The sequence below is a fragment of the Legionella stuttgartensis genome (genome assembly GCF_977063405.2).
In genome coordinates this window covers 1-57,671 of the sequence record NZ_CDRUHA020000044.1, presented here as the reverse complement: position 1 = coordinate 57,671, position 57,671 = coordinate 1, and the positions used below count along the sequence as shown (strand labels likewise).

The window sequence follows — 57,671 nt, the reverse complement described above, 5'->3', positions numbered from 1 at the left end:
AAAGGATCCTTCTTGGCAAAACGGAAGTTATAAAAGTTCTCCTTATGGAATCAAGGCAGTGTGGCCTTTCGTAGCGATGATGGTGGATGGAGTACCACATATGCAACATACCCTGTCTAATGCAAAACAAACGACCAATTACATTCACTCAGCAATGGATGGGAGTACAAAACAAGATGCTAATGACATTATTTACGTTATGGAAGCATCAAGAGACTATAATCCAGAGCCCCACTTATCGACTATACAAACCAAAGTATTTGCACTGGATTTCACGGATGATGCTTTGGATTCACCTGAATTTTATCGAATGCCTCAATTAATTAAAAAAGTAAAACAGGGTCAATGGATTCTGCAAAAAGGAACAGCTGACTCGCATGGCCATTTCACTCTGCTTTACCCGGAATTATGGGTAAATCAAGCAAAGCGTTTTGTGCAATGGATTAATCAGGGTCAAACGCCAAACTCTGTCGAGTAGCCACCCCGCATTGTTATTAGAGGGCTGAATCAAAAGGTTAAACCTCGAATACACCGAACGCCGCTGGGATCACCTTTATTGCCTTGGACTTGTGTGCTGATGTCGCCGGAAGGCTTTGTTGCTTAACGGCAGAAAACTCCAAAAACCTAAAGTGTCATGATTTTATTACTGCACTATAACATCAATATGACTCGATTATCAGTGAGCAGGGTGTAAAACTATCAGGTGGCCAGCAGCAACGTATTGCAATTGCAAGGGCTATTTTAAAAAAAAGCCCCGATTCTATTGTTTGATGAGGCAACTTCCGCATTAGATTCGGCCACAGAACTTGCAATACAGGAGGCATTGAATACTTTGTTGGTTGATAAGACCGCTTTAATGGTTAGATTCCTTTTTAAGAACAAAAAAACTTTATTTTGATTTTCCCAGGATATGGTTTAAATCTAGACTCTCCTCTTCCTGATGAACAAAATACAGTACAAGTTTTTCATGATGCATCACCTAAAGTAGTTGTGTTCACAGATGGGCGACGGCCAATTAATCCTGGTAACTCTGGCGGCCCCTTATTGAACAGTGCTGGGCAGTTAGTTGGCATATACAATGATTTACTCTCCATCGGGTTCATCTGCTGGTATTGGTTTTGCTGTGCCAGCTGATGATATTGAACGTATCGTAACGCAAATTATTAAAAACGGGCGAGTGGTATGTCTGGCATAGGTATTCAAAGTGCTCCATCTACGATTGCACGTCAATTAGGTATAACTAAAGGGATCTTGATTGCAGATGTTTTACCTAATACCCCAGCTGCTGAGGCGCATTTAAGAGCTACTTATCGAGATGATTGGGGACGAATCGTAGTAGGTGATATTATCGTAGCACTTAATGGTCAACCAGTTCGTAACTATGATGCGTTATATAATATGCTTACGGAAATAAAAGTAGGGGATCAAGTCACTGTTTCCATTGTACGTGGTACTAAGCAAATGGATGTACAAATGAATACTATAGATATAGCGGGAGTTTAGGCTGTAAACGTACCCATTTTTTACAGCTTGTACACTATCTCTAAAACCGACGAGAGATCCTCGGTTTCTATGGTTTGCTCCCTAAAGGGCTATAGTCCGATCTAATAAGAACTAAGTTCGAAGTCAAAGCTTAATGTAGAAAACACTTAAAATTCGACCGTTTCTTTTGATTCATCAAATGAATCAAGGAAACCTTAATGTATTACATACTTGTTTTATCATATCAAAGAAAAGCTCCGGCCACTTAAAATTTGATTCATGGTGTATTTAGTTAATATCAATCTACATGGTATATAGGTCTAAAATAGGGTGCACAGGGATAATCGATTTAGGTCTAAATGAAACCATCACGACCCTATTTTTAGATGATCTCAAAACACGAGTCTAGGAGATGCTATGAATACCATACGAGCTGGGTCATATCAATTGTGCGCAATAAAAGGGGCTTGTGATGACGCTCAGTTGTAAATTCGTTATAAATCAATACATTGTGAAGTGTCAAATTCAATAGAACTGCCTAAAACTGCCTATTACAGCCACAGTGGAGACAAGTTTTTGTCACAGTTCAATAACTGTCTTTTTCTCGTCCATAAATGCTGCAGATTACTTTTTATGGATAAAATGGTTTGATATTAAAGGTAAAAATGCATAGGACAATCTGTCTGCTGGGCAAAGCTTTAATATATTAAAAACTAGTATAAATTATCGATGACGTCCGCGTGAGGTGTATTTCTCTTTGGCCATAGTTACTTTTAATGGACGGCCTTCCATCATTTTCCCATTCATATCTAAAGAGGATTGAGCTTCTTGTTGGGAACTAAAGGTTATAAAGCCAAAACCTTTGATGTGGCCAGTAAAGCGATCTTTGATTAAAAGAAGCTCGTCTATCTTTCCATATTTTGAAAATTCTGCTTGTAACGTTTCTTCAGTAACTCCAAAGTGTAAGTTGCCTACATAAACTTTATTTTGCCTCACCGTCGTTTCCTCAAAGTAACCACTACAAACTACAGAGAGATATAGTGGCTAAATAATATTAACTACTTAAATTAAAGAGCTATTATATTTTGTGCTTGAAGGCCTTTTGCTCCTTGTGTCACAATGAATTGTACTCGCTGACCTTCTGTGAGGGTTTTGAAGCCAGAACTTAAAATTTCTTTAAAGTGAGCAAATACATCTGGCCCGGAATCTTGCTCAATAAAACCAAACCCTTTTGATTCGTTAAACCATTTAACGATTCCGTTTACTGTTTTAGACATAAGTAATCCTTATATTTATTATAATGCCTGCATAGGCGAATTTAGCCGGAAACCGGTCAAGAATTAAAAACTACAGAGCGAGGGATTAAATGAATAAAACGACGATTTGGAGAGTATAAAATAGACATTTTCTAGCTGAGACTAGGTTACTACTCTTTAAGGTTAAAAGTCAATCTTATTTATGTTAAAGGAGTGCATAAACATTTTATTTTTATTCTTAATTGTTGTGCGCTTATACACTTTATATCGAGATAAAATGTTTACCTATACCGCAAAAATATATTTTGATGACATCAAAATTAAACGCTCCTGGGAATAATTTAGACCCTCTTTTTATTTGGTGCCAACCCAACACGATGGAGAATTTGGTAATTTCAATGGTCAAATTACTGACAACAAAACACATCTGATTGAAAAAGAATTTCGAACCAGTCCCTATTAGTGTGCTCTTAAATTACCTCAATCTTAAGGATGCTATTCCTCAACATATATAGGAATTTTTTGAGCGTTTTCTTTTACTACTTTTAAAAAAACCTGACGACTTTCTTTATCAGAGAAACTATTAATGCTAATTAATTTTTGAGTACATGATGCACAGAGATGATAGCAAAGGAATTTTCCATTTTTAGCTCGAGATTTACCTCTTAATGAAAAATCATTTTTAATTTCTAAACAATAATGGCACGTTTGGTAGCTCATAGATATCCTATAGAAATAGCTAATTGCTCCTAATGACTATGAGGTAATATAAAGAAATTGCAGGATAAAAATGAATTTCCCTTGATAGGCAATAAGAAGAAAATAGATGGAAAAAAAATATACCAATGAAGATGGTAACATTTTATTGACAAACAATATATATAATGAATATCTATAGGGACTAGGCAGTGCTTTTAGTCACTTCAGATTGGCTGATATAAAGCTCAAGAGCTATGCTTTTCAACTCAATTTTTCTTTATTATTATTTTTCCGAAGCACTGATAACTTAAAAAAATCTATCTCAACATAATTCCAGCTTATTGAGTTAAGATCGTCTAAGTTGTACCAGTCTTCCGCCCGTCCAGGTATTTAATTATACAATGATTAATCTGCATGAGTAGCTCAAAAATTGAATACAGAAAAACTGGTCTATCCTAATCAAAAATCAAATAAGTTTTATATCGACTTTATTGGGGTCAGTCCAAATATCATTTAATCCCCTATAACATTCTTTACTTGGGTGTAGTTGTCCTCGGTTTCTTCCAAAATTCGAAAAAATGTTTTGCTCCACTAATTTCACTCTAGCGTCCTCTTCATTATTAGCCCAAGTATCCTGGCCATTTTCAAGAAGGTTTTCATAACCACCGATATCTTTAATTATTTTTATTGTTTCCTTATCCATTACTCGTAATCTATAATGATTCATTTTTAGCTCCCTAAGGTTAATCTACTTCTCTTGTATTCTTCTATATTAGTTCATTTTTAGATGGGCTAGCACTTGATGAGCAGTTGGATAGATTTAGAAAAATAAAATTAAATGGCGCGCTCGGAGGGACTCGAACCCCCGACACCTTGGTTCGAAGCCTGATACTCAATAATAGAAAACATTATAAATCAACAACTTACGATGCATCAAATCATCGAATTACTGCCTAGAACTGCCACAAATACACTACAAACGGTCACTGTTACGGCACGATTTCGTCACTGTTGTGTCAGGCAGCGCTAGGCAGTCCCAATCAATATTTCCCTGTGCGACATACAGCCACATTAGAGTCCTATTGTTGATTATTAGTATTTTGATTAGACTGACTCTGAATGGTATAATCTCTTATTACCTGAGTTAATAAAAATACAAAACGCGTATTTGAATTTGAGAGTGGTTGCGCTATAATATGATTAACCATGCCCGTCACGCCTCTCAACGATGCGCACCACGACGGGTTATTTTTTTATGGCTGAAAAGAGTTATACGAAACCTGCACTTACTGTTAGTCAACAGCTGGAGTTTTTAATTTCTCAGGGTTTGCAGATTGAGGATCAAAAACTAGCTATTCGTGCATTGGAAACAGTAAGTTATTATCGCTTATCATCCTATCTTTTGCCTTTTAAGCAATCCCACAATGCAAAGAACCCTCGCCAATTTAAAGAAAACGCTACATTTGAACAAGTTTGGCAGCTTTATCAATTTGACAGAGAGCTAAGGTTACTTGTTGCTGATGCAATTGAAAAAATAGAGGTGGCATTTCGAGCGGCATTAACCAATGTGACAAGTATCCGATTTAATCCTTTTTGGTATGTAGAACGAAATTATTTTAAGGCTAAAGCTGGTGCAAATAGAGAAAGAGATTTTTTTGATGATTATCTAAAAACAATTAAAACGATTAGTACCAATAAGCAGGAACTATTTATTCAACATTATCATAAGAATTATGATAAACCATATTTTCCACCAATTTGGATGATGGTTGAGGCACTCTCCTTTGGTGTCTGTTCTAAGATGTTTAATAATATCCAGTCGAAAGATGTGCGTAATGAGATTGCTTCTTTTTTAGGTCAGCATACAACTGTAATTGAATCTTGGATAAAAAGTTTAACCTATACAAGGAACCTCTGTGCTCATCATTCAAGATTATGGAATAGATGGCTTGTTATTCCTCCGCTAATACCTAAGAATGCGCCTATTAAAACCCATATTGATGGTAACTATCGTTTTCAATTAATCGCTTTTATCATAGATCAATTATTAGAAACAATTGCACCTGAATCTAATTGGAAAATAAAGCTCTTTGAGCTATTTGAAAGAAATGAGCAGTTTCCAGGAATTGAAATGGGATTTATAAATAATTGGCGGGATGATCCAATATGGCATTGTTGAATAAATCAAAATTAGGCAACATTTCACCTAACCGGATTGGTTTTACTTCACTTTCACAGAGAATGGCATACCCAGTGAAGTGATTCGGTTTAAAGCACGCGTAGCAATCCCACCTTCTGTTTTTTGCTGAGGTAATTCCCTTGCTTTCATGGCTGTCCCCATGACTTTTTTGTAACGCAAAATAGCCAACTCTATATGGCTGCGCAAACCATAATTGTTTTTCTTTTGCCATACCATACACCCCACGTCCTGCAAAAGGCAAAAATGATCGTCGCGCTGAGTGTTCGCTTTCCAGCTAATCACGGCAACTGATGGAGGAGGAATGACGTTCTTTGCATCGGGCTGTTTCGTCAGTATAGCCTCATTAAAAGCAAAGCTTGTTTCTTTAATTGCTTTTCCAGGAGAATTATGAAATTCAGCATTATCTACAATCAAGCTCTTGTCTGTTCCTTGAAATCGACCCGCTTGAATCCATGCATCTGGAAATATTTTGGCTCTGTCCTTACCAAATAATATTAACCCTGAAACTGTAGGTACTTTTTTGCCTTGATAATCCATTAAGATAACGACCGTTTCTAGATCTTTCTTATTGATCTTCCTAATTTTTTCGAATTGCTCTAAAGCAGCTCTGAAGTCTATCGCTTCGGAGTTCAATGCAGTTAAGGGTTGCTCATCAAAAGTTTGATTGCTGACTATGCGATTTAACTCTTTAATCATTTCTGTGTCAGCTTTTCTATTTGTGGTTCCAGCACGAATATATACTCCTTCTTCTGGTCCTGATTTTTTTATAATAATGATGTCTAGTCTAGCTTGGGAAGACACGAACAATTAAAAGATAAATATCCCGCCATAGAATAGTATCTATTTCGGGAAAAATGTGTGGGGCAATTGATCGCTAATAAGAATGGCAACTTTTTCTCTGATGTTTTTTGTTCTAAAATAAAAACGTAGATACCAAAAAGCTTGTCCATTGAGTCAATTGGTATTTCGAGATCTCTGGATCTTCCAGTTCAACCGCTGTAAATCGACGTTCTATAAAGTCAAGAATAAAAACTTGAGGATTGAATCTTAGGGTGGTTTGTATTTGGGGCAAAATATAATTTGGATTTTCTATTAAGGAGGTGGTTTTTAAGCCACCCCTTAGAATAATTTATGCTGCACTACGTCCTTTATGGGTATCAACGACAGGAAAGTCGATGTCCGTCTTGAATGCTTCGTTGAAGTAGTTAGTGAAAGTGTTCATCGCTACATGCGCTAAAATTTCAACCATTTCTTCATCACTAAATCCAGCTTCACGGACAGTCTTGATGTCGAACTCACTCACCCCACCACGACGTTCAATCAGTTGAGTAGCAAAATTGAGAGCCACTTGTGTTTTCTTATCAGACGATTTTCCTGAGAGGTTTTCTTTAAGTTCATCTTTATTAATCCCTGCTTTTTCTCCAAGATAGGTATGAGCGGATGCGCAGTAGTTACAGCCATTATAACCTGCTGAGACCAATGCGATTTGTTCGCGTAGTTTAGGGTTAAGAGCACCTTTGCTAAGAGAGGTCATAATCCCAATGTAGGCTTCCAGTGCCGCTGGTGAGTTGGCAAATGTGCTGAATAGATTTAATTCAGTGCCCATAGCTTTTTTTGTGCCTTCTAGTAGCTCTTTGGCTTTGCCTTGTGCGTTAGCGATAGAGATTTTTTTAATACGTTGCACGATACTTCTCCTTATTTTTGGATAGATTGGAATACGACAGTATCCTCTTGCCCTTTATATTTGTAGCAGACCATATAACTTACGTCAAGGAAATTGACAGTTGTTCGGAATTCTGTTGTTCGGAATTCTGACTATACTTAAGATTAGAGCATTAATCAGTGAGAAACCACCATGAAGCGTATTATCAAAGGTTTGTTATTTTTTTTCATGAGTGTTGCCTCTTTGACAGCCTATGCAGAACAAGCCTATAAACGACCTTCAGATGCTGTCATCAAACAAAAATTATCAACAATTCAATATAATGTTACTCAACAACAGGGTACAGAATCCCCGTTTAATAATGCTTATTGGAATAATGAAGAGCAGGGTATTTATGTTGATGTTGTTACCGGTGAACCATTATTTATTTCGCTCGATAAATATGACTCTAAGACTGGCTGGCCGAGTTTTACCAAACCGCTAGAACCTGGAAACATAATATATAAAGATGATAGCAGCATGTTTACTAGTCGGACTGAAGTGATTTCCAAACATGGAAAATCACATTTGGGGCATGTTTTTGATGACGGCCCTCCGCCCACCAATAAACGTTTTTGCATGAATTCTGCGGCGCTGGAATTTATTCCAGTCAAGGATCTGCAGAAAAGAGGTTATGGTAAGTATTTGCCACTATTCAAAAATGCAGGAAAATAACGTGAAGTAATATGCCAAGTTTATGGCTCACAACAAGATTTGCCTTTGATAAACAGAGCTTAGGCAGTTGAGTGGTTTTGCCTGGTTTTTGCAATTTATCAATTAATCAGCTACCTTTAAGCTGGATAATATTATCAACAGGGAGCTTAAAATGGACAAGCGAAGTTTAATTATAGCAGCTGCAGCCGCGGCTTTATTTACCTCTGGCGTAAATGCAGCAGCAAGCCAAGAGACTAACTCAGGTAGTAATACTACTATGATGAAGTCAGAAAAAAACAGTTGTAAGGGGCATAATAGCTGTAAAGGCACTAACAAATGTAAAGGGACTAATAATTGTAAGGGTACAAATAAGTGTAAAACTAGCCATAATAGTTGTAAAGGCACTAATAAATGCAAGGGCACTAACAGTTGTAAGGGTACGAACAGCTGCAAAGGTAGTAGCAATTGTAAAAGCAACCACAAATGTAAATCATAATCTGTATTGATATAACTATTGATGTCTTGAATGAGGCATCAATACTCATAGGAACTACCGCCAGGATGGTACAATCGATGGAGAAGAGTCAAGAGGTTCGCATACCCTATCCACCTCTAGGTATGGGGCTTGGTCTTAGAACAGAACATTATCAATATATTTTAGAACATGTACCAACAATCGATTGGTTTGAAATTCTTACGGAAAATTACTTGGTTGATGGAGGAAATCCACTTTATTATTTAGATAAGATTCGCGAACATTATCCTATGGTTATGCATGGGGTTTCTTTATCAATCGGAAGTTCAGATCCACTAAATAGTGACTACTTAAGCAAAGTTAAAAAACTAGCTGACCGAATAGAGCCAAAATGGATTTCCGATCACTTGTGCTGGACTGGTGTACATCAACGAAATATGCATGATCTATTACCCCTTCCTTATACTGAGAAAATGATTAGCCATATTGTTGAACGGGTCAAAAGTGTACAAGATTTCTATCAACGGCAACTAGTATTAGAAAACGTTTCCAGCTATATCACTTATAAACAATCTGAAATGACTGAGTGGGAGTTTTTATCTGAAATAGCCAATCGAGCAGATTGTTTCATTTTATTGGATATTAATAATATCTATGTAAGCGCTTTTAATCATGGTTTTGATTCAGAAACTTATCTAAACCATATTCCAGTAAACCGGGTCCAACAATTTCATTTAGCAGGCCATATGAATTGTGGTGAATATATTATTGATACACACGATCACCCAGTTATCAAAGAAGTCTGGGAGCTATATGCTAAAGCGATTAACCGATTTGGTGATATTTCAACCATGATTGAACGAGATGACCATATTCCAACATTTGAAGAACTATGGCAGGAATTAGACTATGCAAAAAAAATCAAGCAAACAAGCTTGTCCAAAGCAAAAGTGAGCTTAGTGCATGAAACCATCTGATGATCTCTATATATTATTACAAAACTCTATTTTGAGCGATGAACCGCTTATTGAACCCTATTTACAACTGCCACCAAAAGGTTGTATTGCTGACAGAATAGCGATATACACTGATGGATTTTATAGCAGGCTTGAAGAAACACTATTAAGTGATTATCAAACGTTAGCAGTATTAATGGGTCAAGATGAGTTCAGTCAAATGTGTCAAGATTATGTGGGATTATACCCCTCATACAGCTATTCTCTTAATTTTTTTGGTCAACACCTAAGTAAATTTCTGTCTGAAAAACCACCCTATAATAAAAGGCCGCATTTAGGAGAAATTGCATCCTACGAATGGGCTGAAGCGCAGGCGTTTACAGCAGCTGACGCAACGCTACTTACAACAACGGAGTTACATCTTGTGCCTGGAAGCGAATGGCCTGACATGAAATTTTATCTTCATCCATCTTGTCATTTATTATCAATGCATTGGAACAGTTTTGACCTCATTAAAGCATCAAGAAATGGTTACAAGCATCCTCCTCGTCCTAAAAAAATGGCTCATTCACAATCTTTAGTCATTTGGCGCCGCCAACTTCAAATAAGATATTATCTACTGGATAAGTTAGAGCTAAATATGTTAAAGGCAATCCAAAACAAGGCTTCTTTCATAGAAATTTGTGAACAATTAATCTATGAAATGAAGGATGAGAAAGCGGCAAGCTATTTGGTAAAAAAATTGTATGTTTGGCTTGAGGAACAATTGTTTGTCCATCAATTGAATCCTTTTGTCTAAAACACTATTATGCCTCGTTTCTAGTCATTCATTAAAATCATTGGTTTTTTCTATCTGTATTTCTTTTTCTTAATGGAGGTAATAAGTAAATTATTTGCTCTAAAAGTAAAAAAGGACCATACTCAATTGGACAGCACAGAGAATTTATTTCGTGCTCCTACAAGGAAGGATACATGGACAAATCCTCAAAACCATCAGGCAAGCGCTCCATAAAAGCTGAAATGATTTAATTCAACTATTAATGCTTTTCTACTAATGGTCGCCAGGCTGCCTAAATGTGTGTAATTAAAAGTAGCATTGGATGGTTTATTATAAACAAGAGCCGCAATTTTTTTGCAACAAAAGCGCCGCTTTGTTTTGCGGCAGGTGCAAGTCCAGGGAAAGTTTTTCCGTGCCACTTCAATGTAAAAAGATTTAAATATGGTTAACACTTTTATAAGGATAGCAGCGATGAAAAAACTTAACTCATTGTATATAGCGCAATTAATATTTATTTTTATGATGCCAGTTCTTGCCTGGGCTTCAGATATTTCCTACAGTTTGGTGGGTATTCAGGGGTATGATCCTGTGTCTTATTTTCAACAAGGTGGGCCTGTACGTGGTAGCGGAAACTACACGGAATATTATGAAGGTGTGAGTTATATTTTTTCTAATCAAGAGAACAAAAAAACATTTCTTGCAAATCCTGAAAAATATCTTCCCGCTTATGGAGGATATTGCGCGTATGGCGTATCCGTTGGGAGCAAAATAGTGAGTGATCCTTTAGCTTGGAGAATTGTGGATGGAACACTGTATCTAAATTTAAACAGCAAAACACAAGATGTTTGGGCAAAAAATATACCTGGCAACATAAAGAAGGCAAATATTAATTGGCCAAAAATTAAAGGCATCGACCCTAAAGACTTATAATAAGTTGCACTGTTTTAATATAATCCTCCTCCCCACTTAGTTTGCATCCGGATTTGTTTTGCGGTTCGAATTAAGAAGTTTGGAAGGGGAAATGATGTAATGAGTATGTATTCATTAAGTAAAGATTCGGGAAATTGTGGTGATTAATACAGACTCTATAGCCTTTAAACAGACTACCGTCAGCGGTAAGCCAGTAATCGTGGCTGGGAAAGCCTTGACATCTTTTAATATTCACCTAAACTTTTCATTAAAACGTTGAGCTTAATATATCGATAATATCATGTTCATTAGCTGAAGAAGGAATATGAAAGAAAAAAAAAGGAGTAAAACAAGTAAATACCTTAGTAATTTAGTTTTAATTCTTGCTCTCTCCATGATGGTTAGCTCAGCTGTGATTTCATATTTCTTTATCAGACAAAATGAGCTGCTTATATCTTCTTTGAAAATGCAAGCGCAGAACAAACAAATTCTCATTAAAGATGTATGGAACAATATAGTAAAAAAAGAAACCAGAGCTGATATCGCGATACTTCTGTCTGTTTTACCTGTAAAAGATGAGGTCGAAGTTCAGGTCATTAAAAAAGACTATTTGAGAGACTTTTCTGAGTTAACAGGAACATCAAGTACAGCGGATATTGTCAAAGAGGTTAAAAAGGAAATTGAGCGTTATGGTGAATATATTGATAATTTATATCTTGATCAAGTGACTATTCAAAATAAAGCAACTGCAATCGAAGGTAGTAATAAATTGTATTCTGAAATAGCGTTCTTTCTACAAATATTTAGCGTTGTATTGATTATTTTAAGGAAGGATTTTACAGAATAATAATAGTCTCAACGATGGATCTTAATCCCAAGTTACTCCTTAACATGAAAATTTATAAACTTGTTTAACCTTGACAGCGAATTGATCGGTGCTACATTTAAAGGATAACATATCGGATAGTCCTGAAATAATATGATTATTTTCCAATACCATGTTATGTAACTGTTATATTAATAAAGGAGCATTAAAATGATAAAAAGCGGAATTTTTACAGCAGTTGCAGCAGCGATAACTTTAACAACTAGTGTTGCATTTGCTGAAGGTGAAATGGAGAAATGTAGCGTTGTTAAAGATGGCAAGGGATTAATTAAGGAAAACAAAGCAGATTGCAAAGGTTCTTCCCACTCCTGTGCTGGACAAAATAAAGCAGGTGATTCTGAATCGTGGATCTTAGTACCAAAAGGTCAATGTGATAAAATAAATGCGGGTGATTTTAGCGCTGTTGGGCAAGACATTAAAGATAAAATAGAAGTTGCAAATTAATCGATTCGTATATTATGACTTTGAACCCGCTAATAGGTATTGGACTTCGGTACCCTCATTACACACAAGTTCTAGAGGAGCGACCTTCGATTGGCTGGTTTGAAGTTCATAGCGAAAATTTCTTCTCCAACCGCGGAAATGAGATAAAAGCTCTTTTAAATATTTCCGAATATTATCCGATAAGCCTTCATGGTGTTGGGCTATCTTTGGGTTCATCCGATGGTATCTCCAAAGTCCATTTGGATCGTCTATCGAATCTTGTTCATCAGGTGCAGCCTAAATTTGTTTCTGAGCATCTTTCATGGGGACATGTTGGTGGCATACACATGCCTGATTTACTTCCAGTGCCTTATACAGAAGAAAGTTTTAACACCTTTAAGCGTAGTATATCGATAGCACAGGATTTTTTAAAACGAGAAATTCTTATTGAGAACCCATCTTCCTATATAGAATATAAGTCATCCAGGCTCCATGAATCCGATTTTTTGGTGGAGCTTTGCAATCAAACAGGTGCCAAGATTCTGCTCGATGTGAATAACCTATTCATCTCATCCTGGAATCACGGATGGAATACCAAAGAGTACATTGATTCTATTCCATTTAATTTAGTAAAAGAAATTCATATTGCTGGTCATTCCATAAAAGAATTGTCAAACGATAGTACTCTGCGTATAGATACTCACAATAATTATGTGTGTGATGAGGTGTGGGCTCTATACGATTATACTGTTCAAAGATTTGGCCCTATACCAACTTTACTTGAATGGGATGCAGACATCCCTTCTCTCAATATTTTAATTGAGGAAGCTTCAAAATGCGAGTCATACCTCTCGTCTTACAAAGTTAATAGGGGGGTAGCAAATGCATGAATTACTTAAGTTACAACAGTCTTTTTATCGAAATGTCTTTAAAAAAGACGATGATTTAAGTTTTATAAGCTCGGATTTCTCCCAAGAACGGCTAGATGTTTATCGTCAGACTATTTTTGAAAATATGATCAATGCTTTGAGGATTACTTATCCAGGCGTTTGGAAATTAATCGGCAATGAGTGTGCCAATAGTGTTGCCTATACTTATTGCAAAAAGGATAAGTACTTACCAAAGACAGGCTGGCTTGATGATTTTGGTGGAGATTTCCCTGACTTTCTATCCACATTACAGCAACTGTCTGAGTTGCCCTATTTAAGTGATTATGCCCACTATGAATGGCTCAAACATTTGGCGTATGGGGCTGTAGACTCTAAGTCCATTTCTCCTCAAGATTTAATGACCATCCCCGAAGAGGAAATAGATCATATCAAACTGAATTTTTGTCCTTCAGTTTGTATTTTTCAGTCCAAATACCCGTTGTTTGATATTCATGATACCATTGAGAATTGTAGTTCAAAAGCAATTACCCTTAAGACAGAAGCAGCTTATGGTGTTATTGGCTGTAAGGAAAACGAAATACATACCTATTGGATTGCCGAAGATCAGTGGCATTTCATAAAGAAATTATTTGAAGGTGCAAAGCTTTTAGAGAGCGTCCAGTATGCACAAACAATCAATCAAAATTTTGACTTAACTTCAGCAGTTGCTTTTGTGTTACAGGAGCAGCTGGTCGACAATATCATTAAAACCGGAGGCAATAATGCTCAATAATTCGGTAGAGACTTCTATAAATAAGCCGTTCATTTCTAAAATCATTCAGATTTATCTATTAGTTACAAAGGTTTTGGAGAAAATTGCCCTTCCTGTGCTTGTTTTATTCATGCGCTTTTGGATGGCTAAAATCTTCTGGTATTCTGGCATGACTAAAATATCAAACTGGCAGTCGACCGTCTTCTTGTTTAGGGAAGAGTATAAAGTTCCTTTTGTGCCTCCAGAAATTACTGCTTGTCTTGCAACCTCTTTTGAGCTCGCTTGCCCTGTACTTCTTATCTTTGGGTTTGCAACAAGACTTGCAACATTGCCTTTACTGGCTATGACCGCTGTCATTCAGTTTACCTATCTCGATTTAATAGACCATCGTTACTGGGCTATGCTGCTTGCTTTGATTTTATTTTATGGCCCGGGTTCACTATCTCTTGACCACTTAATTTCTAAGAAATTTGGATTATTGGCATCTTCGCGTGGCGATGTTGCCTAAATCAAATTTGGTGTGCATAATGCTTCTGAGTATAATAAGTCCAGCGATCTCAATAATTCTTTTTCTAATAGATTGCCCGCTCAGAAAAAGTAAATACTTTGAACAGATTTATGCAGGGTAAAAAAATAATTGTTTTATCACCCGAGTTTATAAAGTATTAAACTAATGTTTAACACCGCAAGGAAAAAAGTGCAGAAAACGTCAGAACCATTCCCCGCACACGAAATTTGAAATGCTTTTTATTATAAATAAAAGCATAAGCATGAAGAATTCTTCCCAGAATAAAAAATAATGCCAAGATGAATAGAATTACCCAATGGGCTTGATTTGCTTCAGCGCAAAGCATCAATATCAATGCAACCCGTATTTAGGGTATGCGTTCGGGGAAATACGGGTTGAATTATCTGATAAAGCCAAAAGGGTGTTTGCCGAGGAAGCAGAAAATGTGTTTATGACCCATGAGCTTCTTGGTCAAGGTTTAGAAAGCAGGGTAAATTACCCTGAGAATACAATCGGATTAAATTATGGAAGAGATATATAATTCATTTAACTCTAGTGAATTTTATTTTCAACAAGTTAATATGGTGATAAGGGAATCACCTGGTTGTAGGATTATCAAAGTACGAATCAATTTGAAAATCGTTATTGGGAGTTATTGAAAAAAAGTGGCTTAACTGGGGTGTACAAATTTGCTTGATTACATCACTAGGCATTTAACCCCAAAAGGACGCTCACATTGCCTTTCCCTTTTTTCTTAGCCTGATAGAGTGCTAAATCTGCTCTAGCAATTAAATCGTCAATATTCGTATCCTTTTTATCTACTAATGTTGCACCGATGCTTACACTGGTTTTGATGTCTTGATTATTTGATATGGCAGTTATAATTGAATCCGCTTTAATTTTTAATGCATCGCTATCTACTCCATGAACCAGTACTATAAACTCATCTCCACCGAATCGACATAAATAATCTGTCTGTCGAATATTACTGAGACATATAGATGAAATTAACTTTAACTGTTCATCACCCTCTAAATGCCCAAATGTATCATTAATATGTTTAAAGCTATCAACATCAATGACCATAATCGCAAAGTTTAGGTTGCTCCTGAGATGATTAGCAAAAGATACAGCAGCAACATCATAAAAGCGATTTCGATTAATTGCGCCTGTGAGATGATCTTTATTTGCAAGTTCGTATAAGTTATTCTGCGAGATTTTTTGTTGGGTAATATCTCTCTCTATCGCACCAAAATAGGAAACTTCGCCCTTATCATCGAATAGTGGAACTACTGAAAAATCCAACCAATATTCTCGGCCATCTTTAGTATAGTTAAGAAGTTCAACACGAACAGGCTTTTTAAGAACCAGTGATCTTTTTATGCGTCTTAGCGTATTTTTATCAGTATTTGAGCCCTGCAGTATGCGAGGCGTTTGACCAATCGCTTCTTCTTTAGTAAAGCCAGTTAGATTCTCAAAAGCTTTATTTACATACTGAATTATAGGGTTGTCTATATTGTTATCTGTAATTAGAACAACGTCACTTGTTGAGTCTAAAAGTTTTGCTTTATATTGGTTTAGATCGTCCATAGAAATTTGTTGTCCATATGTTTTCACGGCTCTTCCGTATTTTTAATGTAATGTTATTATGCATAGATTTCGAAGCCTTGTGTAATCCTCCCTTATAATTGGACCAGTCAAAATTAAAGTTCTCCGGGTATAATGATGACCCGAGGAGAATTAGATGAAGAAATCGAGATATAACGAAAGCCAGATAATCAGTATTTTGAAAGCGGTAGAGACAGGCAGACTAGTAAAGGATGTTTGCCGGGAATACGGTATTTCCGATGCAACGTATTACAATTGGAAGGCAAAGTACGGTGGAATGGAAGCTTCAGACATCAAACGAATGAAGGATTTGGAAGAAGAAAATCGGCGCCTGAAACAGATGTTTGCCAACCTCAGTTTAGAGCATACGATTCTCAAAGATATTATCGAAAAAAAGCTTTAAAGCCAGCCGAAAAGCGAGAGCTCGTGGATTATGCAATAACATACCATCAGGCAAGTTTACGCACAGCCTGCAATGTAGTTGGTCTTAGCCGAAGTTCTTATAAATATGAGCCTGATCTCACTCGTGATCAGGTTGTCATTGCAGCTCTGCAGCGGTTGGCTGAAGACTATCCTTCCTACGGATTTCAGATGATGTTTGACAAATTAAGGCAGGAAGGTTTGGCCTGGAATCATAAACGCGTTTATCGAATTTACCGGAGCTTAAAACTGAATTTGCGTCGCAAGGGTAAAAAAAGGCTACCGAGCCGCAATCCAGAAAGATTAGCTGTTCCAGATACATTAAACCAGACATGGTCAGCTGATTTCATGTCTGATTCATTGATGACAGGCAGACGCTTTCGAACATTCAACGTTGTTGACGATTTTAATCGGGAATTGCTGGGGATCGCCATCGATTTAAATATCCCATCAAAGCGAGTCATTCGTGAACTGGATCAAATTGCTGGGTTAAGAGGTTACCCCAAGAAATTGCGACTGGATAACGGTCCTGAATTTATTTCAACCGCGATGGCTGAATGGGCGGAGCAACATGGTATCAAACTTGAGTTCATCCAGCCGGGAAAGCCTACGCAAAATTCTTATATAGAACGGTTCAACCGGACTTACCGAACGGAAGTCTTGAATATGTACGCATTCAGAAATTTAACGGAGGTAAAAGAAATCACACAAACATGGATAAAGGAGTACAACGAGGAACGGCCGCATAAGGCTTTAAACAGCATGACGCCTGTTCAATACCGATTAAGCAAACACCCGGAAACCTCTAGTTTAGCTTGGCACTAAAAAGGGTGGGTTTACACTTGCAAATCGAGGAGTAATCCCAAGGACAAAGCGCATGCCTGTCTTTAATTACTAAAAGTACTAAAAAATAAAATATGCTTGGAAGGATCATCAAACTATCGCTTTTCAAGAGAGCAGCACAAGCTCACCAGAATGACTATTTTAAAAATTCATCTAAATATCTAAGTGTCAATAACTCATGTTTAAAATTGGTTATTGAGATGCCTCAATCTTCAAAAAAATTTTAGATAGAACGTAAACGTTCGTGGAAATACGGGTTGCATGGAAAGGAACAATTAGTTTAATCCTGTCAGGTTAAAAGGCAAGAGAGCCTTATAGTCCTCCGCTGTTCTACAAGAGCTGATATTTTCAAAAAGAATTTTCAAGTAATGGAAGGGATTGAGCCCATTAGCTTTACCCGTTGCAATGAGGCTATAGAATAATGCACTGGCATGGGCACCTCTTGGACTACCCGACATCATCCAATTTTTTCTGCCCAAAGCAAAGGGCCTGATGAGGTTTTCTATGAGATTATTATCAATCTCAAGGGAACCATCCAAAAGATAAGCGGTGAGCTCACCCCATCTGCCATACATATAATCGAGAGCTTTGCCCAGTTCCGATTGGGGGGCTGTTGTTTTGATGGTTTTATCCAACCAGCTTTTCAGTTCGTCAAGAATCGGCTTTGCCTGCTGCAAGCGAAGCTCATATCGTTGCTGATGAGAATAGTGATTGTTACGGGCATTCTGCTCAATAAGGTAGAGTTTCTTAATGTAGGCTACAGCCTGATACGACTTCCCCGTGGTTTTAGCCAGTTTTACAAGCTTAGCAAAAGGCCTCCTGGCGTGAGCCAAACACCCCAAATGGATAATATCCGGGTGGTCATCCACCCAATCATAGCCCTTATACCCATCAGTTTGCAGATAGCCCTTAAAATCCTTAAGTATTTGTTTGGGCCACTGCGCTTGCCTTGTTTGCTGGTAATCAAAAAGAACTACTTTTTTATCGGGCCGGTGGTTACGATAGACCCACATATAACTGGTGCTGGTATTCTTTCGATTCGGCTCATCCATGACGTGCATAGTGGTTTCATCTGCTTGTAGATAGTTCGATGTAATAAGTTCCCCATGAAGCGCTTGTCCCATGGGTTCACACACCTCGTATGCCGCCATTATCCAGCCACATACGGTGTTTCTTGGCATCTCAATCCCTAATCGAGCCCATATTTTCTCCTGGCGATACAAAGGTAAATGGTCTTCGTATTTACTAACGATGGCATGAGCTACAAGACTTGGAGTAGCCATGCTTTTAGGAAGGAATAACGAAGGCATAGGGGCAATAGTGACTGCCTCATCACAACGATTGCAGGCATATTTAAGGCGAACATGGGCAATGACAGAAAGACGCGCTGGAACATACTCTAACTGCTCGGTAACTGCTTCCCCAATACGTTGCTTCATACACCCACAGACGCAGAATTTTTCTTCTTCTGTAATATCGTGCTCGATTACTTCACGAGGTAAATGCGCAGGTATTGGGCGTCTGACTGGCTTCTTCCGGGTGTAGGTTACCGTAATGGTATTTTCCTCTTCTGGAAGCTCAGTGCTCTCAACCGAATCCGCTTCATCAAATTGCAATTCGCCTTGCCCTATATGGGCTTCTGATGAGCGACCAAAGGGTTGCTGTTTGGCCAGGCGCAATTGCTCAAGAAGATGATGGTATTTCTCTTTCCATTCCTGGGCTTCTTGCTTTAAGACTTGATTTTCATCTTGAAGTGGGACGAGAATCGCTTGAAATTCTGAAGAAAAAATAGAGTGGTCAGGAGTCATTTTCATGGTGGAATTATACCATATCCACCATGATGTTCTGAGCTTTTTTTAATGAAAATCGCGATAAATTACAGGCTCTTCTCCTTGATGAAACGTGTATTTATTAGAAGCTATCAGCCAATTTAAATGGTCTTTTGTTAACTCAATATGGCTACGAGGGAAAATGAATTGTCCTTTCTCTAGCCTACGGTACCATAAAGTAAAACTACACGCCTCATAGTACAGGGCTTTGAGTTTGGAGCCACAGCGACTACGAAATAAAAATAAATGCCCTGGCTCCAGTTCCATGCCGAATACTTCTTTGACCAAAATCGCCAGCGTATTAATCGACTTCCTCATATCAGTAATGCCGCAATATAAATGAACCTGTACTTCTTCTGGAATCAGCATAGCAACCTCAATTGATTCAGTAAGGAGGAAAAATCTCGGCTCTTGATATCTATTTGTACTTCACAGCAAATCTGATTGGGAAATTGGATAATAATAGATTGGCTCGTTACAGGTTCTGGGGAAACAGACTCATTTTTACTAATAAGTACTGGTTCAAAATCACCGGGTTTCTCAGAACTATTTTGCACTGTAGTTTTATTGCTCCTTGCGCCAAACTTTTTACGCCATTGATACTTGAATTTTGCAATAGGAATGCCTTGTTCGCTGCAGAATTCTTCTTGCGATAACCCACTTCGCTCATATCCTTTAAATAGACGCTCCCAGTATTCTTCTTTTGATTTCATTTCTAGCTCCTCTTTTTGAGAGGCTTAGTTTAGAAAATTTTAAATTCTGCGGTAGGTGTATTTCCTCGAACAGTTACTATTACCTTCGTATGACGATCGATGTGTTTCCCGATATAAAGTTGAAAATGGAGACTAGGTACCCAGGAATAATCCCTGATTTGCAAGGCGATAACGATGAAACCAACTGATTTTGCAGAATATCTTACTGAATTTCTTACTGTTTAATTACCCAAACAAAAAAATGTAAGCAAGAACACCATTTACTCTTACAGAGACACATTGAAAATAGAAAAATATTTTCAGTCCAACAACTACCACTAATTTAAGAGAAAAATGATGACTATGAATAAAGATAATTATAATTGGATTGACTTGAGCCATTTTTATAGGCAAGTTTATAGAAACAATTCACGAGCCTTTTAAACTAATGTCTGAGATCAATTACAGTACAGTACAATATTACTTAGTACTCATTCTTACTCTTATTTATTTGTCATTGTTTGTTTTAGAAAAAAAGTGGCCTTTAAGAAAAGCAACTCGCCCATTATTGCAGCGATTAGCGATTAATTTCACCTTTACCGTCTTGGTTTATGTCATCGCAAGCCTGTTAATTAGCCCCTTAGCAAAAGTCACAGTCCTTTTCACCTTTAGCCATGATTTGGGTCTTCTCTCTATGCTTCCCTTTAATCAATGGGTACTGTTTGTACTTGGGTTTTTGTTAATGGATTTAAGCTTTTACTACTGGCATACTCTAAATCATAAACTTCCGTTATTGTGGCGATTCCATGTCGTGCATCACGCTGATCCTGACTTAGATGTTTCAACCGCTATGCGTTTTCATTGTGTGGAAATTATGTATTCGAGTCTCTTTAGGTTGGTGCAATTAGGGTTGATTGGAGTGAGTCCTTTACTCTTTTTTTGCTATGAATTTTTTTTTCAAGCACATACTTTTTTTCAACACAGCAATATCAAATTGCCTTTTCGCTTTGAACGGCTAATTAATAAAATTATCGTTACTCCAAGAATGCATGGCATTCATCATTCCAATTATCTAGATGAAACCAATAGTAATTATGGGGTTGTATTTTCATTTTGGGATAGGTTGCATCAAACAATCAAATTAGATATTCCCCAACAAGCTATCATAATTGGTGTGCCTGGCTATTCCAAGCCATCAGATAATAGTCTTATACGGTTACTTTTGATGCCAATTAAAGCTCAACGTCACTATTGGCAAATAAAAAAGGATTTTCATTTTAGCCGAAAGTCAAAAACTCCTGATAAGTAAATAGGAGAGTTATGTGAATAATGAAAAGGACATCATCTAATGAAAGTTAGTGCAATAAAATCGTGGCTTCCCCTTTTAATAATAATAGTGTTATTAGGTCTTTTTTTTGGTTTAGGCTTAAATAAATACGTAAGTTTTGCCAATTTACGAGACAATCATGAATGGCTTATAGCCATGACAAAATCACATTTTTATCTAGCCTCTTTAGTTTTTATACTAATTTATACAGTGGCCGTAGCTCTCTCTATTCCAGGTGCTATCTTTTTGACTTTAATAGGCGGCTTCTTATTTGGAATACTTTGGGGAACTTTTTTGGTGGTTCTAAGTGCCACTTTAGGTGCAACGATTCTTTTTTTTGCAGTCCAATCGTCCTTAGGCGAAGTGTTTTCCAAGCGTGCTTCAGGTTGGGTTAAGCGGATGCGTTCTGGGTTTAAAGACAATGCATTTTCTTATTTGCTCACCTTGCGACTTATCCCATTATTTCCTTTCTGGGTGATTAATATCGTTTCTGCCTTACTGGGTGTGAGCGCCTATACTTTTATCATAGCCACTTTTATAGGAATTATTCCTGGCTCTATTGTCTATGTGTCTGTTGGTAATGGATTGGGCGAACTATTTGCAGCAAGCCTTCAGCCTAATCTGGGGATTATTTTTGAACCCAAATTTATTCTACCTTTATTAGGATTAGCCGCTCTTTCTTTGATTCCTGTTTTTTACAAAAAAAAGGGTAAACAGGGTACTGAAAAAATGAAAGATAAAGATTTATTTTGTGATTTGGCCATTATTGGCGGGGGTTCTGCAGGCTTAAGTATCGCTGCAGGTTGCTCTCAATTGGGATTACAAGTGGTATTGGTTGAACCAAACAAAATGGGAGGTGATTGTTTAAATTACGGTTGCGTCCCTTCTAAAACGCTATTGAACACTGCCAAAATCTTTTATCAAACCAAACATTCGACTGTTTTAGGTATTCAGGCAAAATCGGTGAAAATTGATTTTTTGCAAGTGATGCAACAGGTGCAAAATGTGATAGCGTGTATTGCCAAAAATGATTCGGTGGAACGTTTTACCTCTCTAGGTGTTCAGGTTATTCAAGAAGCAGGACGTTTTATAGGGCCTAAACAGTTTAAATTAAAAAGGAAAATTATTCAGGCCAAACATTTTGTGATTGCTACCGGCTCATCTCCGGCCATCCCTCCTATCCAGAACTTAAACAAGGTCTCTTACTTAACTAATGAAACCATCTTTAACCTAAAAGTACAACCTGAGCATTTGATTGTTATCGGCGGAGGTCCTATAGGCTGTGAATTAGCTCAGGCTTTTGCAATGCTTGGGTCTAAAATCACCATTTTAGAAGCCTTTACTATTCTTCCTAAGGATGATGCCGATTGCGTGGCTATTATTCGAAGTCAACTTGAGTCGATGCAGATAGCACTTTATGAACACATTAAAATTGACAAAATAGAAGAGAGTGTTGATAAGACTATTAGTGTTCATTTGGAAAACCAGGACAACCCAATTACCATCACTGGGTCGCATTTGTTGGTATCAACAGGTCGTGTGGCTAATGTGGACGGGCTCGATTTGGAAAAAGCAGGCGTTCAATACACCACCAAAGGGATAAACACGAATGCCAGACTTCAAACCACTAATAAAAAAATATACGCCATAGGCGATGTGACAGGGCCTCATCAATTTACGCACATGGCTAGTTATCAAGCGGGTATTGCATTGAGAAATATTGCTTTTAAATGGCCTGCAAAAATAGATTACAAAGCGGTGCCTTGGGTGACTTATACTGAGCCCGAATTAGCCCATGTGGGCCTATTGGCGAGTGAGGCTTTAAAAGACCCCACTTTAAAAATCACAGAATTTGCCTTCGCCGAGGTGGACAGAGCCCAAGCGGAAAATAAAGTAAATGGCAAAATTAAAATCATAACCGGTAAAAAAGCTAAAATTTTGGGTGTGAGCATAGTGGGCGCTCATGCAGGTGAATTAATTTTACCTTGGGTTATAGCCGTTAAAGAAGGGAAAAATTTGCGAACTTTTACCGATGCGATTGCAGCGTATCCCACTTTTAGTGAAATTAGTAAGCGAGTTGCGGGAGAGTATTATAGGCCGTTTATATTTTCTTCTAAAATTCGAACTTTTGTTCGTTGGCTAAATAAATTAGGATAAATCTATGATAGAACAATACCTTAGGCCATTGTATCAACGCCTTTGTGTCAATCCAATCACTCCTGTGTTGATAGAGCGAGTGACCCCAAATCAAGTCACCTTCTTTTCTGGCGTATTGGGTCTTTTAGTAATACCCGCACTGTGGCTAAACCTACCCTATCTGGCCATTAGTTTACTATTACTGTCTGGATATTGTGATACCCTCGATGGTACTATTGCTCGTCTGACTAACCATTGCTCTGACTGGGGTAGTGTATTGGATATTATGACTGATCGCGTGGTTGAGGTGGGTGTTGTGTTTGCCTTATGGGCTATTAATCCTAATGAGCGAGGTCTTGGGTCTTTGTTAATGATGGCGAGTATACTACTTTGTATCACGAGTTTTCTTGTGGTGGGTATTTTTAAGACTAATGATTCAGAAAAAAGTTTTCATTACAGTCCAGGATTAATAGAAAGAGCTGAAGCCTTTGTTTTTTTTATAGCCATGATGCTTTGGCCAAACCACTTCCTAAGTTTAGCAATGATCTTTTCTTTGTTAGTGATAGGGACAGCGATGCACAGGCTTTATGAGTTTCATAAGCAATCTATTTAAACAGAGTTAAATACTCTTCATAGCCTTCGTTGCTCATTTGATCTTTTGGGATAAATCGCAATGCTGCCGAATTCATGCAATATCGTTCGCCGGTAGGTTTTGGGCCGTCATTAAATACATGCCCTAAATGAGATTGCGCATTTTTAGAAATCACTTCAGTTCGCACAAAAAACAAATAGTGTCTATCAGGTTTTAAAATAACATTTGCCTTATTTATGGGTTTTGTAAAACTAGGCCAACCGGTTCCCGAGTCATATTTATCCAGAGAACTAAACAGAGGTTCTCCTGAAACTATGTCCACATAAATTCCGGCTTGTTCATTATTCCAATAGGGATTATCGAAAGGTTTTTCTGTAGCAGCCTTTTGAGTCACTTGGTATTGCAAAGGCGTAAGCTGTTTTAGTTTTTCGGGTTTGTTAAATTCAGGCGTGTAGGCCATGGCAGTACTTAGCATAAACAAGCTTACAATGAAACTAACGAGACTTTTCATCCCATAACTCCTTGATTCGTGCATCACGACCACAATTGTAACGATAATATTTGTAACGAATTGGATTTTTTTGATAATAATCTTGATGATAGTCTTCTGCAGGATAAAACGTTGTAGAGGGAATTACCTCAGTATATACCTTAGGAAATCGTTTTTTTATTCCATCAATACTAGCTAAAGCTGCTTTTTTTTGATCGTCATTTAAATAGAAAAGGACACTGCGATATTGCTTACCAACATCGCAAAATTGCTGGTTTTGTACCGTTGGGTCGATATGACGCCAATAAAAATCCAGTAATTGTTTATAGGTCACTTTGTCACTATCATAGACAACACGCACAACCTCCACATAAGCAGTTTTACCCGATGAGACCAATGCATAACCAGGTTTAGGCTCAGTACCACCATCATAGCCTGAAATAGTCTCTAAAACCCCAGGAACTTTATCAAAATCGGCTTCAACACACCAAAAACAACCACCAGCAAAGATGGCTTCGGATGGTTTAGCAAAAAGTGGTTGGGATAGAAGAGCTATCAAAATAAAGAGGTAGCGCATACCTAACCTTGGAAGACAGTTTGTATTTTAAGTGTAGCAGAAAATTACTTTAAGGTTTTAGCTCAAATACTCATGTTACCCACGATCAATTTTAAGCAGCAATATTTTTAAGCCCCTGCCAGGCAATTTGGTTCGCTCTAACAATTAGTTTTGTACTTAATGGCAAAGTGATTTAATTGGGTTTTTATCTTCAGCATTTCGAGCTTGCAGTAAGCAATAATAGACGCATAAATATGATTGCACTGTGTTATGACGATTCGAGCTGGGGACTTGGTTAAGCTTGCATTTTGCTTAATTGACTTGTGATACTCTTCAATCCGCCAGGGTAAACTTCATAAAGACGTTCGGCACTACTTTGCATGTCATTTGAAACAAGATAGAGAATTCCTGTTGAGCCATTTTCGTTTTTGAAAACCTTTTTCAGGAGCCTCACGGGGAGGTCTAGGCCTTTAAGCCAGTATATCCTCTTCAAGTTCTAATGCTCTTACTTGTTGGTACCGCCCGTTTTTGGCATCGTTTTCAGATAAGGCTAATGTTAGGTTAGACTTGATTCCAATGATAAACGACTTTTGAAGGTCTTTATGGATGTGAACCATATTGGCCTTCGAGCCAAACCAGTTGTCAGCTAGCACATAATCAAACATCACCTTATTGGTAATAGCCTGTGCAATCAAGCTTTGAAATAATTGATTCTTGTTCACTGATGATTTTCTTCTGGTTTGTCTGGTTTTAATATCACAATAAGCGATATCTTTTTTAATCACCTTATATCCTATGGATACACTGAAGTCAGCGTAACGAACCATGCAAGACAAGATGTTTATCCCTTTGAGTACAGTCCCTTTAGCATGAGAGTAATACCAGCAATTCACTTCATTCTCATCAGAGTAGGGCTTCTCTTCGATGGAATCATCAAGTATCAATACTCCTCCTACTGTTTCTTGTGACCTAACTGGCTTTTTGACATAGTGCCAAAGTGATTTTGAACCAAAATGTTCAAAACGAAGAAATCGTGTTACTTTGTTATGAGCAAATGCTCCATCAACCAAATCAGATAACCCGGTAGCAGTCGCATATTTGTTTTGGAAAATTAAATAATCACAATAAAGATCAAGCATATCCATTGAATTCACTCCCTAAAATTAAGGGCAAAATTCTAATGCTTTTTATTCAAACTGCAAGTTCACGTGCGTAACATGAGTGGTTTATAAAAAATCTCAGAACTATCCGTTAACATTTCACTGGTAAATCGAATTAATTAGGCTAAATGTATTAGTATCTCCCTGTATACCTCACAACACACACAATAACGCCGATAATTATAGCGTCAGTTACTTTATCAATTTTTATATTCCCCCAATTATCATTTTCGGCCCGCAATTCAAATGGATTAAATTCTTTTGATAAGGTTAGTTGTTTATATCTACGCACGATAACCTCATTTTCTTCGTTAAGCTGTGCTGCAACTAAACTTCCTGGATGCAGTTCAGAATTGGGATCAATAATCAAAATATCATTAACTCTTAATTCAGGGTGCATACTCTCATCTTTCATTTTTAGAGCAAATGCATTTTCTCCAAGACGAGTACTAAGCTCAGAAGAAATCGGTATAAAGCTTATTTCATCTGAATTATGTTCGTTCCTAACCCTTTGAATGAATTCTTTAGGATCGCAGGCTTGTTGATGATCGAGCATTGGAACCAATGACCCTAATCCTGGAATTTTTTTTGGACGTTTCTCATCGGTTAGGCACATCAAATAAGCAGGTGAAATATCTAGTGCTCTAGCAAGTTGTTTTATTTCTTCAGGCCCTGGAGTTCTATCACCTCGCTCCCAATTGCTAATTCTTGATTGTTTAAGATCATCAGTTAACTCCTCAAGGGCCTTTCTAGTTAATCCTTTTGCTATCCGTTCTTCTTGAATTCTTTGACCAATTTTTTCTTTTATATTCATATTAACCAACCCAATTAATCCCATATTGTGAAAATATATATTGACAATGCACCGAATGGTGGTAAATTAAAATAATTATTTACACGAATCGTACGATTCTAGTAGTATTTAATAGTAAATATACCATAGAAAAAAAATAATAACGAATTTATACACGGATTGAGAGTGAATAGTGGATTTTTTAATTAATGACAAAGAACTTGCTGCTTTATGTGGGATGCCACACCTTCAGCAACTGGCTTACCTAAGAGGGATAAGGCCATATATGGATATCAAAACAGGATTAGTCGGCATAAAGCGCGGAATCAGCTATCAATCGATAGCAGAGCAACTTTATATTGAGCCGCATCAAGGCATTAAAAGCGAGAGCTATTCACGCATGCAAATACGCCGCGCCTTATCTGCTTTGGGGCGAGCAGGGCTTATTACACCACAATCCGAAGGTTTAAAATTAATTTTAAGATGCGAATTAGCTACAATGGGTTATTCCGTCCAAAATAAACTAGACCTAAACCCGACACAGCAACTAGACCCAGCTAAAAATCAGCAACGCCTTATAAACACTGGCTTATCAAAGACAGACCCACTAAAAGCCGGCATAGATAAATCTCCAAAAGCCGACACACCTCTAAAAGAAGATAATTATTATATTTTTTTATTATCACAATTCGAAAAATTTTGGGATTTGTATCCGCTAAAAAAATCAAAGCAAAAAGCATGGGAAGCATTTCAAGCGCTTAATCTCACACCTGAGTTGCCAATACAAATTTATTCGGCTTTACAACAACAAATCCAGTTTTATCAACAACAGCATAGCCAAGGCCAATGGGTTGCTGCTTGGAAATATCCTGCCAATTGGTTAGCGCAACATTGTTGGAAAGATGAAATTCAAAGTGATACGTGTCAGGAGACAAATAATGCAGTCCATGAAACAAATTATAAGAAACAACCCATTAGAGACAGCTTCTGGGAGTCATGTAAATCAGGAATTGAAGAAGAAGCCGATGACAACATCATCGACCTTAGCGCCTACCGAGGAAAGTCGCAAGCGCATTGATCGATTATTTTTGAGGTTTGCAGCTATGTACGGACAGGTTTGGCGTAGTCAATTTAAAAGCGATGAGTTTTTAGTTTTTGTTAAAGGTGAATGGCAACAAGGACTACTTGCCTATGCGGATAACATTCTTGATCTGGCAATTGATTTATGTCGAAAAAATAAGGAACTACCGCCAACCTTACCCCAATTTATTGATTTTTGTAAAAACTGTTCCAAGAGAAGTTCATTTTTTGTACCTGATGAAGCTCCCAAAAACAATAACCCTGAAGTGGCTAAAACCCAATTACTGAAAATGAAACACATTTTAAATATGAAAGTTAACTAAAAAGGAGAAGAAGATGTTGAGTTTAACTAGAAGAGTCGGTGAAAGCATTGTTATTGGAGAAGATATATTTATCACAGTTCTATGTTGTAAAGGGAATCAGGTACGCATTGGGTTTAATGCACCCAATTCAGTAGCAATCCACCGTTATGAAATTTATCAAAAAATTCAATCTGAAAAGCACGATGGTTTGGCTGATCCAACAAAGAAATTTTGCCCATCAATGCAGCAATCAATCCTCAATCACCATTAAAAAGGAGGGATAACATGTCTTTATTAAATCAGTTCAGAAGTAACGTGTTAAGCAGTATTAATGCTCACATTGGAAAGATTTTCATACTTATTTGCTTGCTAATAATGGCTCAAGGAACCTTTGCAGCGGATGCTTTATCCGCTGCAGAAGAAGTAGTTAAGGATACCTACAATGGTTCGATAAAAACCTATCTTTATGTCGGAGAAGCTGTAGCGGCTGTTGTTACCTTGATGTTTACTCGAAATATTAAAACGCTTGGCGGCGTTGGGGCGATGGCTATTTTTCTAAATGTCGTTGCAATGCTAGCAGGGGTTTAAGATGGAAGATCCGAGAAAATACAAAACACCCCAATATCTTAATGAGCCTTATCGATTGATTATTTTTACACTCGATGAGGTCATGGTAGCAGCATTAACTCTCTACGTATTTGGGGCTGTTTGTGGTTTTTTTGTTACCTCATTGATTCTAACCTGTGCGTTTCTATTCCTGATGAAACGCATGAAGGGGAATGAAGGTCCCTATTTTTATATCCACCTTTTTTATTGGTTCTTTTCTCTATCACCTAAGTTACGGGCAACACCACCGTCATGGATTAGAGCGTTTTTGGGGTAACAGATGAAAATAGAACAAAAAAAATCAGAATTAATGAAGGAAAAAAAGATTAGGGTTTTATTCATAGGTATTAGTAGTGTGCTGCTAGCTATGACATTCATGCAATCAATTACCATTGTGGCCTTATTGCATTATGCTCATAGCAAACATGAAACCCATTTCATCCCACCTAAAATATCTCAAGAATTTACACTTTCTGGAACAGGTGTTTCGGAAGGCTATTTAAGAGACATGACCAATTTCTTAACGCAACTTCGTTTTAATATCACTTCAAGTTCAGCCACTTACCAATTTAATGCGCTCTTAGGCTATGTAGCTCCCTCACTGTATGGGGACATCAGGGCGCAATTGGTTAAGGAAGTCGAACAAATTAATCACGAACATTTATCCAGCGTGTTTTATCCATCGACCTTTGAAATTGATATCAAACACTTGAGCGTAAAAGTAATGGGACAGATGAAGCGTTTTGTTGGCGCGGATTTGATGTCTGATGTACGGGAGACTTTTTTGATTAGGTATTCCTATGAGTATGGCCTGTTGAAACTAACGAATCTTGAGAAGGTGTAATCATGAAACAAATGGCAATGATATTCAGCTTAGGCTTATTAATAGCAACAGCAGAAGGTGCTCAAATAAAAACAGTCAGAAATTATGAAGATATTTTCATTAATGCCTCAATTAAAGAACCCAATAATCTGATGTTAGAGGATGATCGCATTCAGCAAATAAAAGCACCTGGCAACACCCTGGTTGATGCATGCAATGGGAAGGCGAATTGCAAATTAATTGATGATACGACGGGTATTCTTACTTTTTTGCCATCGCCTCTTTACCACACGCGAGCTTTTACTATCAATTTGCTGACTGAAAAAGGCTTTTTTTACAACGTGCGTGTAGAGCCAAAACCCATTGCTTCACAAACAATCGTTTTTAAATCCTATAAAAACCCTGTAATTCGTGCCCGTGACCCACGTACTTCAAGTTATGAAAAGGTAATGGTTGGTTTTTTAAGAGCACTGGTTAATGGGTATTTGCCAGAAGGTTTTACTCAAACAATACCTAAAAAGCCTTCGGTATATAAAGCGCAAAAAACACAGCTAAAACGCTTGTTGACGGTTAAAGGCAACCGTATGCGGGGTGAAATTTTTGAGTTAAAGAACGTAACCAATCAGCCTATTGATGCCAAGGAATCTTGGTTTAATTGGCCTGGAACCAAAGGGGTGGCGCTTGCTAAAACCCATTTAGCGCCGTTTGAAACTACTCGATTGTACAGGATTAGCTAACATGTCTATTCAACTTAAAAAACAACAACAGATCTTTTTAGGGATTGTTATCGGCGTTATAGTGTTGGTGATTGCGTGCTTTGCCTTATTGGGAAACAAGACAGTTAAATCCAGAGAGGTTGATAAACCCGCTTATAAAAAACACAGCTTAGCCAGCCCGATATCTACTGCCACTAATGAATCCCATTGGATTGAGAAAACACAAAATGCCTGGCGAGCTGAGCTTGCAAAATCAGAGCTCTTTGATAAAAGCCTCAAAGCATTAGGTGATGAAAAAGACAAGCAAAGCAAGCTCATTACTTCGCAAAAAGATGAACTATCGGAAATGAAATCAACACTTTCTGAGCTGAAGCATCAAATAGTTAAACTGCAAATGGAGCGTACTACCCCAATAAATGGGACATTAAAAACCAATGAGCCCCAAAATGGGTTATTACCCCGAGCAGATGAATCGGCAGCGAGTAACTCTATAGAGATAGATTCTGGATTTATTCAATACACAGCCAAGTTAAATAAAAAATCCAAGCCACGAATCAAAACACCCAATAATTATGTCTTCTCTAATACCTTTGCTAAAGCAGTTGTTTTACAAGGGGCTGATGCTTCAGCGGGAGTTTTAAGCCAGGCCAACCCGGACATTATGATATTTCAAATAGTCGATGATGGAGTGATGCCGAATAAATACAGGGCACCGCTTAAAGGCTGTATGGTAAGTGCTTCTGTAATTGGTGATATTTCCAGTGAGCGAGGGAAATTTCGTACCGAACGATTAAGTTGCATTCATTCCAATGGGACCAGTATCGACATCCAGGTCACGGGTATTATTGCAGATTCTAAAAACGGAATTCGTGGGCGTGCAGTATGGCGTGATGAACCGATGGTGAAAAAAGCTTTTTGGGGGAACTTCTGGGAAAGCATGGGCAATATTGGCCAGCAATATTCCACTGATTACAGCACCTCGCCTCTAGGAAGTGTATCAACCATTCAAGCAGGAAAAATTCCCCTAGCGGCTGTTTCTAGCGGCGGATCGGGTGCAGCCAAAATGTATGCACAGTACAACATCAAGCGCGCTGAAATGTACCACCCAATTATTCAATTGCCTCCAATGGTTACAGTTGATGTGACTTTTCTTAAAGGATTTTGGCTTGACGGAGGGACGGACACTAATGCCCCTGAACAACCAGAAGAAAGACAAGATTCCAAAGTGGCTTTTGAAGCTCCTGTCGAGTCTGAGACTTCTGAAGAAAAAGCTGCTAATCAATTTTTCTATAAAAACCACTCTTTCTAAGGACATATCGAACATGAAAACTCTAATTACTTTATTACTGTTGCCCTGTGTTGTTTTGACCGGCTGCGCCAAACTGAATGAGGACTTTGATTGCCCAGCCCCCAGCGGAGGATCGTGCAAACGCATGGACGAGGTTTATGACATGGTAAATGGTAAGGGCAAATCCCTGGCAGTAACCCCCAACCGAAATCCTTTAGTGATGGATGGACGACCTGGTCATCCTGTGCGATATGGAGAAGGGGTGATGCCTCTTTGGATAGCGCCTTATGAAGACACTGATGGCAATTATCATCAAGCCAATCGGGTGTACAGCGTTGTTAAAGAAGGACAGTGGATGCAGCAGTCCCAATTGGCTTCAAAATAAGGAGAGCCACTATGTTATCTACACTAAAAAAAGCGCGTCGCGCAGTTAGAAACACAAGCACTACTTTAAGTCATGCAACAGGCTCGTTACTGGAAACATTGCGAGAAGAGCTAGGCATGACTGATGCGCATCATAAAAAGCAAATAGAAGCACTGTTGGATACATATTGCTTAGCACCTTATTTGCCAGATGAGGTCTACGATTCGGAAGCCGACATTTATCCCTACAAACAAGCCTCTCATATGATGTTTGAATGTTCCACATTGATTGGTGCCAGTGAAGAAACCATGACTATTCTCACCAGTATATTAACGGATATTTTACCACCGGAAAGTTGTTTTCATGCTTTGTTTTGGGCATCGCCTAAAATTGGCCACATGATTGATGAAATGGAACATCAACGCAATCAAGGCAGTGAGGTTTTAAAAGCCCTGGCACACCGACGAGCTGAATTTTACCGCAAAGGGGTGTACAGCTCATTAACTAAAGAAAGCAATTATGTCTTGCGTGATTTTCGTTTATTTTTATGTATTTCAATTCCGCGCAAATCTATAGAAGACGATCGCTTGTTGCTTGGTAGTTTGCGCGAAGACATCAGCAACAATCTAAAGTCAGTCAATATTGTTTGTAAAGAACTGTCTGTTGAAGAAGTGATTAGCTTAAAGCGGGAGTGGCTCTTTCCAACCGACAGCTTGTATGAAGAAAAAACCAATTACGATACCAATACTGAAATTCGTTTTCAACTGACTGACATTGAAGCGAGTATGCGGGTTAAATCCAATCAAATAGAGATTGAGCGAGAAGAAGATACGAGGGTGATTAAATGCTTGTCCGTCAGGCAATATCCTAAATCCCCTGTGCAATGGCAAATGGGTGATTTATTTGGAAAAATGTTTAATACCTCTTTGCAAATAAGTTGTCCCTTTCTTTTTAGTTTTGCAATACGAATTAAAGATAAAGATAAGGTGATGGCGGCATTAGATGCCAAGTATGCTGATGAAGGTCAAAATGCCAAACAACCTTTTATTGCCAAATGGGTCAAAAATTTTAACAAAAAATACGCAGAAATTGAGGAGTTAAGAGAGCGGCTCAGTGGCGATGATTCTTTGGTTGATTCCTATTATAACGTTTTATTGTTTACAACACCTGCCAATGTCCGTCGCGATGTACGACGTGCCAAGGATGTATTTCGGGGTAACCAATTTGATTTACGCACGCCAACAGGTTTGCAGTTACAAACACTTCTAGCCTCCATGCCCTTTGCACCTGCTGAAGGTATGTTTGATGATTACAAATCATTTGGACGGATAAGACCTTTAACCAGTTTTAATACGGTTAACTTATTACCTATCCAGGGGGAATGGAAAGGGGCAGGACGATTTGCTCAGGTCTATCCACAAAGACGGGGGCAATTTACCGCTATTTATTTTTTTGACAACGTAGTCAGAAACTATAATGTCGCTATTGTAGCTCCTCCTGGAAAAGGAAAATCCTTTTTAATGAATGACTACATTCAAAGTCTGTTATCCCAGGGGGGCTTTGTTTATATCATTGATGTGGGCGGTTCATACGCTAAATCTTGTGAGATGTTGAACGGACAGCTTATTGATTTTAATCATGACACCGAAATTAGCCTAAACCTCTTTTCCACAATTGATGCACAAGCCAAAAATGATACTGCATTTAAAGATGTTCACAATCAGCTAATACAACTTGTAGGTATGATGGCAAGACCATCCGGTAACGTCAGTGATGAAGAACGAAGTCATATTGAGAAAGCCATTGAGGCGATGTGGCGACAACATCACAATGCTACAACTATTACTCTTATTGCTCATCACTTAGAAAGTAGTAACGATCCTATTTCTCAAAATATTGGGCGCCTGTTGTATAGCTATACTAAAAACGGTCGTTATGGCAGTTATTTTGAACCGCCTTGTTCGCTCGATTTTAAAAGAAATTTAGTCATTTTAGAGTTGGGTGGTCTTGATGGAAATAAGGATTTGCAGCGCATTGTATTGAAAATCTTAATGTATCAAATCACCAATGCGATGTATTACACGCCAAAGCACATTCCCAAAAGCTGCTTGATTGATGAATCCTACGAATTACTTTCAGACAATGGCACGGGTGGCAGTGCTAACTTTGTTAACGAGGGCTATAGGCGTGCGCCTAAATACGGTGGTAATTTTATTACAGTGACTCATGGCTTAGATGATTATGAAAACAATCCAACTGCCAAAATGTGTTACGACAACGCCTATTATAAAATCTTTTTAGGTGCCTCCAAAAGTACGATTGACACTTTAAAAACGAGTAATCAGTTGGATGCTTATGGCGAGCGTTTAATCCGAAGCCTTAAAATAACTAATGAATACTCTGAGTTTTTAATGATGTGTGAAGAGAATTCAACAGTGCATCGTTTGATTGTCGATCCATTTTCACGCGTCCTAAACACCACAAGAGGCCCAGAAGTAGAAGCCTTGAAACGATTAATGGCAACAGGTTTGCCATTGGCTGATGCCATTTCCAAAGTTGCCCTGGAGGTGTATGGCTATGTTTAAGGCAACTCAAGTATCTCTTTTGACCGCACTCATTACCAGCGTCTTAGTTAATGGGATTTTTTATAGTGCTTTGAGACGGCCAGATATTGCAACCGTTGATATCGTGTCAATCACCTCCCAATTTATCAAAGAGGAAGCGCAAAAAAATCATTCAAACCTTGAGAAAGAAGCAGCGATTAAAGCATTTTCGCATCATTTGGAAGCAGCGTTACAAGATTTGTCCCAATCCAAATCGTTGGTGTTATTGCCGAAGGAAGCAGTAATTAAAGGCAGCACTGATTATACAGCCACCCTCATGACGATGATCAAATTGGAGCATAAATCGTGAAGAAGCTTCTGTTGATTATTTGCATGCTCTATCTCCCTTTTGCAGAGGCTAAAGACTATGGTGTCTTTGGCAAAACCTTTGAAATTGCTGAAATAGATTTTTTAGATTACATCCAGCAAAAAATGAAGGGGATGCAGGCTAATGGGGAATGGAAGACAGTACAATCTGAGTTTAAAAAACGGGTAAAAGAACATGTGGCACGCCCAACACCTATTCGTTTGCCGAGAGCAGAAGACAATAGAACGTGGTTTTTTAATCCATCACTTGCTGTGCCTTACGATGTGAAGGACAGTCACGGCCAAGTGATTGTTAAACAAGGCACTGTAATTAACCCCCTGGATAGAGTGGGCTTGAGTAGCACTCTCCTGTTTTTTGACGGGGATGATGAGGCACAGGTTGCATGGGTTACCCAGGAATTAACGCAGCACCAAAAAGTAAAATTAATCCTCACTTCAGGCTCTGTAAAGGAAGTTGCGAATCAATTAAAGCAAGCTATTTATTTTGATTTGAATGGATTTTTGGTTTCCAAATTTCAAATAAAGCACTTGCCGGTCAGGGTTTTTCAAGCAGGGAAGCGGTTACAAATTAATGAGGTGACTGTATGAAAGCCTTTTTTGTTTTTCTTGCATTTTTAGCCTCTGGGTTGACACAAGCAGGCTCTTGTCATGGTCGTTTTGTTAATCCCATTACGGATGTCTGTTGGTCGTGTTTGTTTCCATTCAGTTTAGGGCAAGCCAATCTCGTTTCCTCCAATCATTTGCCAGACACTAAAAACCCTAAACTGCCTGTTTGTGAATGTCCAGGAAATCCTATACCACGATTTGGATTAACAATGGGTTATTGGGAGCCTGTGAATTTAGTGGATGTAACCCGAACTCCTTTTTGTCTGGTTAATTTAGGGGGGATTTCTTTAAATTTTGGCAAGTATTATCGCAAAGGTGCAGTGGAAACAGACAGTAATTTATCCAATCAATCATTTTACCACGTGCACTGGTACAAGTTCCCATTGATGTATTGGTTGAATGTGTTAACTGATGGGATTTGTGTTGAAAAAGGAGACTTTGACATTGCTTATCCGAGTGAATTGGATGTGATGTGGAATGACGATGAGCTGGGTTTCATCATTAATCCTGAGGCGGTATTGTTTGGTAGTTTACCCGCACAAGCGGCTTGCGCTGCTGATTCAAGTACCGCTTTATTGGGCAGTGCCATTGACAAACTCTTTTGGTGCGCAGGAGCTCAGGGAAGCATGTACCCTTTAACGGGGCATGTGCAAGAACATGTTGGCGGGGTTCAGGCATCAGTCTTACTGTCTGAGCGTATGAATTTTAAACTGCACCGCCAGGGATTATTGGAAGACACAGTAGGACTTGATGATTCGACAAGCAGCGCAAAATCCATTTGTCATACTCATTATTCCCCTATTTTGCCCAAATCACGCTACCGCTATCAAATGGTCAATCCTTTACCGACTACTAATGCCTGTTATCCCCTTGGGCGTGCTACGACCCTATGGGAGGCAGGGCACGAATATCCGTTTAAGGGCGAGGATTTTGGGTATCTGATCTGGCGCAAACGCAATTGTTGTGCCTTTTAACGATTAGGAGTTGTGATGAAAACAATACGAATGAACACTTCTTTCTTGGTTGCATTATTTTTGTTGTCATTTCCTGCACTTGCAGAAGATGAAACCTATATTGCGTCTATTGAGGCGAATACAAAAAATCGCGCCAATGCTTTTACAAATGAAATAAAACAAATCAGTAAGTCTCTTGAGACTTCAGAAAAATCGGGTCAAATTGCAGAATTTACCGGCGAGATGCATCAAGTCATAAAAACACAGGAGCCCATTGTAACCCACTTAAAAAAAGTCAGTCAGGTACTCGTGTTCTTATCGTTTTCAATGCCAGAAAAAAGTCTACAAGCTTGGCTTTTACAATGTAAACAAAGTGGAGCAACACCTGTGATTCGGGGACTAATTCATAATTCGTTTAAAGAAACGATGACGGCTATTCAAACGCTCAGTAAAAAAACAGGAATTGGGATGCAGCTTGATCCTATTCTTTTTATAACCTTTGATATCACTATGGTTCCTGCAGTGGTTTATGTGAAAGACACCCCTGCTTGTCCTGCCAATATGGATTGCAAACCGGTGAATTACGACAGTCTTTATGGTGATGTGTCGCTGGATTACGCCTTAGAAAAAATGAGGGGCGATGAGCAGTCAGAAGACCCCGTGTTGGATCAAATGATTCTTCGGTTAAGAGGGGGGTTAATCTGATGAAAGGCTTCGTTTTAGTTTTTTTAATCCTTTGTTCACAGGTTTTTGCACTTGATTTGAATCAGGCGTATCAAGAAGGCGTTCAGACCGGAACAAGCCATACCAATCAATCCATTGATTTATTAAAAGCACTGGATCTGAGCCAGTTTCCTGGCTATCAAGCCAATCTGCCGCAAGAACATTATTATAGTGGCGTCACGCAGGCAAGCTCAGGTCTTGAAGCCGATTCGCAAACTGCCGTAGCTCAGAATGATGCAGGAAAGGCAGTAGGCGAAAGTTTTAATCATCGCCCCTTGTATCAAGTAAATCCTGCCTCGGAATCAATGCAAAGGTTAAATCAAATCGCCGAAAATGGAGATGCGATTATGCACGGCCAAAATACCGATAAAACCACCTGCTCTTTAAAGCCCAAAGAATGCCATTACTCATGGCAGGAAAAAACATGCCTGTCTAGCAAGGTATTAGGTGTATTGCATTGTGCAAGGCACTTACGGTTGGATGTCTCACCCTACAAAACAGAAAGTTACAGTCTGTACCTGCGAAAAGGAGGTATGAGAAGGACGCCTTTTAAAGTCTTAGTTAATCTGGCACAAACAGATACCTGTCAACAGGGTAAAACGCCTTGCTATACAATTTATAAAGATTTAGCGATAGCGCCTGCGATTATATTGCCTGCTAATTGTGCCATGGTGAAAGTAAGTTTTGTCGATGAAAAAGGAATGGTGGTTGTTGAGCAAACGGCTACTTGCACCAATCCCACCCTATCAATTTCTGTGGGCAATTGTCGATTTGGTCGCTGCACAGTGCCCTATTTTCACTCCGTTTCGATGACAGTTGAAATTTATGAAAGCAAAGAGTATTGGGACGACCAATGCCAACATTTGCAAAACAAAGAAAAAGAGGGGTTGTGTCATATTACTGAGCCTCTAACATGCACTGAGCGTAATCAAACACGAGTTATTGGTGATGTTTCATTTACTCGCCCTTGCTGGAAAGAAAGAGCTTCCTACACCTGTGGTGGCAGTCAGGAGCAAAATACCTGCGATGACTTGGTGAATCAAGGATGTGAGCAGACTGCTTCGACTTGTGTGAAAGAAGAAGCAGGACGTTGCACAACACATCAGCAAACGTATCAATGCCCGATAAACCAATGTACTGACAACCAACTGTTGTGTGGTGAGGATGCTTTTTGTTTGGATGGTAATTGTGCGAAACATGAACTAACCCCAGCCAATGAAGAAGATTTTAAAAAAGCAATGTCCACCTTATCCGCCGCCTCGGAAGCCTCAAAAGACTTTGATGGCAATGCCAATTTTATTTTCAAAGGTCAATTGCTTGAATGTTCAACAACAATGCTCCATTTTAAAAATTGTTGCAGTGATAAGGGGTGGGGTCTGGATCTTGAGCTGGCACAGTGTAGTGATGCTGAGAAAAAACTGGGAAAAGCTCGAGAAAACAAACTGGTAGTACCTACAGGTGAATATTGTTTTAAACGCAAAAAACTCCCTATTGGCTCAGTCTGTGTCGATCACCACCAGACTTACTGTGTCTTCCAATCTAAATTAGCCCGTATGGTTCAAGTACAAGGAAGACGTGACCAGTTACATATTGGTTTTGGCCAAAATAAATACTCTAATTGTTCAGGTATTACGCCTGAGCAAATGCAATTAATTCACTTCGAATCCATTGATTTTTCAGAATTTTATGAAGAGGTAAAAAATAAACAAAAACAACCGGATTACCAACAAACTGCCAATGGAATAAGCCAGCGCCTTAATCAATTTTACAATCAAGGAGACATCAATGGCTAGATGGTTTTTTGTTTTGTTGGTTAGCGTGAGTCCTTTTTTGTACGCCGAGCAGCCTTATCTTAATGAGCATGAGGAAGGTTGGTATTGGCATAAAGATCCCAAAGAGGAAGTCAAGAATAAACCACAAACTGAGTCAGTGGCAGCTTCACCTGTAAGTAAACCTGCCGATCCTGATAAAACATGGAAATTGATTGGTACTAGGGTGCAACAGGCTCGTGCACAAGCTATTTTAAATCCAACTCCTAAAAATATTGCTCGGGCAAGACGATTACAACGATTGATTGTGGCACAGGCTAATCTATTTTCTGAGAAATGGATGCTCGATTTGCTAATCAATCCAGATCAAGATGAAAGTCTTATTAATCCAAGCAGTAGTGCGGCACGTGATGTTTACAACCAGCAAAACAGCATGCAAAAGGAAAAGGCGATTATTCAAATTAGTCAAACATCTGGTTTGTTGTATTTCTATGAGGGTGGTGAACCATTTAGCGAGCGTATGGCCCAAGTGGTGAGTGATTTTGCAAACAGTTATCACATGACTGTTATTCCAATTGCCATGACCAATCGCATCTCCCCGATGTTCCCTAACTCACGAGTTGATTCCGGTCAGGCAACTCAGATGGGTGTTAAACACATTCCAGCGGTTTTTGCTCTTAATCCGGTATCAAAAAAAACCATGCCAGTTGCTTATGGCTTAGTCAGCCAGTCGGAATTGAAAGAAAACATTTTAATGGCAAGCAACGCTTTTCAATCGGGAGATTACAATGCGCAATAAATTAGCTATTTTTCTAATATTAGGAACGTTATTTTCATCAAGCCTATACGCCGATATTGATAATGCACCGCTTCATGCCCTTGCCAAACATCAAGGATTTTTCTTTTTTTTCAGTTCGAGTTGTCCTCATTGTCAACGCTTTGCACCCACGCTCAAACGCTTGAGTCAACACTATGGCTTTAGCGTAGTTGCTATTTCTGTTGATGGAGGCTTTTTACCGTCCTTTCCTGATGCGGTGATGAATGAAGGACAAACGAAGGTATTTCAAGTCAGTGTTTATCCTTCTCTTTTTTTGGTTAACCCAAAGAGCCAAGTGGCGAGTCTTGTTACTGAAGGCACTATTGATGAAGGCGAACTAACCAATCGGTTACTAAAAATTAGCCAGATACATGACAAAGAGGTGCCTTTATGAAAAAAATTCTTCTGTCTTGTGGGTTAATCGGTGCACTTGGCATCGGACAAGTGTACAGCAAATCAATAGGTGAGGATTTAACTGGCTATTTTAAAGCCCTTAATATGGGAGCGAATGTCACAGAGCCTCATGCCTATCAAGCACAGCGTGCCGGTTTTTATACGGGGGGTAATTTATACGCCAGAAGCAGCGTGCGTAATCTGCAAATTATGCGCTTGAGCTGGCCTAAGGTGTCTGCAGGCTGTGGTGGCATTGATGCCACGTTAGGTGGTTTTTCTCACATCAAAGGTAAAGAGTTTGTAGATTTTACCAAAAACATATTGAACAACTCACAAGGACTTGCCTTCCAATTAGCCCTAGAGCAAGCAACACCTCTGTTAGGTAATGTGGCAACCAAATTACAAAACGTGGCTACCTGGGTGAACCAAACTAATATCAGTTCGTGTGCAACGGCTGAAAGTGCCGTACTGGGTTTAGCCCCACGCACCCGTATTGCACAGCAACATGCCTGCCAATCCATCGGTCAATCTAAAAATCTCTTTTCAGACTGGGCAGAGGCACGACAAGGCTGTGGTAAAGGCTCCAGTAATTATGATTACGACAGAGTGATTAATGAAAACAGCAGCAATGAGCAGGTAGTTGATAATACCAATGTGGCGTGGAATGCGTTAAAGAAAAACGGCTTATTTGCAGATGATATCGAATTAGCTCAACTCATGATGACCTTATCGGGCACCTTAATTCTGACTCGCGATGCAGAAGGGGTGCATGTCCAACGCCTGTCTTCCTTAGTAAGTAATAACAATTTAATCAGCGCTCTTTTACGCGGTGGCGAGGTAAAAATCTATCAATGTGATGAAAAGGTCAAATGCTTACAACCCACCTTAACCAGTAAAAACATTGATATCAGTCATGGTCTTGAATCAAAAGTTCGTGATCTGATTTTGGATATGGCAAGCAAGATTAAAGACAATGTGGAGCAAAGTGATGCCGCTAAAGGATTAATAGAATCCACCCAATATCCGGTAATGAAAATGGTCAGTGTGCAAATGGCCTTTATGAAAGACAGTGCGGTGATTGACACCACCCGTTACTCAGAAGCCATTGCCATTGATATTTTATTTCAATATTTGAATGAAAACTTACAACTCGTTAAACAAGCAGCAGGAGCTTTGCAATATCCAGAGGCCATTATGAAAGAGTTTCAAACTGATCTCACTCAGGCTCGTCGCGACTTGGTTCAAATGGAAGGTACCGCGCATCAGCGAATGAGCATGGCGATGCAGATGATTCAAGAAACTCAAACCATAGAGCAAATGCTTGTAGGAGAATTTTCATCAGAGCTCACTCAGTCTTTGAGTTGGGCTAATCAAATGAGGTGAGTGAAATGGCTGTTACGATGCAAATTTATACGATTACCGGTGGTGAGTTACTTAAGGCGTTTTATAACGCCACCGCAGCTATGTTTCACTATGATGGAATACTTGGGATTTTTAGAACAGCACTGATTATTGGTGGGGTTTGGACTGTTGGCCAATTTATTGTAAAACGTGATGTGCGCAGTATGTTCTTCTTTATTTTAAAATATGCTTTTGTTATTTCATTTATTCTAACACCTACCTGCAATTTGCAAATCCACGATAGAACTGATCCTCTGCGACCAGATTTAACGGTTGATAACGTGCCCTTAGTTTTGGGTGTTGTAGGAGGATTAAGCAGTCAGCTAAGTGATAAAATAACCCGGCTTTTTGAATTCTTCTTTCATTCACCTAACGATATGGATTACAGCCAAACAGGCATGATCATGGGTGCGAAGCTCTTTTTATCAGTAAGTAATATAAAAATAACCGATCCGTTGTTTAATGCAAACATGCAAAAGTTCATGCAGCAATGCGTGTTCTATGATGTGATGTATGGACGATATGGCTTAAAAGACATTAATCAAGCAAGAGATATTTGGGAATTGGTTAAATCCAATGCCTCTGTTGCTCGTGGGTTTATTTACGATGGTTCATTTAAATCGTGTATGGAAGCCGCTAGTTTATTAGACAGTGCCTGGAGTGGCGTGATTGAAGATGCCAAATCTAAGTATGCAGGTTTTGCTTTTGGCAATCATTCAGATGCCCTAGCTAATTTCGAAAAATACTTACCTCAAGCTTATAATCATTTAACCGCCATGTCAGGTGATGCCGCAGCACTTATTCGGCAAAATATGATGGCCAACGCCATTCGCGATGGCGTGTTTTCTATGGGCGCACGTGTGAATTCAAAAGCGGCCATAGACAGTTTTTCAGCCAGTCGAGCACAGGATAAAATACCCGCGGCACTCAGCAATATTGGACTAATGTCCGCCTATTGGTTGCCCATGTTGCAAAGTCTTTTATTTTGCATTGTTATAGGGTGTTTTATTTTTGTCTTGTTTTTTTTCCCCTTTCCCTCCGGCATTTCTTTTTTTCAATTTTACGCAACACTGTATGTCTGGCTTGCCCTATGGGCACCGATGTTTACTGTTATTAACTACATCATGACTATTTTGGCGCAGTTTTCATTGTCCTTTGTGTCAACAGGGGCGACTACTTTGGCCTACCAAACAGGCATGAATCAAGTCTATGAAAATATGGCTGCCTTGGGAGGCTACTTAGTCTTGGCGACAACCACATTGAGTTATATGTTAATCAGTCGACACGTGGGTAGTTTTGTATCACTCACGCAACAACCAACAGGTATTGTTCAAAATGCCGCCTCCTCTGCGGCAGAAGAAGCACAAATGGGAAATTACAGCTACGGAAATACCAGTTTTGCTAATCATAATGGGTTTAATAGCAGTTCTTTTCATAACGATCAAAACGCCAGAATATCATTGGGTGGTATTGAAACAAGCCTTGATAGTGGTTCAATTGCGCGAATATCGCGTGATGGCAGTGAAACACTGACGATGGCAACTGCGACCTCGCATACCCCGCTTAATATTCAATTAGGAGAAAGCACGCGATCTGCATTTTCTGAATTATCCGACAGTGCTAAAAGTGCTGGGTTCAATAAATCAATTGCTTCATCAGAGCACTATGCGGCATCACTCAGAAGCCTGGCAGAGCTTGGTGAAACGCAATCACATGGGGAACAAAGTGGGCAGGGACATCAAATATCCACTTCAGCAGGCTTTAATGCCGCGGCATCAAAAATATCCAATCTCATTGATACCTTTGCTCACGATCATAATATTTCTCGGGATGATGCGACTAAAGTTTTAAGTGCTGCCAGTATTAATTTAGGAGGATCGTTTGGTTTTGGAACTGGTTCTGCAACACCTGGCGCAAGGGGCAATATTGAGATTGGGGGAAATGTGCGTCATGAACGAGACAAATCAGAATCCCATCAAGACGCACGCTTGATGAATGAAGCGCGACGCTTTAGTGAGGAGCATCATTTTACAGATGTAGTAAATGAGGCAAGACAAGCCACCAAGGACGATCATTTCCGCACTTCTGATGATTTTAGTGGACGCTTGGCTAATAACTTTTCAGCAGGCTTTGATAAATCTATGCAGTATCGAGATGAAGCTGTGGCGAGTTTTTCCGAATCAGAGAGTTATCACCGACAAGCAACTACTTCCAGCGAGCAAACAGCATCTATTAATCTTGATGCTCAAACAGGATTTATTGATTGGTTATCACATCATCGTGCACCTAATAGTCAGGGAACCATTGGGTTGCAACAGGCAGAATGGCTAATTCGTCACGATCCTGAATTAGCTCAGTCTTATGCAAGACAATTTGTTGGTGAAAAAACCGCGCAATCAATCAGCCAATTTCAAAAAAATCATCCTATTAACGAAAGTCAGGTGCACCAAAAAAATGATGCCTTTAAAAGTCGTGTTTCTGGTAGTGCGGGGGTTGATCATGCTCTTGGTGATTATACCAATACCTTCAATGAGCGAGCAAAGAACATCAATGCAGGAGGCGTTAATAAAGATTCGGTTAGTGCCGTTGATAAGGATTTTGCACGCGCCAAGTCAGAAATGTCCAAGAATGTTGAAGGTATTGTGCAAGATGGATCGCAAGTCATGCAGGATGTCATAGTTGCCCAAGCAAACAAGGACGTTAAATGATATCTACCAGGAGCGAGTTCCATAAGGGTTTCCAGAGGTATCCATACCACTGCTTCCTGACATCGGCCGACCTGAGCTTGGGTTTATGCTCACTGAAGAGCTGTAGTTATTTGAACGATGGTAATTGGGCGACTCATGTGAGGAAAACGGCTGGTTTAGTGATGAACCACCGTAGGATCCAAAAGAAAATGCAAAGCCTAAATCTGAGAGCATCAAATCAAAGCCAAAAGAGGCACCAAGCCCAAAAGCCGCTAATGGTGACACAAGGAATAAGAGCCAATCGGTGCAATAAAAAAATAAGGAGCCTTTGTTACTTGGGAAATCACCAAAACAAAGAAATAGTAACACCACAATTAAAAGAACAAGAGAACCGATTCCCATTGATGCCAAACGCAGTTTTTTTCTTTGTTCAGGGGACAGGTCATCAAGTGAGCGAATCATCACTTGCCCTTTATAGTTCTTCTCCATTGGATTTTCTCCTTTTTATTCATTGTAGCCTGTTTTTCACTTTTTTTATATCGATTCGGAGTCAATGATGGCGGTAAATCCTACAAAATTATTTATTCGCGGCGGTCAAATCTTTTTGCACAATGTCCGCATGTTCACACAGGTAGGTAAGAAAGTAAGCCTTGCTATGCTGATAGTTTTTTTTATTTTCTTAAGTCTGGCTTTTTATTTTAATACCAGTGCGTATCAACGTTATATTGGCCAGCAATGGGTTAAAGCCCAGGCAATGACTTTAATACAGAGCAAAACCAAGCAAGTGGTTCGCATGCCAACGGGTGAATCTTATCCAGTGTATTCAGCGCAAATTGTAAAAGCTCCCATGGTCATCGGCATTGTTAATCAATTAAAACAAGCTCTACTTAAGAGCATGATAGAGGCACTATTTGCCTCTGTCATGATGTTAATTGTCATGGTTAAGTGGTTACAAAAAAGAGGGGAAAATCAAAGTAAAGCCAAGATCATTCGAGGCAGTGAGTTAGTGGATGAAAGCACATTACAAAAGCGCATCAAAAAAACCAGTAGGGTTTCTCCCTATCGTATTGGTGGGGTGTCACTGCCCTATGGTTCTGAAACCCAGCACATACAAATAGTAGGCACCACGGGCTCTGGTAAAACGGTTGCTATTCGTGATCTATTAACGACGATACAAGACAGAGGTGAGCGTGCAATTATTTATGATAAAGGGGGAACTTATTTATCCCGTTTTTATCGTGAACATCAGGATGTAATTTTAAATCCCTTAGATACAAGAGGCCATTCATGGAATGTTTGGGCGGAATGTGAAGACAAAGCCGATCTTGAAGCACTTGCTGAAGCCATCATGCCAATGCCTATCAATAACACCATGGATCCCTTTTGGATTAAAGCCGCGCGTATGATTTTCGTCTCCACTGCCAATGAGTTGAAAAATGATCCCAAACGCTCCAATCTAATGTTGTTGCAATACTTACTCACTGCAGATTTAGGTCGGATTCATCATCTACTGCGTCATACTGAATCAGAATCTCTGGTATCAGACAAAGTACAAAAGACTGCATTAAATGTAAAAACCGTAATGGCTACTTATTTAAAATCCTTATTGTATTTAAAGGATGACGGGGATATCTTTTCGATTCGGGACTGGATTTTGAATGATCAGAGCAACTCTTGTTTGTTTGTCAGTTCTGATGGGCGCAAACACCCAACCATTAGACCGCTGATTTCAGCTTGGATTAATACGGCTACCAAAGAGCTCTTAAGTTTAGCGCCAGATGATAACCGCCGTGTTTGGTTTATTTTAGATGAATTGGCAACTCTACATGCTTTACCCTTTTTAGCCGCAGTCAAGTCAGAAAGTCGCAAATTTGGTGGTTGCTTCTTATTGGGCCATCATGGTGCATCCCAGTTGCGCACTATCTATGGTAACGATGGTGCCGCGTCCCTTTCAAATTTGTGTTCGACTCGCTTGTTCCTCCGTTTACCCGAACATACTGATGCAGAACATGCTTCCCGCAATATTGGTACCTATGAAATTGAAGAGGTCAATGAATCTATTAGTTATGGTGCTAACACCATGCGTGATGGGATTTCAGTATCTCGGCAAACTAAGGAAAAGCAATTGGTTTTACCAACTCAAATTCAGGTAATCAATGATCTACAAGGGTATTTGCGAGTAAAAGGTGAATTTCCTGCAGCAAAAATAAAGCTTAATTACGTTGATTATCCTCTCATTCACGAAGAGTTTATTGCACGAGCTATTGATCCTGATCCGCTACGTCAAAAAGTGGAACAATTGGTGGATACCTATAGCGATCCTATCCTTGCCGCATCCCATGATGATGCTTTAGAGACTGCAACTTCAACAAATAAAAACCTTACGAAACCAATTGCCAGAGAAAAAAAGATTGAAGAAGAAAAAGAGCTTGTTGAGTTTTTATAAGAACAAATAAGGGGTAAGCATGTTAAGTCTTCAGCCATTAGACAGTGCTGATGGAGCAGCATCGTATTATCTGGATGTCGTCAATTATTATGAAAATGATTCTAAAAGTGTGCGCTGGTTAGGGGATGGAGCGAAAATTCTTGGGATCCACGGGCAAACAGTAGAAAAAGAACAGATGTTAGCCCTTCTTAAAGGTACATTGCCGGATGGTACTCAACTTGGTCGAATCGATAAGGACGGTATCCATCATCGTCCTGGTTTTGATATGACCCTTACTGCCCCAAAATCTTTTTCAATTTTACTTGAGAGTGGTGCTGATCCAAGGCTTGGAGAGGTGTTTGATAAGGCTGTTGAATGGTTCGTTGAAGAAATGGAAAAGGAGTTTGCCCAAGCAAGGCAACTTGTTGACGGAAAAATTGAATACATCGACACCCAAAATTTAGTAATTGCTGCTTTTCGTCAACCAAGCTCTCGCGCCAATGATCCTAATTCGCATACACACCTGGTAGTTCAAAATATGACCCACTGTCCAGATGGTAAGTGGCGTTCACTTGCCAGTGACATGGATAGTCAAAAAGGAGTGGTTGAACAAATCATGAAACACCATATTTATGGTGGGCTTAAATTTCGCAACAAATTAGCAAATTTAACCAAAGAACTTGGCTATCAGCTGGTTTCTGATGGTGATGGTTTGTGGGAAATCCAGGGTGCACCTGAGCAGGTATTAACCCATTTTTCAAAACGAAGGGAATCCATCGAAGCACTATTAGATGAAAAAGGCTGGAGTGGTGCCAAAGCATCCTCAATTGCGGCTCAAAAAACAAAATTGGATAAGGAAATCATAGATTATGATCAATGGAAAGAAGACATCATCAATGAATGCCAGGGGATGGGCTTTGATCCGCATCAATTAGTGGCCTCATCGTATAAGCCTCAGCAAAATCTGTTTCAAACTTTAAAGGAAAACATTATTGAGCGCTTTTATGGCAAGGACAACATCGAAATGAATCATGCCAGAGAGTCTGTGTATGTGGCCATTGAATCAATCAGTCAACAGCATGCGGTGTTTGAGGAAAGGGAACTTAAAAAAGAAGCGCTAAAATATGTAATCGCCAGCAATAAGATAATCGATGAAACCTTAATTAATAAAGCCATTGATGAAAACATTGCAAATCAAAACCTGTATACGGCAAGACACCCCTTCACACAAAAGCCTTTATTGACAACGCCCTGGCAACTAACACTTGAGAGCGAGGCCATCCAGCGTATTGAAAATGGTAAAGGTGCTGTTTCTGCTATTTGTTCGAAACAAAAAGTCAGTGAGTTTATAAAAGCAAAAGAACAGGAGATGGCATTTGCTTTATCCCCTTCACAGAAAAAAGCCATGACAACCTTCCTAACTTCAACAGACCGATTTATTGCCATTCAAGGGTATGCAGGAACTGGTAAAACCACGATGCTACGTTTGACTCGTGAATTAGCATCCCTTCAGGGCTATGAAATTCGTGGTATTACTGCAGGCTCGGCAGCCGCCAATGAACTGCGCCATAAAGGAGGGTTAAATGCTTCTACCTTTGCAAGAGAGTTAGGGAGATTGCAAAATCAGAAACAGGACTTAAGTAAAACCATATTTGTGGTGGACGAAGCCTCTATGTTATCTAATCCACAAGGACATAAAATCATCAAACTGGCAGAACAGTTTAATACCCAGTTAAAGATCATTGGCGATAAAGCCCAGCTTCCTTCCCCATCCAGCGGGAAATTATTCTCTGTCATTCAAGATTATGGGATTAAAACGGTTGCCATGACGGATAATCTTCGCCAGAAAGACTCAGAATTAAGGGAATCAGCAATTCATGCTGGTAGAGGTGAAATCTATGATGCCGTTGATAAGTTAACTCATGTGGAAACGCTTGATACTTATTTAAAACGGGTTGATTATATTTCAAGTAAATGGTTGTCATTAACACCAGAAGAACGCCAAAACACACTATGCTTTGCCCCAACGCACAGAAATCGCCAGGATATAACTCAGATTTTACGAAACGCTTTAATTCAAGAAGTGACACTAACCGGACAAGAGCATCTGCAACCCATATTAAAAGAACGCAATTTAACCGGAATTAAGCTCAGAAATGCAGCTTATTATAGTCAAAACGATATCATTCGTTTTAATCATACTATTCAGCGGTATAACATCAAAGCAGGAGATTATTTAACTGTTGGGCAGGTCACTAACAAAAACAAGCATAATAATATACTGATTCTTAAGCATGAAAATGGTCAAGCCATAAAATTTAAATTGTCCTCACTACCTGAATTTAGAACTGAAAACAAAGATTTGGAACGGCCTGTTGAAGTATATCGGCGAGAACAATTGAGTCTAATGGCCGGTGATCAAATTCAATGGAAACGTAATTCTGAACACAACGGTATTCGCAACTCTGAATTGGCAACCATCAGACAAATCAACAATGAGGGAATAACAATCATAACGGAAGACAATCAAACCCTACACTTACCTCACGGAGCAAAAGAACTACGCCATCTTGATCATGGCTATGTACTCACGACCTATGCTACCCAGGGAAAAGATAAAAAAAGAGGTCTTGGCCTTATTGAAAGCCAAAACCGATTTGCATCAACCATCCAAAACTATTACGTGGAAACAACCCGTGGTATTTGGGAAATGATAGTAGTCACGGACGATAAAGATCATCTGGTTAAAGCCATTACCACCAATAACAGTGACAAGTACTCCTCAATGGATATGGTTGATTCAGATACTCTGAAAGCTCATGAAGCACGTTTTAAAGAGCACAAAAACAGCATAGTCTTACAAAATGCCATTGAAAAAAAATTATCGAAAGAACAGGACTGGAAGGGCTTGGAACAGACAGTAGAAACCTATGTTCAATGCAAACAACAAGGGGAAGATCGAAAAGCGGCAAAATTAGCATTTGCCATTGTGAATGATCCCAAATTGTATCGCCTTGCCAAAGAACGCTTGGGTTTTGGTGTTAGTACCTATCGGCGTGAAGCTCTGCGTTTCCAAACCTCGAAGTTATTACATTCACTACCCAAATCAGAAAGGCAGGATTTTTCTACTGTCAGGCAGTACGTGTTTTTAAACCAACAAATCCTTAAACGAAGTCAGCATATCAATGCCCAATCGTTGGATAATGGAATTTCAAATCAGAATAAACAAGCTCTGCAACAACAGTCCGCTAAACGCAATGCAGTAGCTTTTGTAATTAGTAGGGATCTGGAGCGTTATAAACCTTATTTGCAGCATTTTTCCATCGGAGAACTAAATCGAATTGGATTGCCACAGCATGAATATGGCAAGGAATTTAAAAAAGCACAAATGCGCCTGGAATCACTTGGCAAGCAGGCAACAAGGGACTTAATACGTACCAATATTTCGCTTTATTTAAACGCACAAGGCGAAGAGAAAGAAAGGCTTGCAGTCCAAATTAAAAGAGAATCCAAGTTATCACATTCTTTTGTTTTAACCCATGCAAAAGAATTGAATCAAAAGCCTGAATCATTATGGCAATCCATACATAAAGATGCGCGTTTGCATAGCGATAAATTGTTTCGAAATGGATTAAGTGCTGAGGGAAGATTGGCGTTCGATAACATCAAAGTCTATAAAGCATTACAGCTTGAGCTTAGAGAAAATTGGTCAGCAAATTTAAAAGAAGCGGGAAACAGTGAAGGGAAGAGTAGTAATCCAAAATCTATTGAGTTACTCACCCGCCGCAATGAGTTAGCTCACGAATTGATGCAAAACAAAGCCATGCCTGAAATAGCCTCTTATTTCAAGCTGGATTTGGCAAAATTAGCAGTACAAACAGAAAAACAGCAGTATCGGGAAAACATCAAGCAATTTACGGCAAGTAAGTCTAATTTCAAAACACGTCTTGCAGTAATTAATGAGATTAAAAATGATATCACTGGCCATTATCCCTTTATTAAAGAAGCAAATATTGAATCTAAAACCCTTAGTAAATATCTACGAGTTACCGACAGAAAGGAACGATTATCTAATATTTCTTCACCTGAGAAAAAAGACTATCAATGTTTCCTGACTTACAAAAAAGCCAGTATGCAAACTTACAGGCTTTGGCAGCAGGCGCACCTTAATAAAGCTGATGGCAATGTACAAAATAACAAGCTGATATCAGCAGCAATCAGTCAGTCATCAAAACGTGATGCATTGGCTCATCAATTAAAAGGCTCAAAGTACCTTGATTCAATTTTATCCTATGAAAAAGGCAACAAAGAAAAGCTGTTAGCCCAGGCTAGCAACCACCAAATAAAATTGCGTGAAATTAAGGAGCTAAATGAAGTCGTACACACACTATCAATGCAGTTCCCTAGCGTCACAAACTCTCATTCTGCAAAAGAAATATCAGCCTGGAAAAAGAACTGGTTATCTCTTTCCAGTCATATGAAGCAAATTGAAAAGGGCATCGGTTATCAATTAGCTTTGCAAGAATATCCATTGAATGTGTCATCTGTAAATACAATTAATAAGGAATTAGAAAATAACTACGATTTTAAGCCAGAAACGATCACCCAAAAATCATTGCAATCAACCAATCCGGTCTTACAAAAAATCCAAAAATCTGCACAATTTTTGGATGCCAGAATTATTAATGAAGCTCTGATGGCCGACCCAGAAACTACCTATAAAACAATCTGGGGTGAGCCAAAAACACAAAACTCCAGAGAGTTACGTTATTCTGGTGGCTTAATTGTAAGCTTGAAAGGCAAGGACAAAGGCTTATGGCATGATTTCAGTGACGGAATAGGAGGCGCGCCGATTCAAGCGATTATGGCAAGAGATAGGCTGTCTTTTAAAGAAGCACTTGCTCAAGCTGCGTCTATGGCAGGTATTAATCAATTAGAAGAACTTTCCAAATTTCTAAAAGCACCCATTCCTAGTAAAAATGAATTACAAACATTAAGTGACCTTGAAAAGAAGAACAAAGTAATTTCAGCCAAAAGTATTTGGGGTGGTTCTATTCCTGCAAAGGGAACACTGGCCGAAAAATATCTCAAAAAACACCGAGGCATAGAGACAATTGATAAAATGGATATACGTTTCTGGCCAACTGGAACTCAATGGAAAAACTGTAATGAACAAGGATTATTGGAAGATAAAGTTAATAAAATCCCAGCATTAATCATTGCAGCAAGAAATGAAAAAAATGAGCTAACAGGTGTTCAACGAATTTACCTCGACAAGCACACCGCCAGTAAAAATAAATTCATGGACAATCCAAAGCTATCTAAAGGAATCATCGAAGGCAGTTGCGGGATTATTCAAAAAGGAATGCAAGGAGCCAGTCTTTATATTGCCGAAGGCTTTGAAACGGGAGCATCTATAGCCCTTGCGGACAGCAAAGCCACAGTATTATGTTCCCTTGGTGTGTCAAATATGAAGAACTTAATCCCAATCATCAAGAAATTCAATCCAAAGGAAGTCGTTATTGCAGGAGATAATGATGGAGAGTTCGCTAAATCACAACAAGCCATCGAAAAAACAATCGGTGCCTTTAAACAAGATAATTTAAGTGCCAGAACAGTATTTCCGGATGGATTGCAGGGGAAAGCAAAAACGGACTGGAACGATATTCATTTAAGTAAAGGGATTGCTGAAATCCAAAAACAACTAATGAAAAAGGATATAGGAGCCATTTCATCAACCGTTGATAAGTCAATTGAACTACAAAAAACAATTGCCGATTTTGTACAAATAAAGTCCATGAAGTTAAGCGGCAGCCAAATCATTTCAATTAGAGACAATGCTGCAAACATTGACAATAAAAGAGACTTAAATCAATTAGTCGCAGCTTACAACAAAAGTCAACAAGCATTAGAAAAATCTGGCTCCTTCACTCCTGAAAAAACACTGCCCACAAAAACAAGGAGTGAAATAGAAATGGAGCTTTAGATACTCCAACCATAGCATAGCGTATGCTCACACTGAAAATATCTGCCATTGATATATAATCCTATGATTACATAAAGTAACATTATGAAAAATAGGGTATTTATTTTTACTTTATTCAATATGGAGCACTATAGTGGCAGTAAAAAAAAATTAGACGATTATGTTAAATAATTGATCGGTTAATTTAAAATAGTTTGAGGTTAGTTTATTAATCTAGCAGCTGTTTGAAGCCAGCATTAATAAGCACTTGATGATGTTTACTAAAAGATTTTTCAGGTATAGCTAGCCAGAGTAGGTGACGAGGACGGGTCATAGCGACATATCCAATTTTTAAAAGTTCACTGTTGTAATCCTTTCCTTTCAGTTTATTTAACAGAGGGGCTAAGTGTTTTTCTGTCATTATATAAAGAATTGCGTCAAAGGTATCGCCCTTCACCCCATGAACAGTGTCTATATGTATTCCAGTCTGGTTACTTGGAACTATATTATTGGAAATAGGGACGTCAGTAAGACCGGCATTGTTTATAGAATTACCCAGTCTTTCAGGGCAATTGAATCCTTCAATGGAGGACAATTCTTGACATAGGATTTGAAGAGCATTTTTTAGTTTAGGGTGCCATTCACTTTTAGCTTTTAAAGCGGTGTGGGGAAGGCCGTTCTCAGGATCTTTTACAAAATTCCATAACTTTTTCCTGAACTTCTTACGGAATTCACTTTGACTGTTATTCCTATCTATTTCTTTCCACTTTTGACTAGCTTTACACAAATATAAAACAAGCTCTGTACACTGTTCATAAGCACCGAGTAAATCTTTATGACAGTCTCTTTGCAAGGCTGCTTTAGCAAACCTATGAGTAATCGTAGCCTTATAAGTACTATTATCTCCAAGCAATTTTCTGACCATTTCTCTAGATCTGGCTACAACTGCACAATTATTTATGTTTAATTTATAACTAATTATGTGTTCATTAAACTTTTGAACGGCAGAGTTAACTTCATTTATATCATATTTAATTAAAAATACTCCTTGCCACGCTTCAGAACATACATTTTCGGAAAACATATCAGCTGAACTGCCAAAAATTTTGGTTGCAGCAACTATGTCTTGATTTGATCGAATATTCTTAGAAATTTTCTTGTTATCTACGTTATGCCGTTTTGCGTGCTGATTCAAATGATCGGCATTACCAATATCAAATTTAAAAATAGCTTGGTCTGGGTCTCCTATCAACATAAGCTTAGAGCCTAATTGCTCCAAGTGACATAAAATTCGTTGTTGCCATATATTAGTATCTTGCGCCTCATCTACAATGATCTCGGGGAAGCGTCTAGCTAGAATCTTACTTAGATTAGGGATCTCATCTAAGACCTTGGTACCCCAATATCGCGCATGATCATGCGTGTATAAACCTTGTTTGCCCAAAATTATTAGTTTTTGTAGAGCTTGAGATTGATTTATAGGGTAAGAAATACCATTTTGGTGAAAATAAAATAATGGTGCGTCTCCTTCACTTATCCCTATTTTAAGCTTAGCTATACTAATAGGGATATGTCCGTAAGGTTTCTTTGGAAAAGATACATTCAATTGATCCTGATTATTGAGAAAGTTTTCGTGTCCACTAACTAACGTTGGCGGACATTCAGATCCCATGACGATATGGCCAAAATTAGAAATTAAAAATCTTGTTATAAACCCGTCTAAAGTACCAACGAAATGGGGAGATTGCGGCAAGGATGAATATCCTAATTCTTTGAACTGTTTTTCAAAGCTCTTAATGGCTATATTGGTATGTGATAGGAGAGCAATGCCTGAATATTGAGATTTCCAATTTCTAATACGATCAGCCATTCGTAGAGATACCGTAAATGTTTTGCCACTGCCGGGACAAGATATAATCGCTGCAGAGCTTGATGCGTTTTTAATAATATCTTGTTGTTCGAGGGTTGCCCCTGAAAGTACATTATTAAAATCCATCATTTTCACTCGAATGGGATATAATATTTTCAGCCGTTATAAAATTTATTGCATTAAGAATATAATCTGGAACAATAAAACTTGTATTTTCTTCCAGTAAGTTAGATAGCTCTTGCGCAAATTCGCCTTTTGATCTGCACGAATGTATAAAACTAGAAAAAAACATTTTAGTTTTTTCCAAGTTGTTTGGAGCACTCTGTAATCTTGCCTCTAGATCCTCCCCAACTCTAGGATGGCAGGTTTTAAAAGCTTTTATGAGTACTGGTAAATTTTCAGGGTAAAGTGCAAGATCATACTCAAATGTTTTCTGAGACAAAAAAACCTTTATTAAATCTGTTTCTTTAGCTTTCAGTGCTATTGCTGTTGGTGAAGAAATAACTATCTCTTGAGCGGTAGGATAGTTATCTTTTGACGGATCTGAGTCTGTAATAACAGCGCATGGTATTTGAATACCTTTCTCGGAGAGAATAGAAAGGAAGGCATCAAAATTCAACCCTTGCACATTTACTATTGAGACCGATTTTTCTTTAAGTTCAATATCCATGGTTTTAGCAAAAAGAGATATAAGCATCGCCTCGGCAATTCCTTCAACCATGATTATTTTTTTAGCAAAAAATAGTTCAGCACGAGTTGCGTCTAAATAGCGCTCTAATTTTTTCTTATACTGATTATTTTTTAGTGACGCAATACTAAAACATTTTCCAATTCCACAAAGGCTCACAATACTATCCAACGGAGCTTGGCTAGCAAATATGGGTGAATGAGATGTAACAATTACTTGGACAGCTAAAGATTCAGGCTGTAGTTCATCCGAATTTATATTATCAGATTTATGTGCATTAATTGGGTTTGCTTGTTCTTTTAAATGTTGCAATAAAAGAACCTGTAATTGTGGGTGGAGATGGGCTTCTGGTTCTTCAATAAGAAGGGCTCGATAGGTTGCTTTATGTTCGCGTGTTAGTTGGCCAAGTACCGCAGCTGTAAAAATAACATTATTATATCCAAGCCCATTTTGCTCAACATCCATGCCCTCGATGAAAAGAGCAAGTCGCCCAAGAATTTTATTAAACTCTGTTCCAGAGAAGGACAATTCAATTTGTCGATATAAATCCTCACCGGTTATATCCTTTATTTTTTGGTTAATAGCTTCTGATGCTTTTGAAACAGGGGGTTGTACCTTTAGTTCCTCATCAACATTTTCTACAAGGCTGATTAATCTTTCTTCATCATCTTTAGATGAAAAACATTTAATGAGTCTAGCAATCTGGCTTGTGTAGCCAGGTTTTAACCCTTCTGTTGGATTTCGAAGAGGAGGAAGATATACACTAACAAGTTCTTCAAGTATTTCGCTTGATAGAGTTTGATTTTCATGTGCTCCGCACCATTTTTTGGAAATTAAACGCCTTCCATATTTACCCGGTGAAAGTCGCACAAAGAAATGTGCTTGAAATCTTTCTTCATATGGAATTAATGCTTCAATGAAAATAGCCTCTTCGTCTCTGGTTAGTCCATCAAATATATATTCCAACTCAATAGGACTATCTGGATTGCCTGTACAGATATCTAGATCAGTAAGATTTAGATTTTGCTGATCAATACTGGGTAATAGAGCACGTAACGCATCTATTACAGTGCTTTTTCCGATATTATTTTCACCTACAATGATATTCAAACCCATTCGAAAATTTATTTCGCAAGAGGACATAGAACGAAAATTTTTAATACTAAGCTTTGCAAGATACATTCCAATGCCCGTCCTTATGATATTGAATAGCTTGAAGGAATAGCTGTAACTAAATCTATCGGACAATTGGGAGAATTCTTTAATGAGTAGGGGGAAGGTAAATGTATTAAATTGAGCGCTAATGATTTGTTGAAAACACTATCTTTTGTTGCTATGCGTTGGGATTTGTTATTTCTGAGTGCCCCATCAGTGCCCCTCAGAGGTATTCAATTTGGCAAATTACATGTAACTACTTGATTTTGTTGGTGGGCCCACTAGGATTTGAACCTAGGACCAACGGATTATGAGGAATATGTTAAAAGTCTAAGGGCAAGATAAAGGCTATAGTGATTCCTGTTGAATACCTTTTAATTTATTAAATTTGTTTAAGGTATCTTTAGTTATTTGAACGATTTTATCATCATCAAAATTAAATTTATCAACGGCAATTTCTTTGATGATGCCATTAATTTGAATAATGAGTTTTTGGCAATACTCTTCAATGTTTGTAGTCTTCTGCTCATCTTTATTATCAGACTTACTGTTCATCACCATCAGTCCAATTTCAACAAGCCGTGTTGTCGTATAAGAGAGTGAATCATTCTCCTTACCGGCTATTTTAATTATTTGTTTATGAAGATTGTCAGGTAAGGTCACGGTGATTCTAGCCATAATATAACCTCTTTTGCGATTGTGTTGGTTGTCTGGCTGATGCATCCATGCACGCCACCCCTAATCACAATTAGATCATATTAGGCTATATATTTCAACTGGTTACGAGTACCAGTATGCGGATCTGCATCAGATACAACTTACAAAATATTTAAAAGTGATGCACATTTGCATACTGGTTTTTGATTGCTAATTAGCAAATATTTAGAATTTCGCATTAGATTCTTGCAAATATTACTTTATCTTGAATAAATACAATGAGTTACACATACTGCAACCAGTTGCGAAAGGTGTGGTGCGACAAGAAAAGTCGCTGTTTTGAGTTGTTAATCGGAAGAAATTCCGAAAACCATTTGTGTCGTCAGATGAACCTACGAGAGTTAATAAAGCCTCTCTGACAACGTAGTGAAACTACGG

Annotated in this window: 56 protein-coding genes and 2 pseudogenes (1 of these 58 running past the window's edge); 38 read left to right on the top strand and 20 right to left on the bottom strand. The window is 38.6% G+C overall.

The window, feature by feature from the left end:
* The 3 genes and pseudogenes from ACWTEW_RS11240 to ACWTEW_RS11230 all read left to right on the top strand — a co-directional run.
* A protein-coding gene (locus ACWTEW_RS11240) for an alpha/beta fold hydrolase (RefSeq protein WP_454781722.1) crosses the window boundary here: on the top strand, nt 1–478 show its final stretch. 647 nt of this gene lie to the left of the window's left edge; the window shows 478 of its 1,125 coding nt (coding positions 648–1,125); its start codon lies beyond the left edge, outside the window; it ends in the stop codon at nt 476–478.
* 194 nt (nt 479–672) lie between these two features.
* Nucleotides 673–771: an ATP-binding cassette domain-containing protein gene (locus ACWTEW_RS11235; RefSeq protein ID WP_454782057.1), complete on the top strand. Its 99-nt coding sequence runs from the start codon at nt 673–675 to the stop codon at nt 769–771.
* Nucleotides 772–990: 219 nt separating this feature from the next.
* Nucleotides 991–1,503 (top strand): annotated as a pseudogene (locus ACWTEW_RS11230) (S1C family serine protease).
* A gap of 702 nt (nt 1,504–2,205) precedes the next feature.
* On the opposite strand, the gene ACWTEW_RS11225 reads toward ACWTEW_RS11230, so the two are convergent.
* The 4 genes from ACWTEW_RS11225 to ACWTEW_RS11210 form a co-directional block, all read right to left on the bottom strand.
* Entirely contained in the window at nt 2,206–2,478 is a 273-nt protein-coding gene (locus ACWTEW_RS11225) for an RNA recognition motif domain-containing protein (protein WP_454781721.1), read from the bottom strand.
* Nucleotides 2,479–2,549: 71 nt separating this feature from the next.
* The gene (locus tag ACWTEW_RS11220; RefSeq protein ID WP_454781720.1) at nt 2,550–2,759 is read right to left on the bottom strand and encodes a cold-shock protein; all 210 of its coding nucleotides are present in this window, start codon (nt 2,757–2,759) and stop codon (nt 2,550–2,552) included.
* 474 nt (nt 2,760–3,233) lie between these two features.
* Nucleotides 3,234–3,458, bottom strand: a complete 225-nt coding sequence (locus ACWTEW_RS11215) for a hypothetical protein (RefSeq protein WP_454781719.1) — start codon at nt 3,456–3,458, stop codon at nt 3,234–3,236.
* Nucleotides 3,459–3,903: 445 nt separating this feature from the next.
* Nucleotides 3,904–4,164, bottom strand: coding sequence for a hypothetical protein (locus ACWTEW_RS11210; protein ID WP_454781718.1), 261 nt, complete (start codon nt 4,162–4,164; stop codon nt 3,904–3,906).
* A gap of 528 nt (nt 4,165–4,692) precedes the next feature.
* On the opposite strand from ACWTEW_RS11210, the gene ACWTEW_RS11205 reads away from it, so the two are divergent.
* Nucleotides 4,693–5,616 (top strand): Abi family protein, encoded by a 924-nt coding sequence (locus tag ACWTEW_RS11205; RefSeq protein ID WP_165482904.1) that lies wholly within the window; start codon nt 4,693–4,695, stop codon nt 5,614–5,616.
* 42 nt (nt 5,617–5,658) lie between these two features.
* Here the strand turns inward: ACWTEW_RS11205 and ACWTEW_RS11200 are convergent, their stop codons facing one another.
* A complete protein-coding gene (locus ACWTEW_RS11200; RefSeq protein WP_242605416.1) occupies nt 5,659–6,438 on the bottom strand; it encodes a hypothetical protein in 780 nt (259 codons plus the stop codon).
* Nucleotides 6,439–6,766: 328 nt separating this feature from the next.
* Nucleotides 6,767–7,321, bottom strand: a complete 555-nt coding sequence (locus tag ACWTEW_RS11195; protein ID WP_131774959.1) for a carboxymuconolactone decarboxylase family protein — start codon at nt 7,319–7,321, stop codon at nt 6,767–6,769.
* Between the two features lie 171 nt (nt 7,322–7,492).
* Here ACWTEW_RS11195 and msrB (ACWTEW_RS11190) point away from each other — a divergent pair, with 171 nt between their 5' ends.
* Nucleotides 7,493–8,014 carry a peptide-methionine (R)-S-oxide reductase MsrB gene (gene msrB, locus ACWTEW_RS11190; protein ID WP_131774958.1) on the top strand — a complete coding sequence of 174 codons (522 nt, stop codon included), beginning with the start codon at nt 7,493–7,495 and terminating at the stop codon, nt 8,012–8,014.
* A 102-nt stretch (nt 8,015–8,116) separates the two neighbouring features.
* Here the strand turns inward: msrB (ACWTEW_RS11190) and ACWTEW_RS11185 are convergent, their stop codons facing one another.
* Nucleotides 8,117–8,476 carry a hypothetical protein gene (locus ACWTEW_RS11185; protein WP_265678076.1) on the bottom strand — a complete coding sequence of 120 codons (360 nt, stop codon included), beginning with the start codon at nt 8,474–8,476 and terminating at the stop codon, nt 8,117–8,119.
* A 90-nt stretch (nt 8,477–8,566) separates the two neighbouring features.
* On the opposite strand from ACWTEW_RS11185, the gene bufB (ACWTEW_RS11180) reads away from it, so the two are divergent.
* From bufB (ACWTEW_RS11180) to ACWTEW_RS11145, 8 genes are all read left to right on the top strand, one after another.
* Nucleotides 8,567–9,445 carry an MNIO family bufferin maturase gene (gene bufB / locus ACWTEW_RS11180; protein WP_131774956.1) on the top strand — a complete coding sequence of 293 codons (879 nt, stop codon included), beginning with the start codon at nt 8,567–8,569 and terminating at the stop codon, nt 9,443–9,445.
* A complete protein-coding gene (locus ACWTEW_RS11175; protein WP_131774955.1) occupies nt 9,432–10,223 on the top strand; it encodes an HvfC/BufC N-terminal domain-containing protein in 792 nt (263 codons plus the stop codon). The genes bufB (ACWTEW_RS11180) and ACWTEW_RS11175 overlap by 14 nt, the downstream gene beginning before the upstream one ends.
* 450 nt (nt 10,224–10,673) lie before the next feature.
* Nucleotides 10,674–11,132, top strand: coding sequence for a YHS domain-containing (seleno)protein (locus tag ACWTEW_RS11170; RefSeq protein WP_165482902.1), 459 nt, complete (start codon nt 10,674–10,676; stop codon nt 11,130–11,132).
* A gap of 304 nt (nt 11,133–11,436) precedes the next feature.
* Nucleotides 11,437–11,958: a hypothetical protein gene (locus ACWTEW_RS11165; RefSeq protein WP_131774953.1), complete on the top strand. Its 522-nt coding sequence runs from the start codon at nt 11,437–11,439 to the stop codon at nt 11,956–11,958.
* Between the two features lie 189 nt (nt 11,959–12,147).
* Complete coding sequence (gene bufA1, locus ACWTEW_RS11160; protein ID WP_061489742.1) at nt 12,148–12,441, top strand: BufA1 family periplasmic bufferin-type metallophore; 294 nt, start codon at nt 12,148–12,150, stop codon at nt 12,439–12,441.
* A gap of 14 nt (nt 12,442–12,455) precedes the next feature.
* Nucleotides 12,456–13,310 carry an MNIO family bufferin maturase gene (bufB, locus tag ACWTEW_RS11155; RefSeq protein ID WP_131774952.1) on the top strand — a complete coding sequence of 285 codons (855 nt, stop codon included), beginning with the start codon at nt 12,456–12,458 and terminating at the stop codon, nt 13,308–13,310.
* Nucleotides 13,303–14,082 carry an HvfC/BufC N-terminal domain-containing protein gene (locus tag ACWTEW_RS11150; protein ID WP_131774951.1) on the top strand — a complete coding sequence of 260 codons (780 nt, stop codon included), beginning with the start codon at nt 13,303–13,305 and terminating at the stop codon, nt 14,080–14,082. The genes bufB (ACWTEW_RS11155) and ACWTEW_RS11150 overlap by 8 nt, the downstream gene beginning before the upstream one ends.
* Complete coding sequence (locus ACWTEW_RS11145) at nt 14,072–14,569, top strand: DoxX family protein (protein WP_061489745.1); 498 nt, start codon at nt 14,072–14,074, stop codon at nt 14,567–14,569. Before ACWTEW_RS11150 ends, ACWTEW_RS11145 begins: the two co-directional genes overlap by 11 nt.
* A gap of 169 nt (nt 14,570–14,738) precedes the next feature.
* On the opposite strand, the gene ACWTEW_RS11140 is transcribed toward ACWTEW_RS11145, so the two are convergent.
* Both ACWTEW_RS11140 and ACWTEW_RS11135 read right to left on the bottom strand, forming a co-directional pair.
* Nucleotides 14,739–14,918, bottom strand: a complete 180-nt coding sequence (locus ACWTEW_RS11140) for an MAPEG family protein (protein WP_341273503.1) — start codon at nt 14,916–14,918, stop codon at nt 14,739–14,741.
* A gap of 356 nt (nt 14,919–15,274) precedes the next feature.
* Nucleotides 15,275–16,186, bottom strand: a complete 912-nt coding sequence (locus ACWTEW_RS11135; protein WP_131774949.1) for a sensor domain-containing diguanylate cyclase — start codon at nt 16,184–16,186, stop codon at nt 15,275–15,277.
* A gap of 127 nt (nt 16,187–16,313) precedes the next feature.
* On the opposite strand from ACWTEW_RS11135, the gene ACWTEW_RS11130 reads away from it, so the two are divergent.
* Nucleotides 16,314–17,422, top strand: a protein-coding gene (locus ACWTEW_RS11130; protein ID WP_131774948.1) for an IS3 family transposase whose coding sequence is annotated in 2 segments (ribosomal slippage) — nt 16,314–16,566 and nt 16,566–17,422 — 1,110 coding nt in all. Because the reading frame shifts where the segments join, the coding sequence is not laid out codon by codon here.
* A gap of 293 nt (nt 17,423–17,715) precedes the next feature.
* On the opposite strand, the gene tnpC is transcribed toward ACWTEW_RS11130, so the two are convergent.
* From tnpC to tnpA, 3 genes are read right to left on the bottom strand one after another with little or no spacing between them, the layout of a single operon-like run.
* Nucleotides 17,716–19,254, bottom strand: coding sequence for an IS66 family transposase (gene tnpC / locus ACWTEW_RS11125; protein ID WP_131774947.1), 1,539 nt, complete (start codon nt 19,252–19,254; stop codon nt 17,716–17,718).
* A 42-nt stretch (nt 19,255–19,296) separates the two neighbouring features.
* Nucleotides 19,297–19,638, bottom strand: a complete 342-nt coding sequence (gene tnpB, locus ACWTEW_RS11120; RefSeq protein WP_131774946.1) for an IS66 family insertion sequence element accessory protein TnpB — start codon at nt 19,636–19,638, stop codon at nt 19,297–19,299.
* The gene (tnpA, locus tag ACWTEW_RS11115) at nt 19,632–19,982 is read right to left on the bottom strand and encodes an IS66 family insertion sequence element accessory protein TnpA (RefSeq protein WP_131774945.1); all 351 of its coding nucleotides are present in this window, start codon (nt 19,980–19,982) and stop codon (nt 19,632–19,634) included. The genes tnpB and tnpA overlap by 7 nt, the downstream gene beginning before the upstream one ends.
* 427 nt (nt 19,983–20,409) lie before the next feature.
* Here tnpA and ACWTEW_RS11110 point away from each other — a divergent pair, with 427 nt between their 5' ends.
* The 3 genes from ACWTEW_RS11110 to ACWTEW_RS11100 are packed head-to-tail and all read left to right on the top strand — an operon-like array spanning nt 20,410 to nt 24,037.
* Nucleotides 20,410–21,270, top strand: a complete 861-nt coding sequence (locus ACWTEW_RS11110) for a sterol desaturase family protein (RefSeq protein WP_131774944.1) — start codon at nt 20,410–20,412, stop codon at nt 21,268–21,270.
* 39 nt (nt 21,271–21,309) lie between these two features.
* The gene (locus ACWTEW_RS11105) at nt 21,310–23,445 is read left to right on the top strand and encodes an FAD-dependent oxidoreductase (RefSeq protein WP_131774943.1); all 2,136 of its coding nucleotides are present in this window, start codon (nt 21,310–21,312) and stop codon (nt 23,443–23,445) included.
* Between the two features lie 4 nt (nt 23,446–23,449).
* Complete coding sequence (locus tag ACWTEW_RS11100) at nt 23,450–24,037, top strand: CDP-alcohol phosphatidyltransferase family protein (protein WP_131774942.1); 588 nt, start codon at nt 23,450–23,452, stop codon at nt 24,035–24,037.
* On the opposite strand, the gene msrB (ACWTEW_RS11095) is transcribed toward ACWTEW_RS11100, so the two are convergent.
* From msrB (ACWTEW_RS11095) to ACWTEW_RS11080, 4 genes and pseudogenes are all read right to left on the bottom strand, one after another.
* Nucleotides 24,030–24,527 (bottom strand): peptide-methionine (R)-S-oxide reductase MsrB, encoded by a 498-nt coding sequence (msrB, locus tag ACWTEW_RS11095; RefSeq protein WP_165482901.1) that lies wholly within the window; start codon nt 24,525–24,527, stop codon nt 24,030–24,032. The genes ACWTEW_RS11100 and msrB (ACWTEW_RS11095) overlap by 8 nt on opposite strands.
* Nucleotides 24,511–25,083 (bottom strand): peptide-methionine (S)-S-oxide reductase MsrA, encoded by a 573-nt coding sequence (gene msrA, locus ACWTEW_RS11090; RefSeq protein WP_131774940.1) that lies wholly within the window; start codon nt 25,081–25,083, stop codon nt 24,511–24,513. The genes msrB (ACWTEW_RS11095) and msrA overlap by 17 nt, the downstream gene beginning before the upstream one ends.
* Before the next feature lie 91 nt (nt 25,084–25,174).
* Nucleotides 25,175–26,207: pseudogene (locus ACWTEW_RS11085) on the bottom strand (IS701 family transposase).
* Between the two features lie 148 nt (nt 26,208–26,355).
* The gene (locus tag ACWTEW_RS11080) at nt 26,356–27,036 is read right to left on the bottom strand and encodes a helix-turn-helix domain-containing protein (RefSeq protein ID WP_207385675.1); all 681 of its coding nucleotides are present in this window, start codon (nt 27,034–27,036) and stop codon (nt 26,356–26,358) included.
* A 172-nt stretch (nt 27,037–27,208) separates the two neighbouring features.
* On the opposite strand from ACWTEW_RS11080, the gene ACWTEW_RS11075 reads away from it, so the two are divergent.
* The 19 genes from ACWTEW_RS11075 to ACWTEW_RS10985 are packed head-to-tail and all read left to right on the top strand — an operon-like array spanning nt 27,209 to nt 44,494.
* A complete protein-coding gene (locus ACWTEW_RS11075; RefSeq protein WP_131774937.1) occupies nt 27,209–28,093 on the top strand; it encodes a hypothetical protein in 885 nt (294 codons plus the stop codon).
* Nucleotides 28,041–28,418, top strand: a complete 378-nt coding sequence (locus ACWTEW_RS11070; protein WP_065235825.1) for a hypothetical protein — start codon at nt 28,041–28,043, stop codon at nt 28,416–28,418. The genes ACWTEW_RS11075 and ACWTEW_RS11070 overlap by 53 nt, the downstream gene beginning before the upstream one ends.
* A gap of 13 nt (nt 28,419–28,431) precedes the next feature.
* The gene (gene csrA / locus ACWTEW_RS11065; protein ID WP_010947807.1) at nt 28,432–28,668 is read left to right on the top strand and encodes a carbon storage regulator CsrA; all 237 of its coding nucleotides are present in this window, start codon (nt 28,432–28,434) and stop codon (nt 28,666–28,668) included.
* A 14-nt stretch (nt 28,669–28,682) separates the two neighbouring features.
* Nucleotides 28,683–28,985, top strand: coding sequence for a fimbrial protein (locus ACWTEW_RS11060; RefSeq protein WP_010947806.1), 303 nt, complete (start codon nt 28,683–28,685; stop codon nt 28,983–28,985).
* A 1-nt stretch (nt 28,986) separates the two neighbouring features.
* Nucleotides 28,987–29,280 carry a type IV conjugative transfer system protein TraL gene (gene traL, locus ACWTEW_RS11055; protein WP_058491829.1) on the top strand — a complete coding sequence of 98 codons (294 nt, stop codon included), beginning with the start codon at nt 28,987–28,989 and terminating at the stop codon, nt 29,278–29,280.
* A 3-nt stretch (nt 29,281–29,283) separates the two neighbouring features.
* Nucleotides 29,284–29,847, top strand: coding sequence for a type IV conjugative transfer system protein TraE (gene traE, locus ACWTEW_RS11050; protein ID WP_058491830.1), 564 nt, complete (start codon nt 29,284–29,286; stop codon nt 29,845–29,847).
* Nucleotides 29,848–29,849: 2 nt separating this feature from the next.
* Nucleotides 29,850–30,563, top strand: a complete 714-nt coding sequence (traK, locus tag ACWTEW_RS11045; protein WP_131774936.1) for a type-F conjugative transfer system secretin TraK — start codon at nt 29,850–29,852, stop codon at nt 30,561–30,563.
* Nucleotide 30,564: 1 nt separating this feature from the next.
* Nucleotides 30,565–31,851, top strand: a complete 1,287-nt coding sequence (locus ACWTEW_RS11040) for a TraB/VirB10 family protein (protein ID WP_165482900.1) — start codon at nt 30,565–30,567, stop codon at nt 31,849–31,851.
* A gap of 13 nt (nt 31,852–31,864) precedes the next feature.
* The gene (gene traV / locus ACWTEW_RS11035; protein ID WP_058491836.1) at nt 31,865–32,215 is read left to right on the top strand and encodes a type IV conjugative transfer system lipoprotein TraV; all 351 of its coding nucleotides are present in this window, start codon (nt 31,865–31,867) and stop codon (nt 32,213–32,215) included.
* An 11-nt stretch (nt 32,216–32,226) separates the two neighbouring features.
* Nucleotides 32,227–34,779, top strand: a complete 2,553-nt coding sequence (gene traC / locus ACWTEW_RS11030) for a type IV secretion system protein TraC (RefSeq protein ID WP_165482899.1) — start codon at nt 32,227–32,229, stop codon at nt 34,777–34,779.
* Nucleotides 34,766–35,107: a TrbI F-type domain-containing protein gene (locus ACWTEW_RS11025; RefSeq protein WP_162262290.1), complete on the top strand. Its 342-nt coding sequence runs from the start codon at nt 34,766–34,768 to the stop codon at nt 35,105–35,107. The genes traC and ACWTEW_RS11025 overlap by 14 nt, the downstream gene beginning before the upstream one ends.
* Nucleotides 35,104–35,712, top strand: a complete 609-nt coding sequence (traW, locus tag ACWTEW_RS11020) for a type-F conjugative transfer system protein TraW (protein WP_131774933.1) — start codon at nt 35,104–35,106, stop codon at nt 35,710–35,712. Before ACWTEW_RS11025 ends, traW begins: the two co-directional genes overlap by 4 nt.
* A complete protein-coding gene (gene traU, locus ACWTEW_RS11015; protein WP_131774932.1) occupies nt 35,709–36,704 on the top strand; it encodes a conjugal transfer pilus assembly protein TraU in 996 nt (331 codons plus the stop codon). The genes traW and traU overlap by 4 nt, the downstream gene beginning before the upstream one ends.
* 15 nt (nt 36,705–36,719) lie before the next feature.
* Nucleotides 36,720–37,388, top strand: a complete 669-nt coding sequence (gene trbC, locus ACWTEW_RS11010) for a type-F conjugative transfer system pilin assembly protein TrbC (protein WP_165482898.1) — start codon at nt 36,720–36,722, stop codon at nt 37,386–37,388.
* Nucleotides 37,388–39,199: a type-F conjugative transfer system mating-pair stabilization protein TraN gene (traN, locus tag ACWTEW_RS11005; protein ID WP_131774930.1), complete on the top strand. Its 1,812-nt coding sequence runs from the start codon at nt 37,388–37,390 to the stop codon at nt 39,197–39,199. Before trbC ends, traN begins: the two co-directional genes overlap by 1 nt.
* Nucleotides 39,192–39,974, top strand: coding sequence for a type-F conjugative transfer system pilin assembly protein TraF (gene traF, locus ACWTEW_RS11000; RefSeq protein ID WP_131774929.1), 783 nt, complete (start codon nt 39,192–39,194; stop codon nt 39,972–39,974). Before traN ends, traF begins: the two co-directional genes overlap by 8 nt.
* Nucleotides 39,964–40,386, top strand: a complete 423-nt coding sequence (gene trbB, locus ACWTEW_RS10995) for a type-F conjugative transfer system pilin assembly thiol-disulfide isomerase TrbB (protein ID WP_131774928.1) — start codon at nt 39,964–39,966, stop codon at nt 40,384–40,386. The genes traF and trbB overlap by 11 nt, the downstream gene beginning before the upstream one ends.
* Complete coding sequence (locus ACWTEW_RS10990; protein ID WP_131774927.1) at nt 40,383–41,768, top strand: conjugal transfer protein TraH; 1,386 nt, start codon at nt 40,383–40,385, stop codon at nt 41,766–41,768. Before trbB ends, ACWTEW_RS10990 begins: the two co-directional genes overlap by 4 nt.
* Nucleotides 41,769–41,773: 5 nt before the next feature.
* On the top strand, nt 41,774–44,494 hold the full coding sequence (locus tag ACWTEW_RS10985; protein WP_165482897.1) for a conjugal transfer protein TraG N-terminal domain-containing protein: 2,721 nt from the start codon (nt 41,774–41,776) through the stop codon (nt 44,492–44,494).
* Between the two features lie 3 nt (nt 44,495–44,497).
* Here the strand turns inward: ACWTEW_RS10985 and ACWTEW_RS10980 are convergent, their stop codons facing one another.
* Nucleotides 44,498–44,962, bottom strand: a complete 465-nt coding sequence (locus ACWTEW_RS10980) for a hypothetical protein (protein WP_165482896.1) — start codon at nt 44,960–44,962, stop codon at nt 44,498–44,500.
* A 64-nt stretch (nt 44,963–45,026) separates the two neighbouring features.
* On the opposite strand from ACWTEW_RS10980, the gene traD reads away from it, so the two are divergent.
* Nucleotides 45,027–46,919 (top strand): type IV conjugative transfer system coupling protein TraD, encoded by a 1,893-nt coding sequence (gene traD, locus ACWTEW_RS10975; protein WP_131774924.1) that lies wholly within the window; start codon nt 45,027–45,029, stop codon nt 46,917–46,919.
* A gap of 19 nt (nt 46,920–46,938) precedes the next feature.
* Entirely contained in the window at nt 46,939–52,884 is a 5,946-nt protein-coding gene (gene traI, locus ACWTEW_RS10970; protein WP_131774923.1) for a conjugative transfer relaxase/helicase TraI, read from the top strand.
* Nucleotides 52,885–53,092: 208 nt separating this feature from the next.
* On the opposite strand, the gene ACWTEW_RS10965 is transcribed toward traI, so the two are convergent.
* The 3 genes from ACWTEW_RS10965 to ACWTEW_RS10955 all read right to left on the bottom strand — a co-directional run bounded on the left by ACWTEW_RS10965 (nt 53,093) and on the right by ACWTEW_RS10955 (nt 57,254).
* Nucleotides 53,093–54,862 carry a UvrD-helicase domain-containing protein gene (locus ACWTEW_RS10965; RefSeq protein ID WP_131774922.1) on the bottom strand — a complete coding sequence of 590 codons (1,770 nt, stop codon included), beginning with the start codon at nt 54,860–54,862 and terminating at the stop codon, nt 53,093–53,095.
* Nucleotides 54,849–56,603: an ATP-dependent nuclease gene (locus ACWTEW_RS10960; RefSeq protein WP_131774921.1), complete on the bottom strand. Its 1,755-nt coding sequence runs from the start codon at nt 56,601–56,603 to the stop codon at nt 54,849–54,851. Before ACWTEW_RS10960 ends, ACWTEW_RS10965 begins: the two co-directional genes overlap by 14 nt.
* Before the next feature lie 321 nt (nt 56,604–56,924).
* Nucleotides 56,925–57,254 (bottom strand): hypothetical protein, encoded by a 330-nt coding sequence (locus tag ACWTEW_RS10955; RefSeq protein ID WP_223499473.1) that lies wholly within the window; start codon nt 57,252–57,254, stop codon nt 56,925–56,927.
* Nucleotides 57,255–57,671 lie beyond the last annotated feature (417 nt).

Excerpts from the sequence above, each read along its gene's own strand:
- ACWTEW_RS11220 (WP_454781720.1), bottom strand. The coding sequence starts at position 2,759 with ATGTCTAAAACAGTAAACGGAATCGTTAAATGGTTTAACGAATCAAAA.
- ACWTEW_RS11215 (WP_454781719.1), bottom strand. The coding sequence starts at position 3,458 with ATGAGCTACCAAACGTGCCATTATTGTTTAGAAATTAAAAATGATTTT.
- ACWTEW_RS11210 (WP_454781718.1), bottom strand. The coding sequence starts at position 4,164 with ATGAATCATTATAGATTACGAGTAATGGATAAGGAAACAATAAAAATA.
- ACWTEW_RS11205 (WP_165482904.1), top strand. The coding sequence starts at position 4,693 with ATGGCTGAAAAGAGTTATACGAAACCTGCACTTACTGTTAGTCAACAG.
- msrB (WP_131774958.1), top strand. The coding sequence starts at position 7,493 with ATGAAGCGTATTATCAAAGGTTTGTTATTTTTTTTCATGAGTGTTGCC.
- bufB (WP_131774956.1), top strand. The coding sequence starts at position 8,567 with ATGGAGAAGAGTCAAGAGGTTCGCATACCCTATCCACCTCTAGGTATG.
- ACWTEW_RS11175 (WP_131774955.1), top strand. The coding sequence starts at position 9,432 with ATGAAACCATCTGATGATCTCTATATATTATTACAAAACTCTATTTTG.
- ACWTEW_RS11170 (WP_165482902.1), top strand. The coding sequence starts at position 10,674 with ATGAAAAAACTTAACTCATTGTATATAGCGCAATTAATATTTATTTTT.
- ACWTEW_RS11165 (WP_131774953.1), top strand. The coding sequence starts at position 11,437 with ATGAAAGAAAAAAAAAGGAGTAAAACAAGTAAATACCTTAGTAATTTA.
- bufA1 (WP_061489742.1), top strand. The coding sequence starts at position 12,148 with ATGATAAAAAGCGGAATTTTTACAGCAGTTGCAGCAGCGATAACTTTA.
- bufB (WP_131774952.1), top strand. The coding sequence starts at position 12,456 with ATGACTTTGAACCCGCTAATAGGTATTGGACTTCGGTACCCTCATTAC.
- ACWTEW_RS11150 (WP_131774951.1), top strand. The coding sequence starts at position 13,303 with ATGCATGAATTACTTAAGTTACAACAGTCTTTTTATCGAAATGTCTTT.
- ACWTEW_RS11145 (WP_061489745.1), top strand. The coding sequence starts at position 14,072 with ATGCTCAATAATTCGGTAGAGACTTCTATAAATAAGCCGTTCATTTCT.
- tnpC (WP_131774947.1), bottom strand. The coding sequence starts at position 19,254 with ATGAAAATGACTCCTGACCACTCTATTTTTTCTTCAGAATTTCAAGCG.
- tnpB (WP_131774946.1), bottom strand. The coding sequence starts at position 19,638 with ATGCTGATTCCAGAAGAAGTACAGGTTCATTTATATTGCGGCATTACT.
- tnpA (WP_131774945.1), bottom strand. The coding sequence starts at position 19,982 with ATGAAATCAAAAGAAGAATACTGGGAGCGTCTATTTAAAGGATATGAG.
- ACWTEW_RS11110 (WP_131774944.1), top strand. The coding sequence starts at position 20,410 with ATGTCTGAGATCAATTACAGTACAGTACAATATTACTTAGTACTCATT.
- ACWTEW_RS11105 (WP_131774943.1), top strand. The coding sequence starts at position 21,310 with ATGAAAGTTAGTGCAATAAAATCGTGGCTTCCCCTTTTAATAATAATA.
- ACWTEW_RS11100 (WP_131774942.1), top strand. The coding sequence starts at position 23,450 with ATGATAGAACAATACCTTAGGCCATTGTATCAACGCCTTTGTGTCAAT.
- msrB (WP_165482901.1), bottom strand. The coding sequence starts at position 24,527 with ATGAAAAGTCTCGTTAGTTTCATTGTAAGCTTGTTTATGCTAAGTACT.
- msrA (WP_131774940.1), bottom strand. The coding sequence starts at position 25,083 with ATGCGCTACCTCTTTATTTTGATAGCTCTTCTATCCCAACCACTTTTT.
- ACWTEW_RS11080 (WP_207385675.1), bottom strand. The coding sequence starts at position 27,036 with ATGAATATAAAAGAAAAAATTGGTCAAAGAATTCAAGAAGAACGGATA.
- ACWTEW_RS11070 (WP_065235825.1), top strand. The coding sequence starts at position 28,041 with ATGACAACATCATCGACCTTAGCGCCTACCGAGGAAAGTCGCAAGCGC.
- csrA (WP_010947807.1), top strand. The coding sequence starts at position 28,432 with ATGTTGAGTTTAACTAGAAGAGTCGGTGAAAGCATTGTTATTGGAGAA.
- ACWTEW_RS11060 (WP_010947806.1), top strand. The coding sequence starts at position 28,683 with ATGTCTTTATTAAATCAGTTCAGAAGTAACGTGTTAAGCAGTATTAAT.
- traL (WP_058491829.1), top strand. The coding sequence starts at position 28,987 with ATGGAAGATCCGAGAAAATACAAAACACCCCAATATCTTAATGAGCCT.
- traE (WP_058491830.1), top strand. The coding sequence starts at position 29,284 with ATGAAAATAGAACAAAAAAAATCAGAATTAATGAAGGAAAAAAAGATT.
- traK (WP_131774936.1), top strand. The coding sequence starts at position 29,850 with ATGAAACAAATGGCAATGATATTCAGCTTAGGCTTATTAATAGCAACA.
- ACWTEW_RS11040 (WP_165482900.1), top strand. The coding sequence starts at position 30,565 with ATGTCTATTCAACTTAAAAAACAACAACAGATCTTTTTAGGGATTGTT.
- traV (WP_058491836.1), top strand. The coding sequence starts at position 31,865 with ATGAAAACTCTAATTACTTTATTACTGTTGCCCTGTGTTGTTTTGACC.
- traC (WP_165482899.1), top strand. The coding sequence starts at position 32,227 with ATGTTATCTACACTAAAAAAAGCGCGTCGCGCAGTTAGAAACACAAGC.
- ACWTEW_RS11025 (WP_162262290.1), top strand. The coding sequence starts at position 34,766 with ATGGCTATGTTTAAGGCAACTCAAGTATCTCTTTTGACCGCACTCATT.
- traU (WP_131774932.1), top strand. The coding sequence starts at position 35,709 with ATGAAAGCCTTTTTTGTTTTTCTTGCATTTTTAGCCTCTGGGTTGACA.
- trbC (WP_165482898.1), top strand. The coding sequence starts at position 36,720 with ATGAAAACAATACGAATGAACACTTCTTTCTTGGTTGCATTATTTTTG.
- traN (WP_131774930.1), top strand. The coding sequence starts at position 37,388 with ATGAAAGGCTTCGTTTTAGTTTTTTTAATCCTTTGTTCACAGGTTTTT.
- traF (WP_131774929.1), top strand. The coding sequence starts at position 39,192 with ATGGCTAGATGGTTTTTTGTTTTGTTGGTTAGCGTGAGTCCTTTTTTG.
- trbB (WP_131774928.1), top strand. The coding sequence starts at position 39,964 with ATGCGCAATAAATTAGCTATTTTTCTAATATTAGGAACGTTATTTTCA.
- ACWTEW_RS10990 (WP_131774927.1), top strand. The coding sequence starts at position 40,383 with ATGAAAAAAATTCTTCTGTCTTGTGGGTTAATCGGTGCACTTGGCATC.
- ACWTEW_RS10985 (WP_165482897.1), top strand. The coding sequence starts at position 41,774 with ATGGCTGTTACGATGCAAATTTATACGATTACCGGTGGTGAGTTACTT.
- ACWTEW_RS10980 (WP_165482896.1), bottom strand. The coding sequence starts at position 44,962 with ATGGAGAAGAACTATAAAGGGCAAGTGATGATTCGCTCACTTGATGAC.
- traD (WP_131774924.1), top strand. The coding sequence starts at position 45,027 with ATGATGGCGGTAAATCCTACAAAATTATTTATTCGCGGCGGTCAAATC.
- traI (WP_131774923.1), top strand. The coding sequence starts at position 46,939 with ATGTTAAGTCTTCAGCCATTAGACAGTGCTGATGGAGCAGCATCGTAT.
- ACWTEW_RS10965 (WP_131774922.1), bottom strand. The coding sequence starts at position 54,862 with ATGATGGATTTTAATAATGTACTTTCAGGGGCAACCCTCGAACAACAA.
- ACWTEW_RS10960 (WP_131774921.1), bottom strand. The coding sequence starts at position 56,603 with ATGTATCTTGCAAAGCTTAGTATTAAAAATTTTCGTTCTATGTCCTCT.
- ACWTEW_RS10955 (WP_223499473.1), bottom strand. The coding sequence starts at position 57,254 with ATGGCTAGAATCACCGTGACCTTACCTGACAATCTTCATAAACAAATA.